This window comes from Actinoplanes palleronii (assembly GCF_016862315.1).
Taxonomy (GTDB): domain Bacteria; phylum Actinomycetota; class Actinomycetes; order Mycobacteriales; family Micromonosporaceae; genus Actinoplanes; species Actinoplanes palleronii.
The window spans coordinates 1-53899 of record NZ_BOMS01000046.1 but is presented as its reverse complement, the minus strand read 5'-3'; the positions used below and the strand labels follow the sequence as shown (position 1 = coordinate 53899).

63 protein-coding genes, 1 pseudogene and 1 riboswitch (1 of these 65 cut by a window edge) are annotated in these 53899 nt (G+C 71.9%); of the genes and pseudogenes, 37 read left to right on the top strand and 27 right to left on the bottom strand.

Annotation, left to right across the window (positions count from 1 at the left end):
- Positions 1–326, bottom strand: partial view of a LamG-like jellyroll fold domain-containing protein gene (locus tag Apa02nite_RS17155; RefSeq protein ID WP_203825853.1) — the 5' end (the start) only. Its footprint begins 3208 nt before the window's first position; only the first 326 of its 3534 coding nucleotides appear in the window; it begins with the start codon at positions 324–326; its stop codon lies off the left edge, out of view.
- A gap of 134 nt (positions 327–460) precedes the next feature.
- On the opposite strand from Apa02nite_RS17155, the gene Apa02nite_RS17150 reads away from it, so the two are divergent.
- The 6 genes from Apa02nite_RS17150 to Apa02nite_RS17125 all read left to right on the top strand — a co-directional run bounded on the left by Apa02nite_RS17150 (position 461) and on the right by Apa02nite_RS17125 (position 3380).
- Positions 461–1483, top strand: a complete 1023-nt coding sequence (locus Apa02nite_RS17150; protein WP_203825852.1) for a LacI family DNA-binding transcriptional regulator — start codon at positions 461–463, stop codon at positions 1481–1483.
- Between the two features lie 268 nt (positions 1484–1751).
- Positions 1752–2123: a nitroreductase/quinone reductase family protein gene (locus tag Apa02nite_RS17145; protein ID WP_275412478.1), complete on the top strand. Its 372-nt coding sequence runs from the start codon at positions 1752–1754 to the stop codon at positions 2121–2123.
- A gap of 78 nt (positions 2124–2201) precedes the next feature.
- Positions 2202–2387: a hypothetical protein gene (locus Apa02nite_RS17140; protein ID WP_203825850.1), complete on the top strand. Its 186-nt coding sequence runs from the start codon at positions 2202–2204 to the stop codon at positions 2385–2387.
- Positions 2388–2498: 111 nt separating this feature from the next.
- Entirely contained in the window at positions 2499–2681 is a 183-nt protein-coding gene (locus Apa02nite_RS17135) for a hypothetical protein (RefSeq protein WP_203825849.1), read from the top strand.
- 88 nt (positions 2682–2769) lie between these two features.
- Positions 2770–2952 carry a hypothetical protein gene (locus tag Apa02nite_RS17130; protein WP_203825848.1) on the top strand — a complete coding sequence of 61 codons (183 nt, stop codon included), beginning with the start codon at positions 2770–2772 and terminating at the stop codon, positions 2950–2952.
- Positions 2949–3380 carry a hypothetical protein gene (locus Apa02nite_RS17125; protein WP_203825847.1) on the top strand — a complete coding sequence of 144 codons (432 nt, stop codon included), beginning with the start codon at positions 2949–2951 and terminating at the stop codon, positions 3378–3380. The genes Apa02nite_RS17130 and Apa02nite_RS17125 overlap by 4 nt, the downstream gene beginning before the upstream one ends.
- Positions 3381–3456: 76 nt before the next feature.
- Here the strand turns inward: Apa02nite_RS17125 and Apa02nite_RS17120 are convergent, their stop codons facing one another.
- Positions 3457–4248 carry a hypothetical protein gene (locus Apa02nite_RS17120; RefSeq protein ID WP_203825846.1) on the bottom strand — a complete coding sequence of 264 codons (792 nt, stop codon included), beginning with the start codon at positions 4246–4248 and terminating at the stop codon, positions 3457–3459.
- A 50-nt stretch (positions 4249–4298) separates the two neighbouring features.
- On the opposite strand from Apa02nite_RS17120, the gene Apa02nite_RS17115 reads away from it, so the two are divergent.
- Positions 4299–4550: a YciI family protein gene (locus Apa02nite_RS17115; RefSeq protein ID WP_067698369.1), complete on the top strand. Its 252-nt coding sequence runs from the start codon at positions 4299–4301 to the stop codon at positions 4548–4550.
- A gap of 66 nt (positions 4551–4616) precedes the next feature.
- On the opposite strand, the gene Apa02nite_RS17110 is transcribed toward Apa02nite_RS17115, so the two are convergent.
- The 3 genes from Apa02nite_RS17110 to Apa02nite_RS17100 form a co-directional block, all read right to left on the bottom strand.
- Positions 4617–5597: a hypothetical protein gene (locus Apa02nite_RS17110; protein WP_203825845.1), complete on the bottom strand. Its 981-nt coding sequence runs from the start codon at positions 5595–5597 to the stop codon at positions 4617–4619.
- Positions 5594–6097 carry a SigE family RNA polymerase sigma factor gene (locus tag Apa02nite_RS17105; protein WP_203825844.1) on the bottom strand — a complete coding sequence of 168 codons (504 nt, stop codon included), beginning with the start codon at positions 6095–6097 and terminating at the stop codon, positions 5594–5596. Before Apa02nite_RS17105 ends, Apa02nite_RS17110 begins: the two co-directional genes overlap by 4 nt.
- Positions 6098–6216: 119 nt before the next feature.
- Positions 6217–7221 carry a DUF4037 domain-containing protein gene (locus tag Apa02nite_RS17100; RefSeq protein ID WP_203825843.1) on the bottom strand — a complete coding sequence of 335 codons (1005 nt, stop codon included), beginning with the start codon at positions 7219–7221 and terminating at the stop codon, positions 6217–6219.
- A 24-nt stretch (positions 7222–7245) separates the two neighbouring features.
- On the opposite strand from Apa02nite_RS17100, the gene Apa02nite_RS17095 reads away from it, so the two are divergent.
- The 4 genes from Apa02nite_RS17095 to Apa02nite_RS17080 all read left to right on the top strand — a co-directional run bounded on the left by Apa02nite_RS17095 (position 7246) and on the right by Apa02nite_RS17080 (position 10951).
- Positions 7246–8268, top strand: a complete 1023-nt coding sequence (locus Apa02nite_RS17095; protein ID WP_239164361.1) for a phosphotransferase — start codon at positions 7246–7248, stop codon at positions 8266–8268.
- On the top strand, positions 8265–8726 hold the full coding sequence (locus tag Apa02nite_RS17090) for an HIT family protein (protein ID WP_203825842.1): 462 nt from the start codon (positions 8265–8267) through the stop codon (positions 8724–8726). The genes Apa02nite_RS17095 and Apa02nite_RS17090 overlap by 4 nt, the downstream gene beginning before the upstream one ends.
- 330 nt (positions 8727–9056) lie before the next feature.
- Complete coding sequence (locus Apa02nite_RS17085) at positions 9057–9965, top strand: MerR family transcriptional regulator (RefSeq protein WP_203825841.1); 909 nt, start codon at positions 9057–9059, stop codon at positions 9963–9965.
- Complete coding sequence (locus tag Apa02nite_RS17080; RefSeq protein ID WP_203825840.1) at positions 9962–10951, top strand: BtrH N-terminal domain-containing protein; 990 nt, start codon at positions 9962–9964, stop codon at positions 10949–10951. The genes Apa02nite_RS17085 and Apa02nite_RS17080 overlap by 4 nt, the downstream gene beginning before the upstream one ends.
- Before the next feature lie 25 nt (positions 10952–10976).
- On the opposite strand, the gene Apa02nite_RS17075 is transcribed toward Apa02nite_RS17080, so the two are convergent.
- Together Apa02nite_RS17075 and Apa02nite_RS17070 are read right to left on the bottom strand one after the other, a co-directional pair.
- A complete protein-coding gene (locus Apa02nite_RS17075; RefSeq protein ID WP_203825839.1) occupies positions 10977–11786 on the bottom strand; it encodes a pentapeptide repeat-containing protein in 810 nt (269 codons plus the stop codon).
- Between the two features lie 73 nt (positions 11787–11859).
- A complete protein-coding gene (locus Apa02nite_RS17070) occupies positions 11860–13143 on the bottom strand; it encodes an MFS transporter (RefSeq protein ID WP_203825838.1) in 1284 nt (427 codons plus the stop codon).
- A gap of 62 nt (positions 13144–13205) precedes the next feature.
- On the opposite strand from Apa02nite_RS17070, the gene Apa02nite_RS17065 reads away from it, so the two are divergent.
- The 3 genes from Apa02nite_RS17065 to Apa02nite_RS17055 are packed head-to-tail and all read left to right on the top strand — an operon-like array spanning position 13206 to position 15873.
- Complete coding sequence (locus tag Apa02nite_RS17065; protein WP_203825868.1) at positions 13206–14291, top strand: ArsR/SmtB family transcription factor; 1086 nt, start codon at positions 13206–13208, stop codon at positions 14289–14291.
- Between the two features lie 11 nt (positions 14292–14302).
- Complete coding sequence (locus Apa02nite_RS17060; RefSeq protein WP_203825837.1) at positions 14303–14674, top strand: YciI family protein; 372 nt, start codon at positions 14303–14305, stop codon at positions 14672–14674.
- The gene (locus Apa02nite_RS17055) at positions 14671–15873 is read left to right on the top strand and encodes an RNA polymerase sigma factor (RefSeq protein WP_275412476.1); all 1203 of its coding nucleotides are present in this window, start codon (positions 14671–14673) and stop codon (positions 15871–15873) included. The genes Apa02nite_RS17060 and Apa02nite_RS17055 overlap by 4 nt, the downstream gene beginning before the upstream one ends.
- Positions 15874–16045: 172 nt before the next feature.
- Here the strand turns inward: Apa02nite_RS17055 and Apa02nite_RS17050 are convergent, their stop codons facing one another.
- The 5 genes from Apa02nite_RS17050 to Apa02nite_RS17030 all read right to left on the bottom strand — a co-directional run bounded on the left by Apa02nite_RS17050 (position 16046) and on the right by Apa02nite_RS17030 (position 20206).
- Complete coding sequence (locus Apa02nite_RS17050; protein ID WP_203825836.1) at positions 16046–16516, bottom strand: MaoC family dehydratase; 471 nt, start codon at positions 16514–16516, stop codon at positions 16046–16048.
- 65 nt (positions 16517–16581) lie between these two features.
- Positions 16582–17355: a CbtA family protein gene (locus tag Apa02nite_RS17045; RefSeq protein ID WP_203825835.1), complete on the bottom strand. Its 774-nt coding sequence runs from the start codon at positions 17353–17355 to the stop codon at positions 16582–16584.
- Entirely contained in the window at positions 17346–17549 is a 204-nt protein-coding gene (locus Apa02nite_RS17040) for a CbtB domain-containing protein (protein WP_203825834.1), read from the bottom strand. The genes Apa02nite_RS17045 and Apa02nite_RS17040 overlap by 10 nt, the downstream gene beginning before the upstream one ends.
- Positions 17550–17607: 58 nt before the next feature.
- A riboswitch (cobalamin riboswitch) is annotated at positions 17608–17679 on the bottom strand.
- 386 nt (positions 17680–18065) lie between these two features.
- On the bottom strand, positions 18066–18725 hold the full coding sequence (locus Apa02nite_RS17035; RefSeq protein ID WP_203825833.1) for a VirB8 family type IV secretion system protein: 660 nt from the start codon (positions 18723–18725) through the stop codon (positions 18066–18068).
- A 92-nt stretch (positions 18726–18817) separates the two neighbouring features.
- A complete protein-coding gene (locus tag Apa02nite_RS17030; RefSeq protein ID WP_203825832.1) occupies positions 18818–20206 on the bottom strand; it encodes an amino acid permease in 1389 nt (462 codons plus the stop codon).
- A 221-nt stretch (positions 20207–20427) separates the two neighbouring features.
- Between Apa02nite_RS17030 and trpD the strand changes: the two genes are divergently transcribed.
- Positions 20428–21447: an anthranilate phosphoribosyltransferase gene (trpD, locus tag Apa02nite_RS17025; protein WP_203825831.1), complete on the top strand. Its 1020-nt coding sequence runs from the start codon at positions 20428–20430 to the stop codon at positions 21445–21447.
- Positions 21448–21467: 20 nt separating this feature from the next.
- Positions 21468–22271 (top strand): YwqG family protein, encoded by an 804-nt coding sequence (locus tag Apa02nite_RS17020; protein WP_203825830.1) that lies wholly within the window; start codon positions 21468–21470, stop codon positions 22269–22271.
- A 4-nt stretch (positions 22272–22275) separates the two neighbouring features.
- Here Apa02nite_RS17020 and Apa02nite_RS17015 read toward each other — a convergent pair whose 3' ends face one another.
- The 8 genes from Apa02nite_RS17015 to Apa02nite_RS16980 all read right to left on the bottom strand — a co-directional run bounded on the left by Apa02nite_RS17015 (position 22276) and on the right by Apa02nite_RS16980 (position 28763).
- Positions 22276–22842, bottom strand: a complete 567-nt coding sequence (locus Apa02nite_RS17015) for a P-loop NTPase family protein (protein WP_203825829.1) — start codon at positions 22840–22842, stop codon at positions 22276–22278.
- On the bottom strand, positions 22839–23450 hold the full coding sequence (locus tag Apa02nite_RS17010; protein ID WP_203825866.1) for an alpha/beta fold hydrolase: 612 nt from the start codon (positions 23448–23450) through the stop codon (positions 22839–22841). The genes Apa02nite_RS17015 and Apa02nite_RS17010 overlap by 4 nt, the downstream gene beginning before the upstream one ends.
- 154 nt (positions 23451–23604) lie before the next feature.
- Positions 23605–23958 carry a DoxX family protein gene (locus Apa02nite_RS17005; protein WP_067698331.1) on the bottom strand — a complete coding sequence of 118 codons (354 nt, stop codon included), beginning with the start codon at positions 23956–23958 and terminating at the stop codon, positions 23605–23607.
- 112 nt (positions 23959–24070) lie between these two features.
- Positions 24071–26122, bottom strand: a complete 2052-nt coding sequence (locus tag Apa02nite_RS17000) for a hybrid sensor histidine kinase/response regulator (RefSeq protein ID WP_203825828.1) — start codon at positions 26120–26122, stop codon at positions 24071–24073.
- A 53-nt stretch (positions 26123–26175) separates the two neighbouring features.
- On the bottom strand, positions 26176–26568 hold the full coding sequence (locus Apa02nite_RS16995; RefSeq protein WP_203825827.1) for a response regulator: 393 nt from the start codon (positions 26566–26568) through the stop codon (positions 26176–26178).
- Positions 26569–26581: 13 nt separating this feature from the next.
- Positions 26582–27517: a PAS domain-containing sensor histidine kinase gene (locus Apa02nite_RS16990; RefSeq protein ID WP_203825826.1), complete on the bottom strand. Its 936-nt coding sequence runs from the start codon at positions 27515–27517 to the stop codon at positions 26582–26584.
- Complete coding sequence (locus tag Apa02nite_RS16985; RefSeq protein WP_203825825.1) at positions 27517–28038, bottom strand: PAS domain-containing protein; 522 nt, start codon at positions 28036–28038, stop codon at positions 27517–27519. The genes Apa02nite_RS16990 and Apa02nite_RS16985 overlap by 1 nt, the downstream gene beginning before the upstream one ends.
- A gap of 167 nt (positions 28039–28205) precedes the next feature.
- Positions 28206–28763 carry a TetR/AcrR family transcriptional regulator gene (locus Apa02nite_RS16980; RefSeq protein WP_203825824.1) on the bottom strand — a complete coding sequence of 186 codons (558 nt, stop codon included), beginning with the start codon at positions 28761–28763 and terminating at the stop codon, positions 28206–28208.
- 113 nt (positions 28764–28876) lie between these two features.
- Here Apa02nite_RS16980 and Apa02nite_RS16975 point away from each other — a divergent pair, with 113 nt between their 5' ends.
- Positions 28877–29890, top strand: a complete 1014-nt coding sequence (locus Apa02nite_RS16975; protein ID WP_203825823.1) for an aldo/keto reductase — start codon at positions 28877–28879, stop codon at positions 29888–29890.
- 161 nt (positions 29891–30051) lie between these two features.
- Here Apa02nite_RS16975 and Apa02nite_RS16970 read toward each other — a convergent pair whose 3' ends face one another.
- A complete protein-coding gene (locus Apa02nite_RS16970; RefSeq protein WP_203825822.1) occupies positions 30052–30513 on the bottom strand; it encodes a winged helix DNA-binding protein in 462 nt (153 codons plus the stop codon).
- Positions 30514–30576: 63 nt separating this feature from the next.
- On the opposite strand from Apa02nite_RS16970, the gene Apa02nite_RS16965 reads away from it, so the two are divergent.
- A complete protein-coding gene (locus Apa02nite_RS16965) occupies positions 30577–31008 on the top strand; it encodes a MarR family winged helix-turn-helix transcriptional regulator (protein ID WP_203825821.1) in 432 nt (143 codons plus the stop codon).
- Positions 31009–32133: 1125 nt separating this feature from the next.
- Positions 32134–32295, top strand: coding sequence for a LuxR C-terminal-related transcriptional regulator (locus Apa02nite_RS16960; protein WP_307871966.1), 162 nt, complete (start codon positions 32134–32136; stop codon positions 32293–32295).
- Between the two features lie 62 nt (positions 32296–32357).
- On the opposite strand, the gene Apa02nite_RS16955 is transcribed toward Apa02nite_RS16960, so the two are convergent.
- Entirely contained in the window at positions 32358–33023 is a 666-nt protein-coding gene (locus Apa02nite_RS16955; RefSeq protein WP_203825820.1) for an esterase/lipase family protein, read from the bottom strand.
- Between the two features lie 130 nt (positions 33024–33153).
- Here Apa02nite_RS16955 and Apa02nite_RS16950 point away from each other — a divergent pair, with 130 nt between their 5' ends.
- The 12 genes from Apa02nite_RS16950 to Apa02nite_RS16895 all read left to right on the top strand — a co-directional run bounded on the left by Apa02nite_RS16950 (position 33154) and on the right by Apa02nite_RS16895 (position 42935).
- Positions 33154–33909, top strand: a complete 756-nt coding sequence (locus Apa02nite_RS16950; protein WP_203825819.1) for a copper homeostasis protein CutC — start codon at positions 33154–33156, stop codon at positions 33907–33909.
- Between the two features lie 181 nt (positions 33910–34090).
- Positions 34091–34885, top strand: coding sequence for a hypothetical protein (locus Apa02nite_RS16945; RefSeq protein WP_067694734.1), 795 nt, complete (start codon positions 34091–34093; stop codon positions 34883–34885).
- Positions 34886–34970: 85 nt separating this feature from the next.
- Positions 34971–37211, top strand: coding sequence for a S8 family peptidase (locus Apa02nite_RS16940; RefSeq protein ID WP_203825818.1), 2241 nt, complete (start codon positions 34971–34973; stop codon positions 37209–37211).
- A 100-nt stretch (positions 37212–37311) separates the two neighbouring features.
- On the top strand, positions 37312–38271 hold the full coding sequence (locus Apa02nite_RS16935) for a DUF808 domain-containing protein (protein WP_203825817.1): 960 nt from the start codon (positions 37312–37314) through the stop codon (positions 38269–38271).
- 94 nt (positions 38272–38365) lie between these two features.
- Positions 38366–38791 (top strand): YbaB/EbfC family nucleoid-associated protein, encoded by a 426-nt coding sequence (locus Apa02nite_RS16930; RefSeq protein WP_203825816.1) that lies wholly within the window; start codon positions 38366–38368, stop codon positions 38789–38791.
- Positions 38788–39111: a hypothetical protein gene (locus Apa02nite_RS16925; RefSeq protein WP_203825815.1), complete on the top strand. Its 324-nt coding sequence runs from the start codon at positions 38788–38790 to the stop codon at positions 39109–39111. Before Apa02nite_RS16930 ends, Apa02nite_RS16925 begins: the two co-directional genes overlap by 4 nt.
- Positions 39112–39116: 5 nt before the next feature.
- On the top strand, positions 39117–39611 hold the full coding sequence (locus Apa02nite_RS16920; RefSeq protein WP_203825814.1) for a WXG100-like domain-containing protein: 495 nt from the start codon (positions 39117–39119) through the stop codon (positions 39609–39611).
- Positions 39604–40179: an endonuclease gene (locus Apa02nite_RS16915; RefSeq protein WP_203825813.1), complete on the top strand. Its 576-nt coding sequence runs from the start codon at positions 39604–39606 to the stop codon at positions 40177–40179. Before Apa02nite_RS16920 ends, Apa02nite_RS16915 begins: the two co-directional genes overlap by 8 nt.
- On the top strand, positions 40176–40727 hold the full coding sequence (locus tag Apa02nite_RS16910) for a hypothetical protein (RefSeq protein ID WP_203825812.1): 552 nt from the start codon (positions 40176–40178) through the stop codon (positions 40725–40727). Before Apa02nite_RS16915 ends, Apa02nite_RS16910 begins: the two co-directional genes overlap by 4 nt.
- Positions 40724–41263, top strand: coding sequence for an SUKH-4 family immunity protein (locus Apa02nite_RS16905; protein WP_203825811.1), 540 nt, complete (start codon positions 40724–40726; stop codon positions 41261–41263). Before Apa02nite_RS16910 ends, Apa02nite_RS16905 begins: the two co-directional genes overlap by 4 nt.
- A 147-nt stretch (positions 41264–41410) precedes the next feature.
- Positions 41411–42109: a dienelactone hydrolase family protein gene (locus Apa02nite_RS16900; protein ID WP_203825810.1), complete on the top strand. Its 699-nt coding sequence runs from the start codon at positions 41411–41413 to the stop codon at positions 42107–42109.
- Between the two features lie 103 nt (positions 42110–42212).
- Positions 42213–42935: an SDR family NAD(P)-dependent oxidoreductase gene (locus tag Apa02nite_RS16895; protein WP_203825809.1), complete on the top strand. Its 723-nt coding sequence runs from the start codon at positions 42213–42215 to the stop codon at positions 42933–42935.
- A gap of 76 nt (positions 42936–43011) precedes the next feature.
- Here the strand turns inward: Apa02nite_RS16895 and Apa02nite_RS16890 are convergent, their stop codons facing one another.
- A complete protein-coding gene (locus tag Apa02nite_RS16890; protein WP_203825808.1) occupies positions 43012–43989 on the bottom strand; it encodes a helix-turn-helix transcriptional regulator in 978 nt (325 codons plus the stop codon).
- Between the two features lie 104 nt (positions 43990–44093).
- On the opposite strand from Apa02nite_RS16890, the gene Apa02nite_RS16885 reads away from it, so the two are divergent.
- Both Apa02nite_RS16885 and Apa02nite_RS16880 read left to right on the top strand, forming a co-directional pair.
- Complete coding sequence (locus Apa02nite_RS16885; protein WP_203825807.1) at positions 44094–45083, top strand: ATP-binding protein; 990 nt, start codon at positions 44094–44096, stop codon at positions 45081–45083.
- 69 nt (positions 45084–45152) lie between these two features.
- A complete protein-coding gene (locus tag Apa02nite_RS16880) occupies positions 45153–45473 on the top strand; it encodes an STAS domain-containing protein (RefSeq protein ID WP_203825806.1) in 321 nt (106 codons plus the stop codon).
- Here Apa02nite_RS16880 and Apa02nite_RS16875 read toward each other — a convergent pair.
- Complete coding sequence (locus Apa02nite_RS16875) at positions 45452–46474, bottom strand: TerC family protein (protein WP_203825805.1); 1023 nt, start codon at positions 46472–46474, stop codon at positions 45452–45454. The genes Apa02nite_RS16880 and Apa02nite_RS16875 overlap by 22 nt on opposite strands.
- 129 nt (positions 46475–46603) lie before the next feature.
- On the bottom strand, positions 46604–47182 hold the full coding sequence (locus tag Apa02nite_RS16870; protein ID WP_203825804.1) for a TetR/AcrR family transcriptional regulator: 579 nt from the start codon (positions 47180–47182) through the stop codon (positions 46604–46606).
- A gap of 85 nt (positions 47183–47267) precedes the next feature.
- Here Apa02nite_RS16870 and Apa02nite_RS16865 point away from each other — a divergent pair, with 85 nt between their 5' ends.
- The 3 genes from Apa02nite_RS16865 (at position 47268) to Apa02nite_RS16855 (ending at position 50373) form a co-directional block, all read left to right on the top strand.
- On the top strand, positions 47268–48491 hold the full coding sequence (locus tag Apa02nite_RS16865) for a thiolase family protein (protein WP_203825803.1): 1224 nt from the start codon (positions 47268–47270) through the stop codon (positions 48489–48491).
- Between the two features lie 9 nt (positions 48492–48500).
- The gene (locus tag Apa02nite_RS16860; protein WP_203825802.1) at positions 48501–49331 is read left to right on the top strand and encodes a thioesterase family protein; all 831 of its coding nucleotides are present in this window, start codon (positions 48501–48503) and stop codon (positions 49329–49331) included.
- A gap of 271 nt (positions 49332–49602) precedes the next feature.
- Positions 49603–50373 carry a leucine-rich repeat domain-containing protein gene (locus tag Apa02nite_RS16855; RefSeq protein ID WP_203825801.1) on the top strand — a complete coding sequence of 257 codons (771 nt, stop codon included), beginning with the start codon at positions 49603–49605 and terminating at the stop codon, positions 50371–50373.
- A gap of 60 nt (positions 50374–50433) precedes the next feature.
- Here Apa02nite_RS16855 and Apa02nite_RS16850 read toward each other — a convergent pair.
- Positions 50434–51916: pseudogene (locus tag Apa02nite_RS16850) on the bottom strand (M1 family metallopeptidase).
- Between the two features lie 197 nt (positions 51917–52113).
- Entirely contained in the window at positions 52114–53079 is a 966-nt protein-coding gene (locus Apa02nite_RS16845; RefSeq protein WP_239164360.1) for a DUF2332 domain-containing protein, read from the bottom strand.
- 67 nt (positions 53080–53146) lie between these two features.
- Here Apa02nite_RS16845 and Apa02nite_RS16840 point away from each other — a divergent pair.
- The coding region (locus tag Apa02nite_RS16840; RefSeq protein WP_203825800.1) for a class I SAM-dependent methyltransferase at positions 53147–53899 on the top strand (753 nt) is incomplete at its 3' end.

Here is a 53899-nt window from a genome sequence, read left to right as displayed (position 1 = left end):
CACTTGGCGCGTACCGAAACGGTCAGATCGGTGCGGCCGGCCAGGACGCCGCGGGGGAGCGAGACGTAGGCGCCGGTCGAGTTCGCCGCGCCACCGGGCAGGTGCAGGGCGCCGTCGGTCAGGGCGGCGGTGGAGCCGTTGACCAGGGTGCCGTTCAGGCCGTGACCGGACGTGTCGGTGATGACGCCGGTCAGGTCGTCGTGGTCGAAGTCGTACGCGACGACCAGGTCGTCGGCTGCCGGGTCGGCGGCCGAGGCCGGGAGCGCGGGCAGCGCCGTGAGCAGCCCGGCGGCGGCTGTCACGGCGAGGAGCCGGGAGGGTCTCATCGGGGGTCATCTCCAGAGAGAAAGGAAAAAGTTTGCCGAGCGGGGGACGGCGGTTTCCGCCAGGTTACGAGGACTATGCACAGTGGTCAATGGAAGGCATTGAGGAAAAGGGTTTCCGCCGGTAGCGTGTGGCCGTGCCAGGGAAAACCTCACGCCGCGCCGGGATCGCCGACGTCGCCCGCCTCGCCGGCGTCTCGATCGGGACGGCGTCCAAGGCGCTGAACGATCGCGGACAGCTGCGCGACGAGACCCGCGCCCGGGTCCAGGCCGCCGCGGAGCAGCTCGGCTTCATCCCGAGCTCGGTGGCGACGAGCCTGCTCACCGGCCGCACGTTCACCGTCGGCCTGATCATGACCGACCACCACGGCCGGTTCAGCCTGCCGATCCTGCACGGCGCCGAGGACGCGCTGGGCTGGGCGGAGACCCTGGCGTTCGTCTGCGACACCCGCGACGACCCGATCCGCGAACAGCACTACGTCCGCAGCCTGCTCAGCCGCCGGGTCGACGGCATCATCGTGGCCGGCCGGCGCGCCGAGGCGAGACCGCCGCTGGTCCTGCAACGCGCGCCGGTCCCGGTCGTCTACGCCTTCGCCCGCTCCGCGGACGACGCGGACTGTTCGGTGGTCACCGACGAGGCCGGCGGCGCGGTGATGGCGATCGACCATCTGGTACGGACCGGACGCCGCCGGATCGCGCACGTGACCGGGCCGCACGGTCACGCCTCGGCCATCGCCCGGGTCACCGGCGTGCACGAGTCCCTGGCCGCGGCGGGCCTGTCGCTGGTCGGCGAACCCTGGTACGGCGGGTGGAGCGAGGTGTGGGGCCGGTTCGCCGCGGCCGCGCTGACCCGCGAACACCCGGACGTCGACGCGGTCTTCTGCGGCAGCGACACGATCGCCCGCGGGGTGGCCGACGGCCTGCGCGAGGCCGGCCGCCGGGTGCCCGAGGACGTGGCGATCGTCGGCGTGGACAACTGGGCCCCGGTGGCCGAGGAGTGCCGCCCCCCGCTGACCAGCGTCGACCTGAACCTGCGCGAGGTCGGCCACCGCGCCGGCCGGCTGCTGCTGCAGGCAATCGAAAGCGGTCACACCCCCGGCGTGCATGCGGTCCCGTGCCAGCTGGTGGTCCGCTCCTCCTCCGCGCCCACCCTCGGGTGACTCCCCGGCCGCATCCGTCCCGCCTTACTCGTCGCGCGAGGCCGCTTTCGCCGAGGCCGCCGCGCGGCTCCCCGACCCCGGCTGGCTCCCAGGGGTGCCTCCGGGGCGTTGAGACACCCCTGTGAACCAGCCAGGATCGGGGAGGCGCGTGGCGGTCCGGGGTGGGGGCGGTGTCGCGGTGGCCTCACGGGCGGGACTCGGCTCGTAGCCTGCGGACGGGCGCTCGGTATCCGTACCGGATAGGGGTTGAATTGAAGTCTGGTTGAGGGTGCACGATGGCCGGATGACCATGACGGACGAGGTGCGCGAGGCCCTGGACCAGCAGCAGACCGTGGACATCACCACCATCGGCCGGCGCAGTGGCCAGCCGCGGCGGATCGAGACGTGGCGGTATCTGGCGGGCGGCCGCTACTGGCTGACCGGCAGCCCCGGCAGCCGCGACTGGTATGCGAACCTGCTCGCCCATCCCGCGTTCACCCTGCACCTCACCGGCCGCGACGTGGCCGCCCGCGCTCGCCCGGTGACCGATCCGGAGGAGCGCGCCCGGGTGTTCGGCGAGATCGTGCCGGGCCTGAGCTGGGCCGGCAGCCTGGAGTCGTGGCTGGAGGGCAGCCCACTGGTCGAGATCGAGCTGGACTGAGCCCGTTTTCACCCTGTCGTGTGCCAACTAGTCGTGCGCTCTTCCTTTCGTGTCCGGGCGGGCGCTACGGTCGGCGCCATGGCAGACGAATTCATCGAGACTGACCAGCAGATGAGGGCCTCTGAGCGGCTGTGCGCCTTCCTGGGGCTGCCCCCTCCGAAGCCGCTCACCGAGGCGGAGAGGAAGGCCTTCGAGGAGTGGATGGACGACGGCGACAGGCAGGTCCGCGAATTGCGGGCGCGTCGCGATCAGGCCGCCGCATGACGGTGCGGGAGCCGCGCATCCTCGACGCGTCCGGCGTGATCGTCACATCGATACCCGAGGCTTATGGCGGCCACGACGTCGCGCTTACCGTCATGGATTGAGGTGACCCGAATGGCAGACGAAAACACCAGTTCCGATCGGCCGATGACCGTTGCTGAGGAGCTGTGCGCGGCCCTCGGGCTGCCTCCTCCGAAACCGTTCACCGAGGAGCAGGAAGCCGCCTACCGGAAGTGGCTTGGCGACATCGACGAACAGGTCGCGATGATGAAGGCCCGCCGCGAGCGGAGCGGCTAGTTCGGGCTGCTCAGCGGCTGCGTGGGTGCAATCCGACACCTTGTCGCACGCTCTTCCATAGAGCCGAAAATGGCCTTACTCTCGTCGCATGACAGACGACATCCAACCGGAAAAGTCGCAGAGCATCTCCGAAAGGCTTTGCGAACTCCTCGGCCTCCCCGCGCCGAAGCCGTTCACCGAGGAGCAGGAAGCCGCCTACCAGAAGTGGCTCGGCGACACCGACCGACTGGTCGCGGAAATGAAGGCCCGCCGAGAGAGTAAAACGGCATGATGCCGGAATCGCCATTCATCCTCGACGCGTCCGCATTGGTGGAACTCTTTCAAGGGCATCCGGTCCTGATGCGCATCCTGGAAGACGCGGACTTCGGTGACTTCACGATGGCGGTCCCGACCAATGCTGTTCTCGAGGCTCAAGTGGTTCTCCGGGCGACTCCATCGATGTGGAATCACGTCCTGTCCCCTCGCCGGACCATTGTCGAGTTGCCGCTCGACATCCAGGCCACGATCGAGGCCGGTAATCTTGCTCGGCCGCGGTTGGAACACCATCCGATGCACCGAGTGTTGATCGGCCCGCCGATGGTCGCTCAGGTGCTCCGGGAAGCTCTCACGATGATTGGCGCGATCGTGACGGCGATCCCGGAGGCCTACGGCGGCCACGACGTCGCGATCAGGCTCGTCGACTGGGATCCAGGGGTCTGACGATCCGGTCGTGAGAGGACGGCCGGGTCATGGCCGCTTGGGGTCAGCGGCCATGACCCGGCCCACGCCTGAGCCCTCAGGGGATCTCCAGGACCGGGCGGATCGGAGTCTCGCCGGTCAGGCCGCCCTCCGCGACCACCTCCGCCAGGTCCGGGTCGCGGAACGCGGTGGCCACCGACAGCCACGACAGGAACGGCCCGGACCCGCCGCACAGCGCCGAGCCGCCGTCCCCTCCGCACAGCACCGCCGGGTCGGTGGTGAACTCGGACCGATAGGGGTCATCACCGATCAGCAGTCCGAGCAGATTCGGGTCCTGGATCAAAGGCACTTTTCCGTACGGTTCGCCGGCCGGATAGTCGCTGCCCCAGCGGAACAGTGTCGTCGCCCCGGCCCCGCAGGCGTGCTCCCACTCGTCCGGGCTCGGTGGTCGCAGGCCCCGGCGACCGAGGGCGGCGATCAGCTCGGCGTGGTCGTCGACGCCGTCGGGCAGCAGCGTGTCGGTCACCTCGGAACTGACCGCGACCAGCCGGGCCGGCAACGTCACCGTGCGCGCCGGCGAGGTCATCTCGGCGAGGAACGCGGGGAGCGCCGACTCCACCTCGGCCTCGGCGAAGTCGGCCACCTGCCGGGCGCTGGGCGTGAACCGGTCCGGGTCGAAGCCGAGCGTGACCGTGCCGCCCGGCACGAGGGCGTACCGGAGATCGTCCCTCTCGAAGAAAGCCACCCGCCCGGACCGGCCGGCGTACGCATGCGCGCCGATCCCGGTCAGGCGCGCCTGAGTGCTGCCGGCGATGGCGGTGGCGGTGCGGAGTGCGGCCTCGTCGGAGAGGCCCGACCAGCCGGTGAGGGTGAGATCGGCGTGCGACATCCGGGCATTATCCCGATGCCCGCCCGCGGCGAACGACCTATGGTGCCCGCATGTGGATCGTCGAGTTGTCGTTCACCCCGGAGCCCGCCCGGATCACCGCCCGGCCCGCGCACCGGGCGCTGCTCACCGCCCTGCACGCCGACGGCGTGGTCCGGATGGCCGGGCCACTCGCCGACGACAGTGGCGCTGTCATCGTGCTGGACACGCCGGACCCGCAGGCGGTGCTGGCCGCCGACCCGTATTTCAGCACGCCCGGGGTGACGGTCAGCAGCGTCCGGGAGTGGCTGCCGATCCTCAGCTGACCGGGTCCGTGACGCCGGGCGGCGCGCCGAGCACCTGCAGCGCCGTCATCGCCGCACGCCTGTCGCTCAGCGGTGGATCGGGCGGAGGCCGTCGGCGAGCGCGACCACCTGGTCGTGGCTCAACGTGATCACGGCGGGATCCCAGTCCACGCTGATCTGGGTGTCACCACCCCACTCGATCAGCAGCGAGTGCCCGTCCTGGTCGTACGCGATCCGTCGTCCCTCGATCGACCAGGTCTCGGTCGCACTGCCGGGGTTGAACCCCTCACCCTCCTGCAGCGAGGCACAGAGTCCGGCCGGCTGCCGCTGCTGGGCCACGAGGGCCGGCGGCGCGAGGCACATCGTGCTGTCCGACTGGTGCTGCAGCACGAGCCCGGGCGGGCTGGACGGGAAGCTGAACGGCGCCGGATAGCCGGAGACGATGTGCTCACCGGCCGCCAGGTTCCGGGCCACCCGCAGCACGTCGGCCTCGGTCAGCTTGCCCCAGCTCAGCACGGAGATCCAGCGGGTGGCGGGCATCTTCCAGCGCACGCCGACGAAGCGCTCGCCGGCGCCGGACCCGTCGTACCCCGGAGCGACATGGACCTCAGCGGGCCGGCTGAGAACGTCGGCCTGATGGATATCGGTCGCCTCGGTCTCCCAATCGGCCTGCAGCGGGCCGATCTCGATGCCGAGCACGGTGGTGCCCTCGGTGTATTCCATCCGGACGTTCGGGCCCATCTGGGTGATCGTCCAGGTGCTGGCGAACGCGGTCGGCACGCCGGCCGGCAGCCAGGTCGGGCGCAGCGGGAAGACCGGCGCCGGGAACGTCGCCGGGCTCGCCGTGGGCGGCGCGGCCGGCAGGCGGTCGGTGCCGCGGTCGTGCAGCAGCGTCGGGACCGTGATTCCCGCGGCCACCACGGCGACCGCCGCGACGGCTGCCAGAGTGCGGCGTTTGCGCTGATCACGGCGGACTCCGGCGGTGACTGCGGCCCACAGGTCGGGCAGCGGAGCGGCCTGGTCGGCCCGGTCGCGCAGGGTCGTGCGCAGGTCCTCTTCGACACTCATGAGGTGGCTCCGGAGATCGTGGAATGAACAGGGTTCAGTTCGTGGCGCAGTCGCGCCAGGCCGCGGGCCGCGTGCACCCGGACGGTGCTCGGTGCGCAGCGCAGGATCTCTCCGATCTGCCGGTCGTCGAGGTCCTCGTAGTAGCGCAGCACCAGCACCGCCCGCTGGGCCCGGGTCAGCCCGGTGAGCCGGCTCCAGAGTTCGTCGCGGTCGGCCTGCCGGTCGGTGAAGTCGCCGGCCGCCGGCCGGTCGTGGCTGACCGTTGCCGGTCGTTCGGCGTTGGACAGCCGGCGCAGCCACGAGACGTGCGAGCGCACCAGCGCGGTGCGCAGGTAGGCGTCGGGTTGGTCGGCCTCGATGCGTGACCATCTCCGGTACGCCTTGACCAGGACCTCCTGGACCAGATCCTCGCCGAGATGGCGGTCGCCGCAGAGCAGGTAGGCGAACCGTCGCAGCGTGTCCCCTCGCGCTCGCACGTACTCTTCGAATCCGGTGTGCACTCGTTCCCCCGGTCGTCTGGATGCCGTCACCCGTCGGTTGTTCGGAACCCGGCCGGGGCCGCGAAGCGCCCGCCCCCGTCTGCGGGCGCTTCACACGCGGCCGGGTTCCGAAACCTGACCTAAGGACGCGGTGAGTGCGCGGATCTGCTTACCGCCGCGCAGATTTCCGGATCGTCCAGCACGTCGTTGCTGTCGCAGTACTGGTCGATGGTGCCGATCGCGGCCCGCCCGTCGAGCAGCGCCGCGGCGAACCGGTCGGCGCCGATCACCGGGTAGCCGCGGTCGAAGTACGGCCGGCGCACCGCGTCGAGCGGCGGGCACAGGCCGAGGGCGTTCTGCCGGCGGGCGGCCTCCTCGTAGACCGTGCACAGCGCCGCCTGCCTGCGCTCGCCGTCGCCGGTGGACAGCGCCTCGGCGAGGTGGGCCGCCGCCGGGTCGCCGCTGATCGCGGCGGAGAGCCATTTCTGGTACGGCGGCCAGCGCCGCTGCTGCAGCAACAGCAGGCGGGTGAGGTTCCGGGCCAGGCGGGCGGTCACCATCCGGGAGCCCAGGTCGTCGCCGAGCTCCGCGGTGCGGCCGACGAGCGCCTCCTCCTGCCCGATCCGCGCCCACTGGCAGCCGAGCACGTAGCGCCACACCTCGTCCGGATACCAGGACAGTCGTTTCCGACTCGCGGCCAGTTCGCCGTCCGGATCGTGGAAGACCGCCCCGCCGGTGATCTCGGCGAGCCGCTGCCACGACAGGGCCAGCCAGTCCTCGCCCGCCCCGATCCGGCTCCGCAGCCACGCGGAGAGGCCGGTGACCGTGACGTAGTGGTCGACCGGCCCGTCGGTGTCGGCCATCGACCGGACCCGCGCGCCGGGCGGCGCGAAGTGCGTGGACCAGCCCCGGAACCGCTTCGGCAGGGTGTGCCGCAGTTCTTCGGCCAGGTCACCGGGGTCCTCGAGGAACAGGTCGACGCGCGGGCCCCAGTCGTGGTCGGTGGAGCGCGGCGTGTCGAAGCCGAGCACGTCACTGCCCGGTCCGATCCGGGCGGCGATATGCGGGCGGTCGCCGAGCAACGGGCGGACCGCTTCACGGTAGAAGAGGCGGGACAGTTCCACGCCGGGACGGAATGCGGGCACGATGCCGGTTTAGCATGCGGCTATGTGGATCAACGAGGCATTTACGTCGTGAGCGCCGCCGCGGAACAACTCGTGTACAGCACGGCCAACGAGGTCACCGGCGGGGTGTGGCGGGTGCCGCGCGACGGCGGGACCGCGGTGCTGAAAGTGGTCATGCGCCGGCGGGAGGGGGCGGCGGCACATCTGGCGGCCAGTGAGGATCCGGGGCACTTCAACTACTGGAGGCGTGAGCCGCTCGCGTACGCCGAAGGGTTGGCCCGGACCGCGTTCGCGGCCGGCGGACTGTCCGTTCCGGAACTGTACGAGATCGAGGAGCGCCCGGACGGTTCGGTGGCGATGTGGCTGGCCGACGTGCCCGGCGCCCCGATGAGCGCGTGGCGGCCCGAGGACGCCGGTGACATCGCCTACCGGCTCGGCGCCGGGCAGAACGGCTGGGTCGGCCGGCCACCGGCGACGGAGTGGCTGGCCCGGGACTTCCTGCGCGACTACACCCTGGCCCAGCCGGTGCCGGACGAGGTCGATTGGGATCACCCGGTCGTGGTCGCCGCGTGGGAGCCGGAGCTGCGCGCCCGGCTCCGCGACGTGTGGGAGCACCGGCACGACCTGCTGGCGGCCGCTGACGCGCTGCCGCGCACGCTCTGTCACCACGACGTGTGGCCGATGAACGTGGTGCTCGCCGACTCCGGCCCGGTGCTGCTGGACTGGGCGTTCACCGGGCCGGGCGCGATCGGCGAGGACGCCGCGAACCTGGCCCTGGACACGTTCTTCGACGGCCTGATCGACCTGTCGCTGATGGACGGCGTCCTCGAGGCGGTCATCGACGGCTACGTCCGGGGCATGTCCGATGTCGATCCGGCCGTGGTCCAGCGCGCCATCATGGTCACCGGCGCGGCGAAGTACTTCTGGCTGGCACCGCGCATGATTGCGTCGCTGACGCAGGACGCGCACGCCGCCGCCTACGACGCGCGCGGCTGGCCGGAACGGTTCGCCGGGCGGGCCCCGGTCCTCGAGGTGGTCGGCCGCTGGGCGGGGGAGGCGCTGCGATGAGCGCGGACGACTGGCGTACCGATCGGATCGGCTCCTGCGCCCGCGGCGAGAACCCGACGCTGCTGGCCACGCTGCCGGGCGGTTTCGCGGTGATCGGCGATGCGCAGTTCCTGCCCGGATACTGCCTGCTGCTCACCGACGACCCGGCCGTGGAACGGCTGACGGATCTGCCGCGGCCGGCCCGCCTGACGTTCCTGGAGAGCATGGAACGTCTGGGGGAGGCGGTGGAGCGCGCCTGCGCGTCGCTGGACCCGGCGTTCCGCCGGATCAACCTGGAGATCCTCGGCAATTTCGACCCGTTCCTGCACGCGCACATCTGGCCGCGCTACGAGTGGGAGCCGCCGGAGCTGGTGGTGGGCCCGGTGGCCCGCTATCCGCAGCAGAAGTGGGCGCAGACGCCGCTCGGCCCCCAGCACGACCCCCTGCGCGCGGCGATCCGCCACTTCCTGTCTTCCTAGGCCAGACCGCTTCTCCTCAAGACCGTCCTCATTCGGTACGAATACCGCGTCCCGTCCGTAGGCTACGAGCCGCGTCCCGCCCGTGAGGCCGCGCGACGCCGCTCCCACTCACGGCCCGGCCGCGCTTCCCGCCTCGCGCCGGGCCCGCTCTCACCCGGACGCTGTCTGGATGGATTCATCCTATTGTCCTAGGAAGCCTTAGGGGTAGTGCGGCAAGCCGCACCCGAACACAAAGGACGGCTTCGCCGACCATGCCAGGCCTTTGGTGTTCGGGGGAGGATCGGGCTTGACCTTGCCCCAAGGGGAGGGTTGAGGCTGTGGGAGGTACTGATGACGGAGCTGATGTCGATCGGGTTGTTCGCGCGGGCGAGCCGGTTGTCCGTCCGGGTGCTGCGCAACTACGACCGGCTGGGTCTGCTCGTCCCGGTGCGGGTCGACGCCGACACCGGGTACCGGTGGTACAGCGTCGACCAGTTCCCGCGGGCGGGGCTGATCCAGCGACTACGAGATCTGGAGGTTCCCTTGCCGGAGATCGCCGAGATCCTGGCGACCGACGACCCGCGCCGGGCGAGTGCCGCCATCGAGCGGCACCGGGAGCGGGTGTCGGCGCGGGCCGCACGCCTGGATCAGATCGCCAGGCAGTTGAGCGCGGTGCTCGCCGAGCCGGAGCGGGTGCCTGCTTGGCTGCGGGTCTATGAACGACGGCGTGATCCCCAGCCGGTGGCCCGGCTGGTGGTGCGCACCTCACTGAGCGGCCTTGCGGGGGCGCTGGGGCACGGCTATCCGCAGCTGTTCGCCGCCCTCGCCGAGCAGGGGATCCGCCCGACCGGTCCGCCCGGCACCCGATATCTCAGCAGCGACGCGATCGCCGAGCCGGGCGTGTCGGAGCTCGACGTCGAGTTGTTCGTTCCGGTGGATCGGGTGCCTCGGCCGACGGCGGGGATCGAGCGGGGGACGTTGCCGGGGTGTCTGCTGGCCGCGACCGTGCACGAGGGTGGGTATGACGAGGTCGGTGTGGCCTATCGGTCGCTGGGCCGCTGGCTGGCTCAGCACGGCAGGGTTCTGGCCGGGCCGGCCGAGGAGCACTACCGGGTGCCACCGGGCCTGGATGTGCCTGCATCCGCGCTGCGCACCGAGGTTGCCTGGCCGGTTCGGCAGGAGTCGTCTGGTTCCGGACCGGCCGAGGATGCTGTGCGTGTTCCGGTGCCGACGGGGTTGGCCGGCGATGGTGCCGCATGAAGCTTGACGGGGTGGCCTTTCCCGGGGGCCTGCACTGTGAGACGACCACGCTCGGCGCGCTGCTGGGCCATGAAGGGCTGGTGCTGTCCGAGCCGATGTTGTTCGGGTTGGGTGAGGGGCTGGGGTTCGTCTACTGGGATGCCAAGAACATGGACTTCCCGTTCCTCGGCGGCCGCAGCAAACCCGCCATGATCACTCGTACGTTGGCCGAGCGGCTCGGGCTCGGGCTGCGGGTCGAGGAGACCAGTTCACCCGGCAAGGCCTGGCGCACCGTCGTCGCCGCTCTCGAGGCCGGGCAGCCGGTCGGTCTGCAGCTGGACTGCTTCCACCTGGACTACTTCACCACGAAGACCCATTTCGGCGGGCACGTCGTCGCGCTGTACGGCTACGACGACACCCACGCCTACCTGATCGACACCGCGCAGCAGGGCGGCGCGGTCGCCACCACGCTGACCAGCCTGGAGCGGGCCCGTGCCGAGCGTGGCCCGATGACCGCCCGGCACCTGTCGTTCCGGCTCACCGCTCCGGCGGCCCGTCCCGACTTGGGCGCCGCGGTGCGCGGGGCGGTGCGGGCCAACGCGCTGACGTTCCTGAACCCGCCGATCGCGAACCTCGGTCACCGTGGCATCGCCAAGGCCGCCGCCCTGGTGCCGTCGTGGCTCAGCCGGTCCGTGGACCCGGCCCGGGACCTTCCGCTGGTCGCGATGCTGATGGAGCGTGGTGGCACCGGCGGCGCGCTGTTCCGGGCGATATACCGGGATTTCCTCGCCGAGGCGCTGACCTTCGTCGACGACGACGCCCTGCGTGCCGGTCACCGGCAGTACGCCGAGATCGTCCCCCGGTGGACCGAGGTCGCGGCTCACATCGAGGCCGCCGGCCGCACCGGCAGCCCCGGTTCGCTGGCCGACGCATCGGCGCTGCTCGCCGACGTGGCCATTCGGGAGCGCTCCGCCATGCAGTCCCTCGCCACGATCGGAGGTGCGTAGCGCGCACGGTGCCGGTGACGGCGGGTCACTGGTGCTGGTAGTCGACGAGCATGCGGTAGATCTGTTCGCGGGCCTCGGCCGGTAGGCGCTGGCCGATCTCGTGCGGTGAGGCGAGCAGGTAGCTCTCGGTGTATTCGACAGCGTCCTCGGCCCGGTTGCGCAGGTACTGCTCGGCGTCGGCCTTGACCGCGTCGTCGGGCCAGCCGGCCAGGGCGGCGAGGGCGGCCGCGACCCGCTGGTCGGCGTGGTCGAGCAGGGCGTAGCCGGGTGGCTCCGGGAATCGTTGGGCGCGCAGGTCGATGTTGCGGAACTCCACGTCGACGAGTGCGGCGGCGGTGAAGTCGTTGCCGGTGAACGCGTTGCGGTCGCGGCCGATGACGTCGCTGCCGCGGGTCGGTGTGCCCCAGAAGCAGACGTCGTTGACCGTGCCGCGGAACGTGCAGTCGATGAACTGGGCGTGTTCGGTCGCGGTCTGGTCGCGCAGGCTGCCGCAGTCGAAGACGCAGCGGTCGAAGCGGGCGTTGCCGAAATAGGTGTCCGGTGGCATCCGGGTGCGGGTGAAGTCGCGCTCCCGGAACACCGTCTCCGGCCAGCTGCGCCCGTCCCAGCGCCGGCCACCGTAGCCGGTGGCGCCGAGCAGCACGTGATCGAGGTGGGTGCGGGTGAAATCGCACCGTTCGAACACCGAGTCGTGCCCGACGAAGCTGATGAACCACACCCCGGTGAAGTCCACGTCAATCATCCGGGCGTGGGCGAAACTCACGTCGATGTGGGTGTCCGGGACCTCGAAGCGGCCGCCGTGGCGTTCGCCGGTGACCAGCCAGTATCGCCGCACCCCCGCGTGGGCTGGCTCAATGCGGAATTCCGACGTCACATCGCACCCTAACTCCGCGGCCGGGCCGCCCGGATCAACATGGCCAGGACGGCGCGGATCGCCGGGGTGTCAGGGTTCGCCAGGAGAGCAGGGCCGCGGTGGCCGAGGCCGCGCCGGCCGCCGCGATGACCAGGCCCGGTGCGGCGACCTCGCCCAGTGCGCCGCCCGCCGCGGCGGCCAGGCCTTGCAGCGTCATCGTGCCGGTCAGCAGCAACCCGAACGCCTGGCCGCGCTGGTCTGCGGGTACCGCGTCGAGGAACCGGCCGGCCAGCCCGAGCTGGTAGGCGACGCCGGCGCCGGAGACCGCCAGCAGGACGGCGGCGTATCCCGGGGCCGGCTGCAGCGCGAACGCCAGCAGCGGCACCCCGAGGGCGAGCGCGAGCGGCCCGGTCAGCCGTTCCCGGGCGTCGGGGCGGGCCAGCCGGCCGACGATCAGGTGGCCGCCGAACATGCCGGCCGCGACGGCGGCGAAGAGCAGTCCGGCGGCGTCCGGAGCGCCGGCCCGCGCGGCGTAGGGAATCAGCACGCCCTCGGCGCCGACCGCCAGCGCCGGTGCCAGCCAGTGCGCCAGCAGCAGCGAACGGAGCGCCGGCCGGCCGAGCAGCGACCGGTTCACCCGCCAGGTCTCGCCGACGCCGACGCCGACGCCGATGTCGGACCTGACGCCAGTCCCGGCGCCAGAACCAGAGACCGACCCGGTGCTGACGGCGGCGCTGTTGACGGTGCCGCTCGTGCGGCGGCGTGGGTGGTCGGCCAGTCGCAGTCTCAGCAGCGCCGCTGAGGCCAGGCACGTCGCGGCGGTGATGGCGAGTGCGCCCCGCGCCCCGACCGCGGTGATCAGCAGACCGCCGGTGGCGAAGCCGAGCACCTGGGTGCCGCCGGCGGTCATCGCGAACACGGCCCGGCCGAGCACGTAGCCGTCGCCGGCGAGCAGGTCGGGCAGCAGGGCGGTACGCGCCGCGGCGGTCACGACGCTGGGCAGCCCGGTGACGACGACGAGGGCCAGCATGGCCGGGACCGGCAGGATTTCGGCGGCGAGCACGGCGCTGACCGCGGCGCGCAGCAGGTCGTAGCCGACCAGCACCGGGCGCGGTGGCCAGCGGTCGGCGAAGGACAGCAGGAATGCGCCGCCGAGGGCGTACGGAAGAAAACCGGCGGCGTACGCCAGGGCCGACAGCAGCGGTGACCCGGTGGCGGCATAAACGGTCACGCTCAGCGCGAGCATCCGGACGGTCTCGCCGATCAGGAACAGGGTGTAGCCGGCGAACAGCACGCGGAACTGGCCCACGGCGAACACGTCGCGGTACGTGGTGGTCATGGCGGCCAGCCTCCCGGCCATCCCACGTGGGTGGCTAAGCTTTCGCGTGGAGGCTAAACATGCTGGCCATCGAGGTGGGCCCGGTCGACGTGGCGCGGACCCGGTTCGCGATCTCGCCGCTGGGTGAGGCGGTGCAGGCGTTGCGGGTCGCCGCCGGTGTGCAGCCGGCCGGCCCGTTGCGGCCGTGGACGGAGCGGGTCGCCCCGCGGTACGAGCAGCTGCGCGCCCAGGTCCCCGCCGTCGGGGCGTTGACGGCGTTGTTCCGCCGGGGCGCCTACAACGCCGACTTCATCCATCCGCCGCCGTCGGGCCCCGGTGCCGACATCACCGCCGAGCTGGCCGTGGTGCGGGCCACGGCGTTGCCCCGGGCCCGGCTGGAGCTGGCCCGCAACCTGGCGGGGATGCGGCCGCCGGCCCACCACGTGCAGCGGATCCTGGACGCCCCGGACGTGGTGGCCCAGCTCGCCGACGCACTGGAGGCGAGCTGGCGGGTTCTGGTGGAGCCGGACTGGCCACGGTTGCGGGCGGTGCTGGAGCGCGATGTGGCGCACCGCTCAGGGCAGTTGGCGCGGGACGGCTGGGCGGCCGCGTTGTCCGATCTCGACCGGCGGGTGCGGTGGCGTGCCGACGGTGAGGCCGGGACGATCGAGGTGCGCACCGGGTCACGGACCGAGTGGGAGCGGCTGCGCCCGGCGGGCCAGGGTCTGCTGCTGATGCCGACGGTCTTCGGCACGTTGATCAACTACGTGGAGCCGCCATGGCCGTACGCTCTGGTTTATCCGGCCCGGGGTGTCGCGGACCTGTTCGGTCCGGCGGCGCGGGCCCCGGGTGACGCGGCCCTGAGCCGGCTGGTCGGTGAGCGTCGCGCGGACGTGTTGCGGGCCCTGGCGGTGCCGGCGACGACGTCGCAGCTGGTCGCGCAGCTGAGCCTGAGCCTGGGCACGGTCGGCAGCCATCTGGCGGTGCTGCGCGACGCCGGCCTGGTCACCCGCACCCGGCTGGGCCGCGCCGTCCGCTACGAACTGACGCCGCTGGGCGTGGCCCTGACCGAAAACGCCGGTCGAGAAATTCCGGGCGAGGATGTCAAGGTGGGCGCGGCCGCTCCGACCACCAGGCGAGCGGCCCTGTCCGGGCCGACAAAGATCTGAGGGGTACGACGATGAAGTTCCTGATCAGCATGCACATCAACCCGGCCGTGCTGGAGTCGCTGACCGAGGAGGAGATGGCGGCGATCGGTGACGGGCACGGCCGGTTCATCGAGGGGCTGAAGGAGTCCGGCGAGCTGATCACCACGCAGGCGCTGGTGGATCCGTCGCAGGCGGTGGTGGTGTCGGTGCGCAACGGGCAGCCGGTGGTGTCCGACGGGCCGTTCCTGGAGGCGAAGGAGTACCTGGGCGGGTTCTACCTCATCGACTGCGCGGACCGGGCGCGGGCGATCGAGCTGGCGGCGCAGATCCCGGACGCGGCGATCGAGGGGCTCGGGGTGGAGGTGCGGCAGGTGATGTTCGCCGACGGGGTTCTCGAGGCGTGAGCGGCCCGGCTGTCGAGGACCTGCTGCGTCGGCTGATGCCGCAGGTCCTCGGCGCGCTGGTGCGCCGGCACGGGCAGTTCGAGGGGTGTGAGGACGCGGTGCAGGAGGCCGGGCTCGCGGCCTCGGTGCAGTGGCCGGCCGACGGTGTGCCGGACAATCCGCGCGGCTGGCTGATGACCGTCGCGTCGCGGCGGCTGATCGATCACGTGCGCAGTGAGCACGCCCGGCGTGAGCGCGAGACGGTGGCCGAGCCGGCGCCGGACGTGCCGGACACCGACGACACCCTGGTGCTGCTGTTCCTGTGCTGTCATCCGGCGCTGACCGCGGCGTCGCAGACGGCGCTGACGTTGCGGGCGGTCGGCGGGCTGACCACCGCGGAGATCGCCCGGGCGTTCCTGGTGCCGGAGGCGACGATGGCGGCGCGGATCTCCCGGGCGAAGCAGCGGATCCGGGCGGCCGGCAGCGTGTTCCGGTTGCCGGACGGCGCGGCGTTCGAGGAGCGGCTGCGGGTGGTCCTGCACGTGCTCTACCTGATCTTCAACGAGGGGTACACGGCGTCGTCGGGTTCGTCGTTGCACCGGGTCGAGCTGGCGTGGGAGGCGATCCGGCTGGCCCGGCTGGTCCGGGCGCAGCTGCCGCAGGACGGTGAGGTGGCCGGGCTGCTGGCGTTGATGCTGCTCACCCATGCGCGGCGGGCGGCGCGGACCACGCCGGGCGGTGACCTGGTGCCGCTGGACGAGCAGGACCGGTCGGTGTGGGACCGGGAGCTGATCGAGGAGGGGCTGGCGCTGGCCCGGGTGTCGCTGGGCGCGCCGGTGCTGGGGCCGTACCAGTTGCAGGCGGCGATCGCGGCCACCCACGCGGACGCGGCGACGGCGGGGGAGACCGACTGGCGGCAGGTGTACGCGCTGTACCTGATCCTGGAGCGGATCGCGCCGAACCCGATGGTGACGTTGAACCGGGCGATCGCGCTGGCCGAGGTGGCCGGGCCGGGGGAGGGGCTGGCGTTGCTGGCCGGGTTGGACGCCGACGAGCGGGTGCGCGGGCATCACCGGCTGGCGTCGGTGCGGGCGCATCTGCTGGAGAAGGCGGGGGAGCCGGCTGCGGCGTACGAAAATTTCCGTCGTGCCGCGAAAGCCACCGCGAGCCTGGCCGAGCGCCGCTACCTGGAGTCCCGCGCGGCCCGCCTGCGACCGTGAGGTCATTTCCTATCTTCCTAGGATGACCTACGCGCAGTGCGGCAAGCCGCACCAACCACCAAAAGGACGGCTTCGCCGACCAGCCCACTTTTCGGGTTGCGGTCCCGGGCTGGCTCTCAGGGGTGTGTCAGCGCTGTCGAGGCACCCCTGAGAGCCAGCCCGGGACCCTGGGTTACGCCTCGGTCGGGGCGGTGGGCTCGTAGAGGGCCAGGATCTGATCGGCCACGCACGCCGGGCGTTTCTCGCCCTCGATCTCGGCGGTGGTGCGCAGGATCAGCCGGGCGCCGCCGGTCAGCCGCCGGGACTCGAGCAGCCGGACCTTGCCGCGCAGCCGTGACCCGCAGCGCACCGGGGTGTGGAAGCGGACCCGGTCGAAGCCGCCGTTGACCACGAACGTCACGGTGTCGACGTGCACGACCTCGGTCAGGAACGTCATGCACAGCGACAGGGTCAGCGCGCCGTGCGCGATCGTGGTGCCGAACGGGCCGTCGGTGCGGGCGCGTTCCGGGTCGACGTGGATCCACTGGTGGTCGCCGGTCACCTCGGCGAACGCGGTGATCCGCTGCTGGTCGACGAGGTGCCAGTCGCTGGTGCCGAGCTCGACGTGGCCGAGCAGGTCGTCGAGTCCGCTGAACTGCGCCATCGGGTCAGCCTAGGACAAGAAAAAACGCCGCGCGAGGTGCTCGCGCGGCGTTCTGGTGGTGCGGGTCAGGCGTCGGCGGTCGCCACGGCGGCCGGGGCCGCCGCCGGGTTGGCGCTGCGGGTCGCGAGCCGGTTGAGCAGCCCGGCGAACGCGAGACCGAGGACGCTCCAGAGCACGACCTGGGTGCCGAGCGAGGCGAGCCGGAACTTCCACAGCAGCACGGCAGGGAAGGTGGCGGGCACCTCGTCGATGGTGGGCAGCAGCAGGTAGGCGACGGTGACCACGACCAGGAAGCCGGCCAGGCCGGCGGTGGCGCGGCGCCACTCGTGGGTCTGGGTGCGGGCGGCGACGACGCCGGCCCAGACCGCGACCAGGCCGAGCGCGAGCACGGCGAGGTAGCTGAGGGTCCGCTGGTCGATGGTGGCGGGGTCGCCGACCGCGGGTGGGTTCGGCGGGTATTTCAGGAACGGCACGATGACGATGCCGAGCAGGCCGGCGCCGGCGAGGCCGAGGGCGGCGCGGGTGTCGCTGCCGGTGCGCAGGCGGTGGCGCAGCAGGGTGTAGGCGACGGCGAGGAAGCCGCCGACGGCCATCCCGTACAGGCCGGTGGCCAGGGGCAGGCCGACGTGCTTCTGGGTGTCGCGGCTGACGAGTTCTTCGCCGCCGGACTCGCCGTGGGCGAGCGCGTTCTGTTCCTCGATCGCGATGGCCGCGTCGACGCGGGGTTCACCGGCGAAGAACGCGAACGTGCCGGCGAGCAGCCCGGCGATGAGCCCGGCCAGGATGCCGGCGATCAGGATCCGGCCGAACGTCGGTTTCCGGTCGGCGGTCAGTGACACGGGACGCCCAGCAGGTGTCGGCCGTCGTGCATGAGCTCGTGCATGTACATGCCGCTGCGCGAGAGGGCGCCCTGGTCGAAGGCGACCAGGTAGGCGAGGGCGAGCAGCAGGATGACGACACCGGCGGCGGTGAGCAGCAGGCGCGTGGAGATCGCGGGGATGACGAGCGGCTTGACGGAATCAGCCTTGGGCATGGCGGAATCAACCTCCTACGGGATGACGCGTCCCGATCAACAGGCTGCGGTCGCGTGAGCGTCCTGACTCACTGTCCCCTGCGGGGGCAGTTCACAGTGGCGCGACCGCACCGGACTTTCACCGGTTTCCCTCACGACGCCGCAGATGGCCCCCACAACCTAACCGCCGCTGTGCTGGGGGCACAACCGGGATGGCGCGGCGCCGATGACATTCGCGGGTGTCGCTGGTGGCCGGGGGTGTGGACGATGTGGCGGGTGTGGGTGCTGGGGTGCGCGGTGGTGGTGCCGGTGATCCCGTACCCGGTGGAGCGGTGGACGGCCCCGGCGACCGGCGTGTCGGTGCGGGTGTCCGGCGGTGATCCGGATGACGCGGCAGGGGTGGGCTGGACGGCCGGTCCCGGCTACGCCCAGGTGATCAACATCTCGCTGGTGGTCGGTGCCGACGACACCCTCGACCGGGGCGTGGTGATGGCCGGTGCGGTTCGTCTGGCCCGCACCGGCCGCCGGTCGCTTCGCTCAACAGGAGCTGGGGGTGCCCCACTGCTTGGTGGTGTTCATCGCGGCGCTGGACAGGTACGCCGTGCGACAGGTGCCGGTGCTCAGATTGCTCACCGTGACCTGCAGGTAGGCCGGAGCTCCTGACTGGGTACCCGGGCAGTTGGTGTTCGTGCCTCCGAGGCAGTCCTCCCAGGTGCCGGTGCCGACATTGGGGTGGTAGTAACTCACGGATCGAATGCCGTTCTTCACCAACGCGAAGTCGACCCGGTGATTCTGCGACCCGAAGGACGTCGCGTACGTCTTGGTCCACGCGAATTCGTCGTAGTCGTAGACGTAGACGCCAGCCTTGATGTTCACACCCTGGCCACTACCGGTCGTTATCTTGATGGTCGGAAAGTACGATGTGCCGGCCGCGGCCGGCGACGGAATGGTCAGGGTGGCCACGACGGCGACGAGCGTGGCGACGAGCGCCAGCCACCGGGGAGTCCTGCGGGAGTGGGATTCGGGGACAGGCCACGCGTGAACTGACGACACGAAGTCTCCTTCGGTACTGCCGGCCAGGATCAGCCATTGTGGACGCTTTGGTTTCACATGCTGGCACATCACGACCCGGAGCCGCAGGCCTGTCGATCCCGGACAGGTTCCCGGCCCGATCGAGCGCCCGGCGCGTTCGCGCATCAGCGCATCGACTTCCGGGCCGGGGACGTGGAGACGGGGCGCTTCCCGGCGTACAAGAAAGGGGTGACGGTGAGTGGAAGCGGTCTGGGGGGTCAGCGGTTGTTGAGCGCGGAGTGTTTGCGGCTGTAGGTGAAGTAGATGATCAGGCCGAGCAGGAACCAGATGGCGAAGCGCAGCCAGGTGATCGGGTCCAGGAAGGTGATCAGCCAGAGGGAGAAGACGACGCCGACGGCGGGGATGACCGGCATCAGTGGCAGGCGGAAGGTGCGGGGCAGGTCGGGGCGGCGGTAGCGCAGCACGATCACGGCGATGCAGACGACGACGAAGGCGAGCAGGATGCCGATGTTGGTGAGTTCGGCGGCTTCGCGGATCGGCAGGAAGCCGGCGATCAGGGCGGAGGCGACGCCGACGATCCAGGTGACGCGGCTGGGGACGCGGCGGGTGGGGTGCAGGTGGGCGAACCAGGCGGGGAGCAGGCCGTCGCGGCTCATGGCGTACCAGACGCGGGTGACGCCGAGCATGAAGGTGAACATGACGGTGAGGATGCCGATGATGGCGCCGACCGCGATGACGTCGGCGAGGCCGTTGAGCCCGACCGAGGCGAACGCGGTGGAGAAGCCGCTCTCCGGGTCGATGTCGCGGTAGTTCTGCATGCCGGTCAGGACCAGGGTGGCCAGCACGTAGAGGACCATGGAGATGGCCAGGCTGTAGAGGATGGCTTTGGGCATGTGGCGGCGGGAGTCGGCGGATTCCTCGGCGGCGGTGGACATCGCGTCGTAGCCGAAGACGGCGAAGAAGACGGTGGCGGCGCCGGTGATCGCGCCGCTGACGCCGAACGGGAAGTACGGCGTGTAGTTGGCGGTGTTGAGGTGGAACATGCCGACGACCACGACCAGCAGCACCACGAGGATCTTGATGCCGACGACGGCGGTCTCGAACCGGGCGGCGGAGCGGATGCCGCGGTTGAGCAGGTACGCGATCAGCAGGCAGAGCACCACGGCGAACAGGTCGACGACGTGGCCGTCGCCGGTGCCGGGCGCGCCGAGCATCCAGGCGGGCAGGTCGGCGCCGAGTTCACCGACCAGGAAGCTGAAGTAGCCGGAGATGCCGATGGCCACGACGGCGACGATCGCGGTGTATTCCAGGAGCAGGTCCCAGCCGATGAACCAGCCGGCGAGTTCGCCGAGCACGGCGTAGCCGTACGTGTAGGCGGACCCGGCTTTGGGGATCATGCCGGCGAACTCGGCGTAGGAGAGCGCGGCGGCGGCGGAGGCGATCCCGGCGATCAGGAACGAGATGAGTACGGCGGGTCCGGCGGTCTCGTGGGCGACCGCGCCGGCGAGGGCGAAGATGCCGGCGCCGATGATGCCGCCGACCCCGATCGCGGTCAGTTGCCACAGCCCGAGGGTGCGGGTGAGGCCGGTGTCGTGGTCGTCGGTGATGTCCTCGACGGGTTTGCGGCGGAAGATCTCGGAGCGCATGGGCACCTCCCTGTCGCTCTGGAGTATCACGCCGCGCCGCCCAGCGCATCCACAGAGGTCGATTTGTTAGGGTCCGTGTCGTGATCTCGTGTTCGATGCTGTGGTGGCGCGCCTGCTAGGCGGCCACCTGTCGAACCATCCCCACCGGCCGCCTCGTCGAGGCGGCCGTTTTTTGTGTGCACCCTCGGCGGGCGACCCCGCACCCTGCGAGGACCTCCACGATGCCGCTGTCGAAGACCATCCTGCCGAGCCTGCTGCGCCGGACCGACCTGACCCGGGAACAGGCCGCCTGGGCGATGAGCAAGATCGTCGGCGGTGAGCTGGATCCGGTGCAGGTGGCCGGGTTCGCGGCCGCGCTGCGCACCAAGGGCGAGACCGCCGCGGAGCTGACCGGCCTGGTCGAGGCGTCCCTGGCGAGTGCGCTGCCGGTGGTGATCCCCGGGCCGGTCGTGGACATCGCCGGGACCGGTGGGGACGGCACCGGCGCGGTGAACATCTCCACGATGGCGGCGGTGGTCGCCGCCGCGACCGGGGTGACCGTGGTCAAGCACGGTGGCCGGGCCGCGTCGTCGGCGACCGCCGGGGCCGCCGACCTGGTCGAGCAGCTCGGGGTGCGCCTGGACCTGTCGCCGGCGCAGGCCGCCCGGGTCGCGGCCGAGGCCGGGATCACGTTCCTGTTCGCGCCGCGGTACCACCCGGGGTTGCGGCACGTGGCGGCGGTGCGGCGCTCGCTCGGGGTGCCGACCGTCTTCAACGTCCTCGGACCGCTGATCAACCCGGCCGCTCCGGGGCACCAGGTGGTCGGTGTGGCCGATGCGCGGCTGGCACCGCTGGTCGCCGACATGTTCGCCGGGCGCGGCGTTCAGGCTTTGGTGGTACGCGGTGACGACGGCCTGGACAAGCTCACCACCACGACCACGTCGCGGGTGTGGACGGTGCGCGACGGCACGGTGCGCGCCACGGTCCTCGACCCGGCGCGGCTGGGCCTGGCCCGGGCGGTCCCGGCGCAGCTGCGCGGCGGTGACGCCGTGCACAACGCCCGGATCGCGCGCGCCGTGTTCGGCGGTGAGCCCGGCCCGATCCGCGACGTGGTGCTGCTGAACGCGGCCGCGATGCTGGTCGCCGTCGACGGGCGCTCGTTCCCGGCGGCCCTGGCCCGGTGCGCCGAGGTGGTCGGCAGCGGCGCGGCGACGGCCACCGTGGAGCGCTGGGTCGCCGCGAGCCGCAGTTGTGTCGGATAGCTCTGCCACTATGTCCGGTCATGGACTATCACGATCGATTCCTGCGGGCCGCGACCGAGCAGGGTGTGCCGCGCGGCGAGGCCGTCCGGTACGCCGACCTGGTGCTGCGGTTCCGGATCCGGGCCGGTGCCGGGCCGGACGGGGTGCGCGCCGGACGGTTCGGCGGGCTGCCGCACCTGCCCGCCGACATCGCCTGGCCGTGCATCCGGCCCGGGGTGCCGTTGCCGTACCTGGCGGCGGTCGACTGTGCGGCGCTGCCCCGGATCGCCGGGTTCGCCCTGCCGGCCGGTGGGTCGCTGCTGTTCTTCCTGTCGCCCGAGGCGGCCATGTCGTCGTGTTCGATACCGGAGGAGCAGCAGTTCGCCCGGGTGGTGCACGTGCCGGCCGGCGCGGTGACCGCACCGACCGGGCCACCGGACGACGACTGCGACGACGAGCCGCTGACCGGCCCGGAACACGACCTGTACGCGCGGGTCGAGCCGGACCTGCCGGAGCAGCCGTCCGGCCTGCAGGACCAGGTGCTCGGCGACCTGCCGCACGCCGCGGAACTGGCGGCCCTCGTCGACCGGCTCTGGCCCGGCCGGGTGCCGTGGATCGAGGACGACCTGCTGCTCGGCGGGTACTCCGTCTCGGCGCAGAACAGCCCCGAGTGGATCCTGGCCGAGGACAGCTCCGAGGAGGCGGTGCAGCGCGAGTGGGTGGCGCTGGCCCAGTTCGCGGTGCCGCACCAGGAGTACGTGAACGGGCGGTTCCTGATCCGGCACGAGGACCTGGCCGCCGGGCGGTTCGATCAGGCGCTGTCGTTCTGCGAGTTCACCGAGTGAGGCGTCAGGTCGTACCGGGAAGGGTGTCAAGCCAGGCGCGGACCGCGCGCGCGGAGCGGAGCAGGACCACCGGTGGCATCGCGGGGTCGGCCTGCCAGGCGCGCAGGCGGGCGCGTTTGCGGGGCAGGGACCGGAACTGGACCAGCACGATCGAGTCGCGGGACAGGGCTTCGCGCAGCGACTCGGTGTTGCCGTTGCAGATCGGGGTGCGGACGATCCCGCGGATCAGGGTGCGGGTGACCAGCCGGTACAGCAGCAGCGGGCGCGACAGGTCGAGGCCGACGATCAGGTCGGCGCGGGCCAGCGGGATGTCGGCCCAGGACAGGTAGGCGCTGTCGAGCACCCAGGCGTCGCCGGCGCAGATCGCGGCGATCCGGTCGCGTTGCACGGCGAGCGGGACCTCGACCCAGCCGGGTTCCCAGGTGAGGTCGTCGACGCTGTGCCAGGGCAGGCCGGTGCGTTCGCCGATCCGGCGGGCCAGGGTGGTCTTGCCGGACCCGGTGACGCCGTAGACGACGATCCGTCGCGCGGTGGTGAGCCGCGCCGGGCCGGGCTGATCGGGATCGGTCACGGGCGGTTCAGGAAGCGGTGGATCTCGGTGAGGAACGCGGTCGGCTGTTCGACGTGCACGTTGTGCCCGGCGGTCACGGTGACCAGCATCGCGTCCGGGATCCGGTCGGCGCTGTCGGCGAGCAGCTCGTGCGGGATCGGGCTCTCCGCCCCACTGATGATCAGGGTGGGGACGGCGATCTCGGACAGCGACGCGAACCAGGCCGGGTCGGGGTCGTTGAGCTGGGCGCGGATCGCGGTGACCGCGGCGAAGTCGAACGGTGTCGGCTCGGCCGGCGGGTCCAGCGGCGGCCGGGGCAGCGACCCGGGCCGCGGCAGGCTGCTGTCCTCCAGGACCAGGTGGGTGACCCGGTCCGGTGCGGCCAGGGTGAGCAGCGCGGCGACCATGCCACCCATCGAGTGCCCGACCAGCACGCACCGGGCGATGCCGGCCGCGTCGAGGTAGGCGAGCACGTCGTCGCGCATCAGCTCGAACGAGTACGCGCCCGGGTGTGCGCTGCTGCCGTGCCCGCGCAGGTCGAGCGCGTGCACGTGGTGGGTCTGTGCGAGATCGGTCAGCACGGTGTGCCAGTCGGCGGAGCTGTCGCCGAGCCCGTGCAGCAGCACCATCGGCGGGCGGCCCGGCTCCCCGGCGGTGCGGTAGGCGAGGGTGATCCCTGCGGCGTCGATCGTGGTCACGTCATCGTCCCCCTGTTCACGTCGGCGCCTCCACCATGCCAGCCCGCCCCGGCCCGCGGCTGTCCCCCGCAGGCCGATTTTGCGGTCAGCAGAACCGGTGAGCCAGGGTCACCCCCAGATTGGTGAGCATCACGGTGAAGAAGACCGCCGGGCCGGCCAGGGCGCGGGAGCCGACCCGCAGGTGGGCGGTGAACGCGCCGACGAAGTAGAGGACCAGGCCGGCGGCGGCCAGGACACCCAGGATCGGTACGGCGAGGCCGATCAGCAGGCCCGCGGCGCCGGCGGCCAGGATGACACCGAGCATCGGCATCCACCACAGCGGCAGGCGTTTCATCCGCAGCTGCGCCTTCGGGTAGTCGTGCCCGATCAGGTAGGTGACCGCGGCACTGGCGGCGAGGAACGCGGCGAGGCCGGTGGTGGTGAGATAGGCGGCGGACACGGGGGGCTCCTTCACGGTCGGCTACCGCACCGACGACACAGCCCGGCCGGATGTGAGGCCGGGCGCGGTGCCGGGTTGCCGGTGACCGGGCCGTCGTGACCCCGCCCGGCGGTCAGACCGCGGCGATACCGATCGAGGTACGGACGGCGGTGAGCAACTCGTCGCTGGTGAACGGTTTCGCCAGCACGGTGACACCGGGTTTGAGGACGCCGTAGTGGCTCATCAGGTCGCCGGCGTAGCCCGACACGAGCAGGACCTTGATGGCGGGCCGTCGTTGCTGCAGCGCCGCGGCGAGCTCGTCGCCGAGCATGCCGGGCATGACGATGTCCGAGACGAGCAGGTCGATGCCGGTGGTGTGCTGGTCGGCCAGGGCGAGCGCGTCCGGGCCGGAGGCCGCGGTGAGGGTCGTGTAACCGGCGCCGGACAGGGTCCGGGTGAGCGCCTCACGGATACCGTCGTCGTCCTCGGCGATCAGGATGGTCTCGGTGCCGCCGACGGCCGCCGCCACCGTGTCGGGCGGTGGTTCGACGGTCTGTTCCGTCGTCGGCAGGTAGATGGTGAACATGGCGCCGTGGCCGGGTTCCGATTCGATGCGGAGCACACCGCCGAGCTGGTTGACGATCCCGTAGACGATGGCCAGCCCGAACCCGCTGCCCAGGCCCCGGCCCTTGGTGGTGAAGAACGGCTCGATCGCGTGTTGCAGCGTCTCCGGGGTCATTCCCTCACCGGTGTCGCGGACGGTGAGCCGGACGTAGTGCCCGGCGGTCTGCGGGGCGGGACCCGATTCACCGGGTTCCTCGGTGATCACGACGTTGGACGTGATGATGGTCAGCGTGCCGCCGCCGGGCATCGCATGGCCGGCGTTGACGGTGAGGTTGAGCAGGATCTGCGCGATGTTGGTGGGCTCGGCGAGCACCAGACGCAGGTCGTCCGCGAGGTGGGTGACGATGTGCACGCGGGTGCCCAGGGTCGGGGCGAGCAGCGCGTTGGATTCGCGCACGGCCCGGTTCAGGTCGAGCGCCGACAGGTTGATCACCTTGCGGGAGCCGAAGGTCAGCAGCTGCTGGGTCAGGCCGGTGGCCCGTTCACCGCCTTTGCGGATCTGTCCCAGGTCGTTGAGGATGGCCGTGCTGCTCTCGGGGTCCAGGCGGCCGGCGACGGTCAGTTCGGCGACGGACTCGGACACGAAGCTCTCGAAGGCCAGGATCGAGCCCAGGATGTTGTTGAAGTCGTGGGCGACGCCGCCGGCCAGGGTGCTGAGGCTGCCGAGCCGTTCCCGGGCCCGGTCCCGGTCGTCGAGGTCGTGCTGGCGTTGCGTGGCGTGGCGCCGCTGGTCGCTCTCGACGTGGGCGGTCACGTCGTCGATCGTGCTGATGAAGCCGACGTGGCTGCCCTCGTCGTCCTGGACCGCCTCGACGTGCACGTTGAGCCATCGCGCGGTGCGGCCGCTCAACCCGATGTGGCTGCGATACCGGTGCCGGACGTCGCGGGGCCCGTCGCCGCGGGCGACGGTGAGAACCTCGTCGCGGTGCTCCTGGCCGGCGCAGGTGAGCCAGCCCAGGCCGAGCAGGTCGTCGGCGGGCAGCCCGGTGATCTCGCAGAGCCGGGCGTTGACGTAGCTGGCGGACCCGTGCGGGTCGCCGAACGCGATACCCACCGGCGAGGCGTCGGCCATCAGCCGGAAACGTTTCTCGGTGGTGCTCAACGCCGTGGCCTTCTCGAAGAGCTTCCCGGTGACCGCGCGCAGGTACTCGCGGTCGACCTGCGCGGTGTCGATCGGCCCGACCAGGCCCGGTCCCGCGGCCAGGACCTCGTCGACGGTCCGCATGAGTTCCTGTGGCTCCGACGACCGGAGCAGCACCCGGGCCACCCCGATCGCCTGGGCGAAGGGCTGGATCTCCGATTCCTGATAGTTGCTCGTGTAGAACACGATGGGTGTCGCGGCGGTGTCCGGCGCGGAGCGCAGCTCCCGGGCCAGTTCGTAACCGTCCATCCCGGGCATCAGCATGTCGGTGACGACCAGGTCGGGATGCTGGGAGTGAGCCAGGTCGAGTGCCTCGGCGCCCTCGTGGGCCTCGATGACCCGATGCCCTTGGTATCCGAGCAGGGTGCGCACGAGTTCCCGGTTGGTGGCGCGGTCGTCGACGACAAGGACGGTAGCCATGACAGCCTCAGGACTTTCTCTTGCTACGGAGCCGCGCCGGGCAGGCGCACCGTTCAGTTCGGTACGGAGCTGCGCAACAGCTGCGGCAGGTAGGCGTCGATCTCGTCGGTGAACGTCGCCGGGTCGATGGGTTTTGCCACGTAGTGGTCGAAGCCGGCGTTGAGGATCCGGTCGCGGTCGCCCACGAGCGCGAAGGACGTCACGGCGACGACCGGCACCTCGCGCAGTCCCGGCTCGGCGCGCATGGCCGCCAACGTCTGGTAGCCGTCGATGCCGGGCAGCTGCAGATCCATCACGACCAGGTCGGGGCGTGACGCCCGGGCCAGCGCGAGGGCTTCCTCTCCGCTGGCCGCCGGGGTGACGGTGTGCGAGTGCGCTTGCAGCAGGTACGTCATCAGATACATGTTGTTCGGAGTGTCTTCGATGACCAGGATGCGCGCGTTCATGACCTGCTCCGTTTCAGCAGGTGGCCAGGGAGATGGCGAAGGTGCTGCCCTCACCGACGACGCTGGCCACGGTGACGGTGGAGTTCATCAGCTCGGCGAGCTTCTGCGAGATGTGCAGGCCGAGACCGGTGCCTTCGTCGGTGGCCTTCGCGGTGGCGGCGCTCCGCTCGAACGCGCAGAAGATCCGGTCCAGGTCCGTTTCCGGGATGCCCGGGCCGGTGTCGTGCACCGAGATCTGGATCCGGTCGCCAGACTCCTGCAGCGTCAGCCGGATGCGCACCTGGCTGCCCTCGGCGAACTTGATCGCGTTGTTGACCAGGTTCACCACGATCTGGCTCAGCGCGCGTTTGTCGGCGGTCGCGGACACCGGCACCTCGGGTCCCTCCACGTGCAGGGTGACGTGGTGGGTCTCGGCCAGCGGCTCCAGGGACTGCACGACCGCGTCGACCACGGCGCGGCAGTCGACCGGTACCAGCACGATCTGGACCTTGCCGGACTCGATCTGGGCGAGGTCGAGCAGGTCGTTGATGATCGAGAGAAGGTGCACGCCGCTCGCCTTCACCAGGTGCAGCTGGTGTTCCTGTTCGGCGTTGAGCGGGCCGGGCAGCTTCATCAGCAGGGTGCCGGTGAAACCCAGGATGGCGTTGAGCGGGGTGCGCAGCTCGTGACTCATGCTGGCCAGCAGGTTGTTCTTGACCCGGCTGGCCCGTTCCAGCTCGGAGACGTTGTGCTGCAGCAGGTGCTCGATGTGTTTGCGGTCGGAGATGTCCCGGACCGCGGCCATGGTGAGCCGGCCGCTGGTGGTGGTCTCCAAGGCGCTGAGGCTGACTTCGACCGGGATGGCGGTGCCGTCCTCGTGCACGGCCGACATCACCACACAGGCACCGACCTGACCCGCGTCGACCGGACGCAGCCCGCCGGGGAGCACGGCCTCGACCGGCAGGCCCATCAGATCGTCGTGGCTGCGGCCGAACAGGTTTTCGCACTGCGGTTCACCAACTCGATGGAGCCCGAGGCGTCGACGCCGAGGATGGCGTCCGGGGCGACCTCGATCATCCAGCGGAACTTCGCCTCGGCGTCCTTGCGGACGCTGACGTCGTGGATGGCCGCCGCCACGACCGGTCCGTCATCGGTGTCGACGACCGACAGGGAGATCTCGGCCGGGAACTCGTCGCCGCCCTTGCGCCGCCCGGTCAGGGTCACCGCGGTGTCCGCCCGGCGCGGGCGGTCCGGGTTGTCGAGTTGGGAGGTGGGACGGGCCGGGTACACCCCGCCGCTGGCCGCTTCCGGGACGATGACCTCGACCGGCTGGTTGATCAACTCGTCGTGGTCGTAGTCGAACAGTCGTTCGGCCTGGGTGTTCACCAGCAGGATCCGGCCGCTCGAATCGATGCCCACGATCGCATCCGGTGCAGCCTGGAACACCGCTTCAGCTCGTGAGGCGTACTCGAGCACGACAATCACCACCATCAAGATATTATTTATTCGTATAAAACGATCGATTTCAGGCTAGCCCTCGGGTTTCCCACCTACCCCCTGTTTCGGGATCCGTGACGCGGGGGCGGGTCAGTGAGGTCCGTGGGGTCGCTGCGGGCGGGTGCGCCCGGCGCCGGGCGGGCGGCGAGATGACGCGGTCGTCACGCCGGTCGGGGGCGCAGGCCGTCGAACAGCACAGCCAGGGCGCGGTCCAGGACCGGGACGGGGTAGTCGCCGGACTCCGCGGCCAGGCTGGCGCCGCGCAGCAGGGCGAGGACGGTCGGCATGTCGACGTCGGGGCGCACCGCGCCGGCCCGTTGCGCGTCCTGCAGCAGTGCGGTCAGGGCCTCGTGCATCCGGGTCCGCTGGTCGCTCCGGCCGGCTTTGACGTCGATGCCGGCGTCGCGCAGCGCCTCGGTCAGGGCTTTCTTGGTGGTGGCGTCCACGACGATCCGGGTGACGAACGTGAAGAACGCGGTGGCCGGTTCCCCGGTCGTGCGCAACCGGTCGGCCTGTTGCAGCAGCAGGTCGACCCGGGCCGTGACGATCGCCGCGTAGAGCGCCTCCTTGGTGGCGAAGTGCCGGTAGACGGTGCCGACCCCGACCCCGGCGCGGCGGGCGATCTCGTCCATCCGGGCGGTCAGGCCCTGCTCGCCGAGGACCAGCTCGGCGGCGGCAAGGACCTTCGCCCGGTTGCGGGTCGCGTCGGAGCGGATCACGCCGGGACCACCGTCGTTGGAATCCCCGTCGTCGGGAGCGCCGCCGTTGACAACCGGAATCCAGGTTCCATATCTTCACACGGAATCACGATTCCGATTTTACGGGGGATGGCATGCCGCACACCACACTGGGCCGCTCCGGCCTGCACGTCACCCGGGCCTGCCTGGGCACGATGAACTTCGGCACCGACCCGCACGCGCCGACCGCCGAACCCGAGGCCCGCCGGATCGTCGACGCGTTCCTCGACGCCGGGCACACCCTGATCGACACGGCCGACACCTACCGCGGCGGCACCAGCGAGGAGATCCTCGGGCGGGCCGTCGCGCACCGCCGCGGCGACGTCGTGCTGGCCACCAAGGGCGGCGCGCCGCAGGGCACCGGGCCGAACCACCGGGGTCTGTCGCGCGGGCACCTGACCCGTGCGCTGGAGGCGAGCCTGCGCCGGCTCGGCACCGACTACGTCGACCTCTACCAGTGCCACGTGCCCGACGCCACCACGCCGATCGAGGAGACCATGGGGGTGCTCGACGATTTCGTACGGGCCGGCAAGGTCCGCTACGCCGGCTGCTCCAACGTCACCGCGGCGGGGGTGGTCAGCGCGCAGTGGGCCGCCCAGCGCCGGGGCGGGACGCCGTTGGTGAGCCTGCAGGCCAACTACTCGCTGATCACCCGGGCGATCGAGGCGGAGATCATCCCGGTCTGCCGGGAGCTGGGCCTGGGCGTGCTCGCGTACAGCCCGCTCGGCGGCGGCGTGCTCGCCGGACGGTACCGCCGCGGCATGGCGCCGGAGCCCGGGTCGCGGCTGGGGCAGTGGGCGGCGATGCCCAGCCCGATGGCCCGCGGGTTCGTGGCCGGCCTGCTCGCCGACCGGCACTTCGACGTCGCGGACGAGGTCGCCGCGGTGGCCGACGAGCTGGGCACGACGGCGCCGACGGTGGCGCTGGGCTGGCTCGGCGGCCGGGCCGAGATCACGTCGGTGGTGCTCGGCCCCCGCTCCGCCGAGCACCTGGCCGCGAACCTGGACGGGCTGGCGTTCCCGCTCCCCGCCGAGGCCGTGCAGCGCCTCGACGAGGCCAGCCGGTTCACCGTCGTCCCGGCGGTCACCGGTCAGCACACCGCACCCTGACCGGCGGCCCCGGAATCCGGACATCGCCGACCTCGACCCGGTGATGACAGCGGTGGCCACGTGGGGGAAGACGCCCCCGGACCGGCGACGTGCACCCGCTGACCCGCCCGGTCGACCGGGCGGACCTGGACACTGTCCTGGTCGCCGCGCCGGCTACGTCGTCAGCCGTTCGCTGCCGGCACCACCGCCGGCGGCACCGGCCGTCCGGGGCCGGGCTCCAGGTTGGCGATCATCGTCTCCAGGGTGTCGAGGGTCCGGGTGTAGTCGTCGGCGGTGATGCCCGCGGTGCCGACGTCACGGATGGCCCGCACCGCGGCGCCCAGGTCGGCCAGCAGGTCACGCCCGGCCGCGGTCACGGTGTAGACGCCGGCGCGGTCCTCGACGTACCCGCCGCCGAGCAGCGGCGACAGGTGCGTCTCGACGGGCTCGCCGGTGGCCAGGAAAGGCGCGAGGCTCGCGGTCAGCGTCGCCGGCGATCCAGGACCGACCTCAAGGGTGCGCAGCACCTGCCACTGCCGGCGGGTCACGCCCCGGGCGCCGAGGGTGGCGTCGAACCGCTCGTCGATCAGCTGATCGAGGCGGCGCAGCAGCAGCCCGATCGGCCGGAACTCAGTTGTATTCATACAACTATTCTGGCGCGCCGACGCTGCCGGTTGTCAAGTAACAACTGTTGTAGGGTGGGCGGCATGACGGCGGAACCGGACGAGCTCATCGCGCGCGCCCTGGTCCGCATCCGCCGCGATCAGCAGGCCGGGCACCTGCAGAGGCGTGCCGCGGCACCGGACGCCGCCAGCTTCCGCTACCTGGACGCACTGGACGAGGCCGGTGGCCCCTTGCCGATCTCGGCGATCGCCGACCGGATCGGCGTCGACCGCCCCCGCGCCAGCCGGCTCACCACCGCCCTGCTCGCCGACGGCCTCATCACCCGTGAACCACAGCCGGGCAACGCCCGCTACATCCTGATCCAGCTGACCGCCGCCGGCCGCGCCGTCGTGGCCGCAGCCCAGGAGAACCGCCGCCGCGGCGTGGCCGAAGCCCTGACCGGCTTCTCCGCCGAGGAGTCCCGCACCTTGGCCGCCCTGCTGGCCCGCTTCGTCGACGCCTGGCCCCGCGGGTAGCGCGACTCTGCACCGCCGCCGCCGTCGTCGCCGACCGCGACGCCGGGTTCGGCGACGGTGCGCAAATCCCAGGAGGATCGTTCTGACAGAACCGTCCTGACCTTCCACCGCACGCCCAGGCTTCGACCTCCCGGCCTCCGATTACCCGCATTACCGGATTGCTATTACCAGTAATCCGTTAATCCGCCGAGACGCTGGAAACGGACAAATGACGGCTACACCATAGTGACAGTTCTGTTGTAGTCGAAAAAGTTCCCCGGTCATGCCGCGACCGCTTCAGATCACGACCTTCCTTCGGTACGACCTCGGGCCGGCACAGGGGCAACAGCGGAGTCCCGGGCCTCCCCGCGAGGCAGTCCCGGCCCGGACCGCCCGGCGACGCACGGGTGTGTCCCGGGGCACGCGATGTCCGGCCACTCCGGAGCCGCCCGGCGCCACCCGGGGGCGGGCGGTCGCCGCGCGACGGGCCGCCTGACTCCGGGCAGAGGCGCGACTTTCTGTTGTGGGCTGGTTCTCGGGGGTGTCACCCGGGGTGCGAAGCACCCCGGGAAGCCAGCCGGGGTCCCGGCGCGCGCCTGACGGTCCGGTGGTGGGACGACGTCGCGGACCCCGGGACACACCCGTGCGGCGCTCAGCGATCTTGAGCGGGACTGCCTCGCGGGGAGGCCCGGGACGGGGCAGCTGCTTCTGTGATGGCGCCCAGGTCGTACCGAATAGGGGTTGGGGCACAGTGTGCGGATTTTGGGTGGGGGGTCATCCGGGCGGCGGGCGGCGGCGAATCGCTGGCACCGAGTCGTGCGCGTGGGGCGGCGGCCGGGGGAGCGGAGGTCGAGATGGCCGATACACCGCGGCGGGCGCTGGCTGGGATGGGTGGCGTCGTTGTGCTGCTGCATCTGTTCGGGATCGGGGTTCTCTACGCCGCGCCGCCGGGTGGGCGGGTGGTGCTGGTCGTGGCCTACCTGCTGGGGCTGCGGTGGGCGGTGGCGCCCGGCAACGTCGTGGTGACCGACGTGGCCGGGCAGCGGCTCGAGCAGCTCGGGCGGCGGGGGATCTCGTGCGGGTTCTGGTTCGCGGTGGGGTTCGCCGGCACCGTCGCGGCTGCCACGCTCGTGGCGGCGAGACGTCGTGCGGTTGCTGGCCGGTGGGCGCAGCAACCGGGAGATCGCCGCGGCGCTGTTCCTGGCCGAGGGGACCGTGAAGAACCACGTGACCGGTGCCCTGGCCAAACTCGGTGCCCGGGACCGGACCCAGGCGGCGTTGCGTGCTCGTGAACTGGGGCTGCTCTGACCTGCGGTGACCGGGTGCGGCCGCGGGCCCCCACCGGGCCCGCGGCCGCGCTGCCGGCCGGGTCAGCTGGCCAGGAACGTCCGGATCTGGGTCAGGGTGCCGGTGTCGGTCAGGTAGCCGATGTGGGTCTGGCAGGCCACGTAGTTGTTGGTGGCGCCGCTGAGCACGGTGCTGGTGTACGGGATGATGATCCCGTCGCAGGGCGAGTACCAGGTCGCGTACCTGGTGGCGCCCGGTGTCTCGTCACCGGCGCTGATCGTGGTGATGAACGACGAGCCGGGGTACATCTGCTGGCAGGTGACGTAGATCAGGCAGGCGCTCGCGTAGGTGGTGCCGTGGTTGGCGCCGGCGATCGACGCGAGGTGCCGCACGTACGGGGCGCCGCCGAGCTGCTTGAGGTACCACTGGCTGACCAGGCCGCCCATCGAGTGGTTGACGATGTCGACCTGGGCGGCGCCGGTGCGCGACCGGACCTGGCTGACGTAGCTGGCCAGCCCCTGCGCGTTGGTGATGTTGTTGCCGTACGAGTTGTACTCGTAGGCGAACAGCTCGCTGCTGGCGTAGCCGCCGGCCCGGAACACCGCCATGGCGGTGGTCCAGTTCGAGGCGCTGCCGGTGTAGCCGTGCACGAAGATCACCGGGGTGCCGGGGGCGGCGGCCGCGGGCAGGGCCGGGCTCAGCGCGAGCGCGGCCAGCACGGCGGTGAACAGGACGATGAGACGACGCATGAGACCTCCAGGGGTGAAACGGGGATCTCTGCATCCTCAGTGCATAAAGATGGTCACGCATCGGCGAAATCGCCGGTGGTCTTCGTCTCGTCCGGAGGTGCGGCACGGCCCGGCAGGGAAGGCTGACCGGATGGTTGCCTTCGAACTCGCGATCCAGGACACCGGCGGCATCGCGGTGGCGGCACGCCTCGGCGTCGACCGGGTCGAGCTGTGCTCCGCGCTCGCCCTCGGCGGTGTCACTCCCTCGCAGGCGCTGATCGAGGCGGCGGTCGGGTTTCCCGGGATGCCGCCGGTGCACGTGCTGATCCGGCCGCGGGCCGGTGGCTTCGACTACCCGGCCGACGAGGCCGCGCTGATGGTCCGCGAGGTGCGCCACGCCGTCGCGGCGGGCGCGGCCGGGGTGGTGGTCGGCGGGCTGCGCGACGGGCGGGTCGACACCGGGCTGATCGCCCGGACGGTCGAGGCGGCCGGCGGCGCGGCGGTGACCTTCCACCGGGCCTTCGACGGCCTGGCCGATCCGGCGGCGGGCCTCGACGTGCTGGCCGGGCTGGGGGTGTGCCGGATCCTGACCGCGGGCGGGCCGGGCACCGTGGCCGGTGGGCTGGCCGGGCTGGCCGCCCTGGTGCGGGCCGCGGCCGGCCGCATCGAGATCATGGCCGGTGGCGGGGTACGCCCGGAGCTGGTCGCCGGCCTGGTGGGCACCGGGGTGGCCGCGGTGCACGCGTCGGCGAAACGGATCGTGCCGGACCCGGTGGCGGTGGAGCTGGGCGCGGCGGCCCGGGCCGGCGCGACCGGCCGGGAGGGCACCGACGAGCAGCTGGCCGGGCTGATCCTGGACGCGGTGCGGGGACTTGGGTCTTTTGCGCCCGCCGACCGGGTCGTCTGATTGCGCGCTCGGCGCGGCACACCCGGCACGGGGTCGGACTGCTAGCAGATCAGCTCGTCGGCGTCAATGCGACACGCGACAGGCACAGTCCGTAGTGATCTGTGTACGCAAAGCGCAATTCTGGGGCCGAGGACACTGCAGTGACTCTCCGACTCACAGTGCTGGTTCATGGAGGTCAAAGATGACCGAGACGACGATGAAGCATGCGGAGGAGCTCAAGATACCCGAGGAATTGCTGGACCTCGGTGATGAGATCCGTCAGACGGTGGAGGACCTCGGGGAAAAGCTGGTGCAGAGCACCACGGTCTACCGCAGTCAGCTCAAGCAGATCGAAACGCAGAACCGCAAGTCCTCGGCCACGCAGAACGGCCGGAGCAAGAGCGGCACGGCCGAGATCGCCGAACCGACGGCCGTGTTCGGCGGGGTGCCCTACCAGTTCTTCGACATGATCGCGGTGGGGCCGTTCCAGCCGATCGGTGGCGGGCCGTTCCGGCCGAACCGGATCATCCGGGCCGGTGAGCGGGCCTTCCTGATCGCCGCGATCTGGCGCAACCCGACGCCGCTGGGCTTCTCGCCCGGCAACCCGTCGGCGGCCGACGTGATGGCCGGGCAGTCCTACGTGGTCCGGGGGCAGACGGTCAACGTCAACGACGTGGCGAACGGGCCGGACCTCGGCCCGGTGACCGGCACGTTCGGCGGGGGCTTCCTCGACTTCCACGTGCTGCGGATCCCGTCGGTACCGGCGCCGCAGGACGGCGCGCCGCGGCTGCTGGACATCAGCCTGACCATCGACGTGCGCAGCGTGGCGTCGGGTCTGCCGCCGTTCGCCGGGTACGCCTCGCAGTGGTTGCAGCTCGACGCGTACGCGCCGTTCTGCTTCCCGTACATCCCGTACGTGGATGGTCCGGTGGTGGTTCCGGGTCTGGTCCCGAGCTTCGTGCAGGACACCCCGGTCCGCGTCCTGATCTATTCCTGATCGGCCATCGGGCGCCGGCGTCGACGACGCCGGCGCCCGATGCGGTGCACCGGACAACCCTGCGAGGCGGGAAGGAGATCCGACAATGGCAAAGGTGGACCCGCGGCTGCGCCTGGTGATGGACGAGCTCACCGACCGGCCCGGAGCGGCGTTCGCACCGGCCGCCGACGTGCCGCTCGGCGCGCGCATCGGCTGGGACGGCCGCGCCGACGGCGCGACCATCGAGGTCCTGGTCGAGGCGGTCCCGGACGGCGACCTCGACGACATCGCTACGACGGTGACCGGCGCTCAGGTCGGCCCGGCCGGCACGGTCCGGCCGGTCCGCCTGCCGGTGACGGCGCTGCCCGCGCTGGCCGGGCACGCCGCCGTCGCCCGGATCGAGGCGTCCCGGCCGCTGTTCCCCGAGCTCAACTGGTCGCGGGTGGAGTGCCGGGCCCAGGACCTGCACGCCGGATCACCGTCGATCGCCGGCGCCGGCGTGGTCGTCGCGGTGATCGACTCCGGGATCGACTACACCCACCCGGCGTTCCGGCACGCCGACGGCAGCAGCCGCATCCTGGCGCTATGGGACCAGGCCGCGGACGCGGTGGCCGGCGGCACCGTAGCGTTCGGCCGCGAGTACACCCGCGCCGAGCTCGACGAGGCGCTGCGCTCGGCGGATCCGCGCGCGGTCGTGCCGCACGACGACGCGGATCCGCACGGGCACGGCACCCACGTCGCCGGGATCCTGGCCGGCGACGAACGCGGCCGGGACCTGTTCACCGGGATCGCCCCGGACGCCGAGCTGATCGTGGTGGCGCTGCGGCCGGACGGGGCGTCGCTGGGCACCTCGACCCACGTGGTGGCCGCGCTCGACTTCGTCCGCCAGCGCGCCGGCGGGCGCCCGGCCGTGGTGAACCTGAGCCAGGGCACCAACATCGGCGGGCACGGCGGGGAGTCGCTGCTCGAGCGGCGCATCGACGAGCTCAGCCGCCGGCCCGGCTTCGTGGTGGTCAAGTCGGCCGGCAACGAACGGCAGTGGGGGGTGCACGCCGGCGGGATGCTCTCGCCCGCCGAGGACCACTACGTCGCGTTCGACGTGGTCAGCGGCGACCTCGACGACGACGTCATCGAGGTGTGGTTCGGTTCCGGCGACGACGTCGCGGTGAGCCTGACGACGCCGGGCGGCTCCACCTCCGGGCAGGTGCGGGCGGGGGAGTCGCTGTCCTACGAGACCGGGGCCGGCAACCGGGTCCGCATCGACGTCGACGAGGACGCCGACGGCACCGGCGACCGGCGGGCGTCGCTGATCCTGCGCCGCGGCACCGCCGATCAGATCCAGGCCGGGCGGTGGAGCATCGTGCTGCGCGCCGGGGTGGTCGCCGACGGCCGGTTCGACGCGTGGATCGAACGGGCGCCGCGCGGCGGGCTGGGCGCGCCGGAACAGAGCCGGTTCGCGTCGCGGGCCCGCGACGCCACCCGCACGGTCACCATCCCCGGTACGGCCCGGCGGGTCATCACGGTCGGGTCGTACGTGACGAAGTCGCCGCGACCGGAGACGATCGGCACGCTGTCCGGGTTCAGCTCGCTGGGCCCGACCCGCGACGGCCGGGAGAAACCCGAGCTGGCCGCGCCCGGCGACTACATCGTGTCGGCACAGGCCGGTGGCGGGCACGTGGCGCTGCCGGGCACGTCGATGGCGGCGCCGCACGTGGCCGGGGCGGCCGCGCTGGTGCTGCAGGCCGTGCCGCTGCTCACCGCGGAACAGGTGCGCCAGGTGCTGCGCCGGTCGGTGCGCACCGACGCGGCAGTCGGTGCCGGCCCGGACGCCGGCTGGGGTGCCGGCAAGCTCGACGTGGCCGCCGCGGTGGCGCTGGCCCGCGCGGCGGTGTTCCCGCGGATCGTCGCGGTGCAGGCCGACGGGGCCCGGGTCGTGGTGAAGACCGACGTACCCACCACGGCGCGGCTGCTGGTGCGCGGCGCGGCAGCGCTCGACGGGGCGGGCCCGGCGAGCGTGCACAGCTTCGACCTGTCCGGGTTGCCGGCCGGGCGGCACCGGTGCGCGGTCGAGGTCGCCGCGGACGGCTGGGTCAGCGCCGACGACGACAACGGCGCCGGGTACGTCGTGCCGGTCGGTGAACCGGCCCGCCCGCCGGTGACCGAGCCGGACACCGACCAGGCCGGGTACGGCTTCGCGGTCACGGCGGTGACCAACCCGGGCGGTGAGCCGGCGATCGAGTACACCGTGACCGACCGGCGCACCCGTGAGCAGGCCAGCAAGCTCGACGGCGCGGCACTGCTGGTCTTCCTGCAGGACCAGGTCGAAGGCCGATCCCGTACCCCATAGGGGTTGATCTGACCGGGAGGGAGGTGGTCGTGCGCGGGCGGCGGACCTGGACGACAATGGTCCGCACACATGTTTGCCCGCCGATGTGAGAGGAAGTTTCTTGAGCGCTGGACTCGCAGCACTGCTGGACGACGTGGCGGTCCTGGCCCGTGCGGCCGCCGCGTCCGTCGATGACGTCGGGGTCGCCGCCGCGAAAGCCGGTGCCAAGGCGGCCGGTGTGGTCATCGACGACACCGCCGTCACCCCGCAGTACGTCCGTGGTCTGGCCGCCGAGCGTGAGCTGCCGATCGTCAAGCGCATCGCCGTGGGGTCGTTGCGCAACAAGTTCCTGATCATCCTGCCGGTGATCCTGGTGCTCAGCCAGTTCGTGCCGTGGCTGCTCACCCCGCTGCTGATGATCGGTGGCGCGTACCTGTGTTACGAGGGCACCGAGAAGGTGTGGGCCAAGCTCGCCCATCACGACGCGCACGGCGCCGGCGAGCAGGCGCAGCCGGACGAGAAGACGCTGGTCGCCGGCGCGATCCGCACCGACCTGATCCTGTCCGCCGAGATCATGGTGATCTCGCTGAACGAGGTCGCCGACGAGCCGTTCCTGTCCCGGCTGGTGATCCTGGCGGTCGTCGCGCTGTTCATGACGGTGCTGGTCTACGGCGTGGTCGGCCTGATCGTGAAGATGGACGACCTGGGCCTGAGCCTGGCCGAGCGCACCGGCACCGGCATCGCGACGTTCGGCCGTGGCCTGGTCAAGGCGATGCCGAAGGTGCTGACCGGGCTGACCGTGATCGGCACCGCGGCGATGCTGTGGGTCGGCGGGCACATCCTGCTGGTCGGCGCGGACGAGCTGGGCCTGCACGCGCTCTACGCGGCGGTGCACCACCTGGAGGAGGCGGCGCACGACGCCACCGGCGCACTCGGCGGGGTGATCGGCTGGCTGGTCAACACGGTGGCCAGCGCGATCGCCGGGCTGATCGTCGGCGCGGTGGTCGTGTTCGTGCTGAGCGTGACGCTGCACCGCCGGAAGAAGCCGGCGGTGCAGCGGACGCCGAGAAGTAGCGGGTGACCCGGCGGCCGCGGCCGCCGGGCTCACGTCCCGGCGCGTGCTTCCATGCCGTTTGGTCGATTTGACTATGCTCTCCGGTGATCGGGGAGGGCCCATGACGGTGAATGGATCGGTGAGCGGGGAGTTCGCTCGCATGCTGGATGCGGCGCGCTGCGCGCTGCGCGCGGCGAGCCCGGCGCCGCAGGACGAGGAGACCGCGCGCCAGCAGCGCCTCGGCGAGTCCGCCGACGGGCAGGTCCGCGCCGAGTTCGGCGCGGACGGGCGGCTGGCGGCGGTGACGCTGGACCCGCGGCTGCTGCGCCTGGGCACGCAGGAGATCGGCGAGCACGTGGTCGCGGCGGTGAACGCGGCGATCGACGCGATGCGCGCCGGCGCCGCGCCGGTCCCGGCCGCCGGGGACCTGTCGCAGCTGACCGAGCAGCTGCAGGAGGTGCGCGACACCGCGGTGCCGCGGCTCGGCGCGTTCCTGCAGACGCTGACCGAGGCCCAGCAGCGGATGGCCCGCGGCGGTGGCCGATGAGTGGATTCGCGGTCGACCCGGCGGCGCTGCGGGCCGGCGGCGACGGTGTGATCACCGTGGCGCAGGGCTTCATCGGGCAGGTGGAGACGTTCGAGGCCCAGATGCAGGGGTACGGCGAGCCGTGGGGCGGCGACGACATCGGGTCGCTGATCGGGATCGCGTACACCGCCGTGTCGGCGTGGGTGCTGGACTGCATCGCGGTGGCCGCCGAGGAGATCGGGTCGGCCGGCAGCGATCTGACGCTGATGGCCGACAACTACGAGTCGGCAGAGGAGGACCTCGTCACCGGGCTGCGGGGCCTCCAGCACGAGCTGGGCTGACCGCGATGGGACTACAGCTGCCGGGTGAGCTGGTCACCGCGCTGGGCTGGATCGGGCTGAGCTGGCCGGAGGCCGACGAGGAGAAGCTCGTCGAGATGGGCCAGGCGTGGATCGACTTCGCCGGGACGGTCGGGCAGGCCGCCGGGCAGGCCGGGACGGCCGCGTCCGCGGTCGTGGCCGGGCACAGCGGCGAGGCGTTGCAGGCGTTCCAGCAGTGGTGGGCCGACCCGGACAGCGGGCCGGGCTCGCTGCCGGACTACGCGCAGGCCGCCATGCTGGTCGGCACCGGGATGATCATCTGCGGGGCGATCGTGCTCGCCCTGAAGATCCAGGTGATCGTGCAACTGGCGATCCTGGCGTTCGAGGTGGCCCAGGCCGTCGCCACCGCGGTCGCCACGTTCGGCGCGTCGCTGGCCGAGATCCCGATCTTCCAGACGATCACCCGGGAGCTGGTGAGCCTGCTGATCGACCAGGTGATCACGGAGCTGCTCGATGCCTAGCCACGGCCCGAAGGGTACGAAGGCCCGCGGCGGCGCCGGGAAACCGAAGGTCGGCAAACTCGTCGGCGCCGCGGTCGAGGCGGCCGCGAAGAAGCCGAAGAAACGCCTACCGGCGCCGGCGGTGACCCGCAACAACGACCTGCCCGAGTTCACCCTGCGGATCAAGCAGAAGGCCTCGTACAAGAAGGGGCCGTTCCAGCGGAAGTTCAACGCGCTCAAGAAGCTCAGCGACGACGGCAAGCTGTTCAAGCAGGCGAACCCGCTGGACAAGGACCCGGAGATCACCAAGGCGTACCGCAAACGGGTGCGCGACGCGATCCTGGCCAAGTACTGGCCGGACGGGGGCCGGGCCACCCCGGAGGGCAAGGCGATGGCGAACAAGCTCCTGGAACGGCTGCGCAACACCGACGCCGATCACGTGTGGGATCCGCAGCTGGGCGGCGCGGACCACGCCAGTAACCTGAGGCTGCTGGATTCCCACACGAACCAGGACATGGGCAACGAGATCTGGCAGCAGATCAAGGACCTGCCCGATGGAACCCCGATCCGAATAGAGCTGGTGCCGTGAACCCTGACCTCCGCGAGCTCATCGAGGAGCTGCGCACCGACCTGGAGGCGGACCAGCCGGCCTCCCTGTCGTGGGCGCAGATCGACGCCGGCGCGCCGGACGCCCGGATCCCGGCCGACGTGCCGGAACCGGTCCGGGACCTGCTGGCGGTCGCCGACGGCGTCCTGGCCGGTGCGTTCGACCTGGCCGGGACGGCGCACATCGCCTACCGGCAGGCCATGCTCGCCGACATGCCGGCGTTCACCGGGGTGGGCGCCACGCCGGCCGCGTGGTACTTCCTCGGCACCCTGATGGAGGAACCGGTGCTGCTGCGGCGCGACACCGGCGCGGTGTGGTGGTTCCCGCAGACCAGCGGCGACCCGTACTACGCGCGCGAGGAGTTCGAGGAGCTGATGCCGAACCTCGAGTACTTCCTGGCCTACTACGTCTTCGGCCCCGGGTACGCCGACGTCGGTTTCGAGGACGACGAGTGGTGGGGCTTCCTCGACGAGCACGACCTGACCACCGTGCCCGGCGAGGGCGACGAGGACGAGGAGGGCGGCGCATGAGCGTCACACACGAGGAACTCACCGCGCTCTGGGGCGCCGACGGGATGATCTACTTCCCGGTCGAGCAGTTCGACGACGTGCTCGGCCCGCTGCGCCCCGAGGTGTTCTCACCCTCCGGCGCGCTCCCGCTGGACGTGCCGATCCTGTTCACCGTGGACGTCACCGTCGAGGGCCTGGAGCTGTTCAGCAAACTGAAGATCGAGATCGGGGACGCCGGTCCGCGGATCTACATCGTGCTCGGCAGCTCGCCCGAGGACGCGTACATGCTGTTCTGCATGGACGCGCTGACCGGCGCGGTGGTGCTGCTGGACCTGGAGACACCGAACTTCGAGCCGGTCAACGCCACCTACGCAGCGTTCGTGGAGTTCCTCTACCGGCTCGGGCAGCTGATCGAGAACGACGCGGGCGGCCGGGACCGTGCCGTCCGGGCCGCGGCGATCCGCGCCGACCTGCACGGTGTCGACCCGTCCGCGTTCACCGACCCGGAATCCTGGTGGACCATGGCCTTCGACCAACTGGAGTCCACCGGCCGGTAGCGCAGGCCCGCCGATGCCGACCTGATAGGGTCGCCGCAACCGCGGACCGAGGAGGTGAGACCGATCAACGCACTGACAGGTCGGGGCTCCCTCCCACGCACGGTCTAGGGAGCGCCCGCGAGGCATGCTCCGAAAGGCCGTTCCACCATGCGTACCACTCTTTTCTCCGTCGGCGACGTCCCCGCCGTGCTGTGGACCTCCGACGATGACGCCGCCGGACCCCGGCCGCTGATCCTGTTCGGACACGGCGGTGGCCGGCACAAGCAGGACCCCGAGCTCGTCGCCCTCGCCGCGCGCCTGGTCGGCGAGGGCGGGTACGCGGTCGCCTGCGCCGACGCGCCGAACCACGGCGACCGGCCGGCCGACGCGGAGCTGGACCGGGTGGTGGCCGGCTTCCCGGCGCGGATCGCGGCCGGCGCGGACCGGGCCGCGCTGATCGCGGAGGCGCAGGCGCTGATGGCCGGCCGGACCGTACCGGAATGGCGCGCGGTCCTGGACCACCTGCGACAGCAAGCGGACGTCGGACCCGGACCGGTCGGTTATTGGGGGATCTCGCTCGGTTGCGGGCTGGGCGTGCCGTTCGTCGCCGCCGAACCGCGGGTGCGGGCCGCGGTGCTCGGCCACGGCGGCGCGCCGAACCTGGCGGCGGCCGCCGCGGCGATCACCGTGCCGGTGGCGTTCCTGGTGCAGTGGGACGACGAGCGGGTGCCGCGCGAGCAGAGCCTGGCGCTGTTCGACGCGTTCGGCGCCGCGCAGAAGACGCTGCACGCCAACCCGGGCCGGCACGGCGAGGTGCCCGGCCACGAACACGACGCCGCACTGCGGTTCTTCCAGCGGCACCTGTGAGCGCGGCGGGCCCGGTCACGACTGGTCAGCCGGCGCACGCCACCAGCAGGGTCACGGCCACCGCGGCTTGCGGCCCGGCGTCGCCGCCGGGTTCGCTCGGATCATGAAACTTCCCGGGTACGACAGCACCGGCGCGCCCGATCCGGCCCCGGCCCGCCGGGCGGTGGTCACCGGTGCCGGGCGCGGGTTCGGGGCGGCGCTGACCGCGCGGCTGGCCACCGGCGGCTGGCAGGTGGTGGCGTGCGTGCGCGACGGCGCCGGTCCCGGGCACGAGAACGTGACGGTGGTGCGGCAGGACGTGCGCGACCCGGTCGGCGCGCCGCTGCTCGCCGCGGTCGGTGACCGGCCGCTGGACCTGCTGGTCAACAACGCCGGGATCGGCGCCCCGGGCCGGCCGCTGGCCGAGACCGATCCGGGCAGTGTGCTGGCCGCGGTCGACGTGAACGTGGCCGGGCCGCTGCGGCTGGCCCAGGCACTGCTGCCCCGGCTGCTGGCCGCACCGGACCCGCTGATCGTCAACGTGTCGTCGCGGCTGGGGTCGGTGTCCGCGCAGGCCGCCGGGGAGTTCGCGGACCGACGGACCAGTTACGCGTACCGGATCGCCAAGGCCGGGCAGAACATGCTGACGGTCGCGCTGGCCCAGGAGTTCGCCGGCCGGGTGCGGTGCTGGGCGGTGCACCCGGGCAGTCTGGCCACGGCGATGGGGGTGCCCGGCGCGGCGACCCGGCCGGAGGAGGCCGCGGCGCGGCTGGCCCGGCTGCTCGACGAGGCCGATCCGCGCTCGCCGCGGTACCTGTCCCTGGACGGGCCCGAGCTGGGGTGGTGAGGCAGGCTGGCCCGACGACTACCTGACCGCGTTCTTCGACACCGGCGACGAGCGGCAGGGCCACGTCGGGTAGGGCTCAGGTGCGCAGGGTCCGGCTGGGGGGCTGGCCGAACAGCCGGTGGTAGTCGGCGGCGAACCGGCCCGGGGTGGCGAACCCCCACCGGCGGGCGATCGCGGCGACCGTGTCACCGCGGGCCCGGTCGCCGTGCTGCAGGTCGTGGTGGGCGCGTTCCATCCGGACCCGGCGCAGGTAGCCGGTGGGGCTGCTGTCGCGGTGCCGGGCGAACGCCGCCTGCAGGCCCCGCACGCCGATCCCGGCGGCCGTGGCGACGTCGGCCAGGGTGATCGGCTCGCCGGCGTGGGCGTCGATGTAGGCGACCGCCCGGCGTACCACGGCCGGGGCGACCACGCCCGGGCCGGGGGTGTAGCCGGCCGTCATCGTGGTGTTGGGGAACACCGCGACGGCCGCGGCCGCGGCGGACTCGATCGCGGCGGTCAGCACCAGCGGATACGCCAGCGGCGGTTCGGGGCCGGCCAGGCCGCGGGTCAGGTACGCGGCGGTGGCCAGCCAGTGCTGGTTCATCGCCGCGGACACCGGGGCGGTGCCGTGGAACTGGAACGCGGCCGGTTCGACGCCGAGCCGGCCGACGGTCGTGATGATCGTGGCGGCCGGGAACTTCACCACGTGGTGCTTGACCCGGTCGAGCCGGATGGTGACCGGCTCACCGGACGGGAACAGGATCGCCTCGCCGCAGCCGACCCGGCGCAGGTCACCGCGGCGCCCGGCGGCGTACCGGCCGTCGAACAGGCACATCACGGTCGGGTCGGCGATCGGGTCGGTGTCGAACTCGAGGGCGGCGCGCAGGGTCACCGAGTCGACGACCAGCGGCCCGACCGTCGCCGTCGCCGACTGGAACAGCAGGTCACGGGCGGTGTCGAGGGGGCGTGGCCGGACGTCGACATAGCGGCTGCCGATCAGGTCCTGGACCTCGGTCAGGTCCCGCAGCTCGAGCTTGGTCCGCTCGACTGGTACGCGTTCAGGTGCGGCCGTCATGCCAAGCCTCTTCTCCTATGCATTTCCCGCACGGTATATCCAGATAACGAACATCGAAAGAGATCAACTGGTGCGCTCCCCCGAAGTGATGGCCTCATGGAGGCATGGCTGAGACACAGCGCCGGGACGGCGATGCCCTGGACCAGGTGTTCGATCTGGTCAGCGCGTACGGTCCGGACCTGGCCACGCTGTGCCAGGCGGGTCCCGCGCTGATCGCCGAGACCGCCGGGATCGGTGTGTCGGCCGGGTCCGGCGGGCAGGCGCCCCGGACCCGGTTCACCAGCGACCCGGTCAGCGCCCGGCTGGAGGCCGCCCAGCTCGACTTCGACGAGGGGCCGTGCCGCGACGCCGCCACCGGGGGCACGGTGCGCGCCACCGACCTGGACGACCCGCAGTGGCTGCTGCGCTGGCCCCGGTTCGCCCCGGCCGCGCTGGACGCCGGGGTGCGCGCGGTCTGCGCCGTGCCGTTGCACGCCGGCGGGGTGCACCACGACGGCGCCGTCGACCTGTACCGCCGCACGCCCGGCGAGTGGACATACAGCCAACCGGCCGCGACCGCGTTCGCCGCGGCGGCCGCCGAGTTGCTCACCCTGGAACACCTCGACCTCGACCTGGCCGACAGCTTCGCCGAGCAGCGCCTCGGCGACGTGGTGCTCGACCTGGCCGGCAGCGCGCTGGTCGACGCCCGGCCGGGCCCGACCGAGGACCTGCCCACGCTGCCGGTGGCCCGCTGGTTCACCCGCCACACCGTGGCCTCGCTGCGCTGGCAGGTCAACGCGATCTGCGTCGAGCGGGGACTGCCCGGCCCGGACACGTTCCGGTTCGTCCTGGCCGTCCACGAGGCGATGACCAATGTGGTGCAGCACGGCGGCGGGCACGGCCAGCTGCTGCTGTGGCGGCGCGCCGACCGGCTGTGGTGCGAGATCAGCGACCACGGGCCGGGCATCGGCACGGTCTGGCCGGCCGGCGGGTCGGGCGAGCCCAGCGGGTTGTGGCTGATCCGCCAGGTCTGCGCCAGTGTGGACGTCATTACCGACGAGACCGGCACCCGGCTGCGGCTGAGCTATCCGCTGCCATCGACGATCGGGGCATGACTGCGGGTGCCGTGAGCACCACCGTCTGGTAAACGTGACAGCACAAACCTGACGGTGGGGAGCGGCGGCGTGGACCATGCCAAGCAGCGCATCACGATCATCATCAGCCGGCTGGATCCGGACACCGTCGTACTCACCGTGGCCGGCGACCTGGACCACGCCACGGTGCCGGCGTTCGATCAGCAGGTCAGCGCCGCGCTGCACGAGCAGTCCGCGAGCGTCGTGCGGCTGGACCTGGCCGCGGTGCAGTTCTGCGACCTGGTCGGCCTGCGGGCCCTGCACGCGCTCGGCGCCCCGGTCCGGATCACCGCGGCCCACCCGCAGCTCGACACCCTGCTGCGGCTCTGCCGGATCTCCGTCCTGCTCGGCTACCGCCCACCGCCGGAGTAGGACCGGTCCGTGATCCGCGTCCTGATCAGGGAAGCGGCCGCGGTGACCGCTAGGGTTCCGGCGATCACCGCGAGGGACACCGCGATACCGATGTGCGGAGCCCAGCCGACCGGGCGCCCGCCGTTGAGGAACGGCAGGTTGTTCTCCGCGAGGGCCTGCAGGACCAGTTTCACCCCGATGAAGCCGAGCACCACGCTCAGCCCCGCCGACAGGTAGACCAGCCGGTCCAGCAGCCCGCCGAGCAGGAAGTACAGCTGGCGCAGACCCATCAGGGCGAAAACGGTCGCCGTGACGATCAGGTAGGGCTGGTCGGTGAGCCCGAAGATGGCCGGCAACGAGTCCAGCGCGAAGATCAGGTCGGTCGTGCCGATCGCGATGAACACCACGATCAGCGGGGTCAGCCGGCGCCGCCCGGACGCGTCCCGGGTCAGCATCCGGGCGCCGTGGAACTCGCCGGTCATCGGCAGCACCCGGCGCGCCCAGCGGACCAGCGCGTTCTCGGCGTACTCCGGCTGCTCGTCGTAGCCGAAGACCTTGACCGCCGTGTAGATCAGGAAGCCGCCGAAGAGGTAGAACACCCAGGTGAACCGGCTGATCGCGGCCGCGCCCAGCGCGATGAACGCGCCGCGCAGCAGCAGCGACAGCACGATACCGGCGAGCAGCACCGTCTGCTGGTAGCGCCGCTCGACCCGGAACCGCGCCATGATGATCACGAAGACGAACAGGTTGTCGACCGACAGGCTGTACTCGGTCAGCCACCCGGCCAGGTACTGCCCGGCGGCCGCACCGCCGAAGCGCAGCCCGACGAACGCGGCGAACAGCAGCGCCATCGCGATGTAGCCGATCACCCACCCTGTGCATTCCCGGACGGACGGCTCATGCGGGCGGCGCCCCACCAGGTACAGGTCGATGAGCATCAACCCGACCAGACCGACGAGGGTCACCACCCACACCCAGACCGCTACCTCCACCACCGCAGCGTGCCATCGATGCCCGCCCATGAAAACCCATCTGGGGTACGACTACGGAGCGCCCGTCCGCAGGCTACGAGCCGAGTCCCGCCCGTGAGGCCGCCGCGAGGCCGCGGCCACTCCCGGCCCGCAGCGCGCCGCCCGGTTGCCGGCTGGCTCTCAGGGGTGCCTCCGCGGTGCGGAGACACCCCTGAGAACCCCACGCTCCGCGACCATCTCGGTGATCCAGGCGACCGCGACCGGGCCCTGGTCGGCGGGACCGCCGTGCAGCCCGCCGATGATCAGCCAGACCCGGTCGGGGTCGATCGGCGGCAGCGCGGCGGCCAGCCGGTCGATCTGGGCGCGGGTGTCGCGCAGGTAGGCGCGGGCGATCCGGGCCGGCTCGTCGTCCTCGCCGGGGAACTCGGTCAGGTAGTTGCGGAACGCGCACCCGCGGTACGCCGGCGCACCGACCAGCTCGGCGACGTCGGTGACCAGCGCGATCAGCTGTCCCGCCGGGTCGCCGGCGCTCGCCAGGGCAGCCTCGATCGCGCGCATCCGCTCGCCGCGCACCAGGGTCAGATACGCGGCGGCCAGGTCACTCTTGGCCGGGAAGTGCCGGTAGAGCAGGTTCTTGCCGCACCCGGCCATGTCGATCACCTGGGCCATCCCGACCGCGCGCACCCCGTGCCGGTAGAACAGCCCGCTGGCGGCGCGCAGGATGGTGTCGCGGGTGCCGGGTGCGGGAGGGCGGGCCATGGTGACCAGCTTAACGGACCGATCGGTCCGACTCTCGGTTAGAGTGGGACCGATCGGTCCGTTATCACTCGAGCGGAGGAACACCATGCGAGACGCCGTCATCGTCGACGCGGTACGCACACCGGTCGCCAAGGGCAAACCCACCGGCGCGTACGCCGGCGTGCACCCGGTCACCCTGCACGCCCACGTGCTGCGCGCCCTGACCGCCCGGGTGCCCGGCCTCGACCCGGCCACGATCGACGACGTCATCGGTGGCGCCGTCGGCCAGGTCGGGGAGCAGTCCGGCAACACCACCCGGCTCGCCGCCCTCGCCGCCGGTTTCCCCGACTCAGTCCCCGCCGTGACCGTCGACCGGCAGTGCGGCAGCAGCCAGCAGGCGCTCAGCTTCGCCGCCCAGGGCGTGCTCTCCGGAGCGTACGACCTGGTCATCGCGTCCGGCGCGGAATCCATGTCGCACGTGCCGATCGGCAGCCAGACCCTGGGCCGCGACATCGGCGGACCGCTGATCGAGGCGCGCTACCCGGGCGGCCTGATCCCGCAGGGTGTCGCCGCCGAGCTGATCGCCCGCAAGTGGGGGCTGCCGCGCACCCAGCTCGACGAGTTCGCCCTGCTCAGCCACCAGAACGCCGCGCGGGCCTGGCGGGACGGGCACTTCGCGGCCCAGATCGCCCCGCTGCCCGTCTCCGGTGCGTCACTGTCGCAGCGGCCCGGCGTCGATCCGCAGGCCGACTTCCTTCTCCTGGCCGACGAGACCGTGCGCCCGGACACCGGCCCGGCCGCGCTGGCGGGGCTGCGCCCGGCGTTCGCCGACGACCGGTGGGAGCAGCGGTTCGGCGCGATCGACTGGAAGGTCACCGCCGGCAACTCCAGCCCGGTCAACGACGGCGCCGCCGCCCTGCTGATCACCACGAGTGAGAACGCCGTCCGGCACGGCTGGCGCCCGCGCGCCCGCATCCACACCGCGGTCGCGGTCGGCGACGACCCGATCCACATGCTGACCGGCATCATCCCGGCCACCGCCAAGGTGCTGCAGCGCGCCGGCCTGACCATGGCCGACATCGACGCGTTCGAGGTCAACGAGGCGTTCTCCTCGGTCGTGCTGGCCTGGCAGGCCGAGACCGGCGCCGACCCCACCAAGGTCAACATCGACGGCGGTGCGATCGCGATCGGTCATCCGCTCGGCGCGAGCGGCGCCCGGCTGGCCACCACCCTGCTCGGCGTGCTGGAACGCACCGGCGGCCGCTACGGTCTGCAGACCATGTGCGAGGCCGGCGGCACCGCCAACGCCACCGTCATCGAGCGGCTCTAGGCTGACCCGATGCAGAGCTTCGCCCAGGCCACCGCCGTGCAGCAGACCCCCGGCGGCTTCCGCGCCGACCTGGACCCGCAGTGGGGCGTCGGCGACAAGCTGCACGGCGGCTACCTGATGGCCGTGATCGCCCGAGCGGTCGCCACCCGGGCCACCGCGCCCACCGCGGACCGCCCGGGCGCGGCCGGCGGGTTCCACCCGCACCCGATCGCGATGACCACGACGTTCCTGCGAGCGCCGCGGCCGGGCGAGGTGGCCGTCGAGGTCGAGCTGCTGCGGGCCGGCCGCGGCTCCTCGCAGTTCCGCGCCCGGCTCACCCAGGCCGGCGAGACCTGCGCGGAGTCCCTGGTCACCCAGGGCCTGCTCGACGACGCCGCCCCGTGGTGGTCGGCCCTGCCCGCCCCGGAGATCCCCGCCGAGGACGACTGTTTCCTGCTCCCGGCGAACCCGCCCGGCGCCGGCTTCGCCGTCCACCTGCTCGACGTCGTCGAACACCGCCTCGACCCGGCATGCCTGGGCTTCGCCGCGGGCCACCCGTCCAAGAACGGTCAGACCAGCGGCTGGCTGCGCCTGGCCGACGGCACCGACTGGGACCCGCTGGCCCTGCTGGTCGCCCTCGACCCGAGCCCGCCGATCTCGCTGACCCTGGGCATCCAGGGCTGGGCCCCGACCATCAGCCTGACCGCCTACCTGCGCCACCTTCCGGCCCCCGGCCCGCTGCGCATGACCATGCAGTCCGCCGAGGTCACCAGCGGCCGGATGGACGAGACCGCCCAGCTCTGGGATGCGAAAGGCGCCCTGGTCGCTCAGGCCACCCAGCTGGCCGCCGTCCGCCCCTGACCGGCAGCACCCGCCCGGCGCAGCACCCGGCCCGGCGCAGTGCCCGCTGGCCCGTCACGGTTTCCGGCTGGTCGTCAGGGGTGTCTCGCGGCGTTCGAGACACCCCTGACGACCAGCCGGATTTGCGGGAGGGCGGCGCGGCCCGGTGTTGAACGCACGTCGCGGGCGCGCGGCGCGGAGTGGGACTGCCGACAGTGGTCGATCGGCTGGCGCGATGACGCAAGCGCGGCGCGGAGGTGGGGCCGCTGACCGTGATCGATAGAGTGGCGCGGTGACGACGGATGGCGGGGAGCCCCGGCTGTGGCCCAACCGGTTTGCTGACGCGGTGGGGCCCGGTGCGCCGGGTGTGCCCGATCGGGACCACTGCGACTGCCTGCGGCACAAGAGCGTCGCCTTTCATCGGGAGCGGCAGGACACGTCGGCGCCGGGCTGGCTGCGCCTGCTCGCGCTGATCGACGAGGCCGTGGCCGACGGGCGGCCGGTGTTCCAGCCGTTCACCGAGCTCAGCCCGACGGAACGCCGCGAGGTGGTCACGCTGCCGGCGTCGATCGGGCGGCTCACCGAGGTGCGGCATCTGGTGCTTTACGGTACGAACCTGGTGCGCCTGCCGGCCGAGATCGGGGCGATGGCGAACCTGCGCCGGTTCGAGCCGTACACGTCGCGCCGGCTGCACTGGTACCCGTATGAGCTGACCCGCTGCCGGGAGTTGCGGGCCAGCGCGGTCAGCACCCGGGCGCTGTACGGCAACTACAAGCACCACCCGCCGTTCCCGGCCCTGCGCCCGCCGTTCGTGGTGACCGAGCCGGACCCCGCCGTCCACGGCGCCGACGCGATCAGCAGCTGCAGCGTCTGCGACCAGCCCCTGACCGGGGAGCTGCACCAGGTGTGGCTCTCCCGCCCGGTCGGCACCGACGTGCTCCCGCTGCTGGTCAACGCGTGCTCGCCGGCCTGCGTGGCCGCCCTGCCCGCCGCGGCCGAGGGTTACCTCCCGACTCCGCACCACGGTGGCCCGGGGTCGGGAGGGCGGGCGGGCGCTCCGTAGTCGTACCAAAAGGAAAAGACGCGCTCCCGGAAGCCGGGAGCGCGCCGTGACCACTATCGGTCAGTGTTCGTGGAGCAGGGTGTGGGTCTGGCTGATCTGGGCCCAGGACTTCGGTGCCACCGGGGCGGCCAGTGACGCCGCGAGGACCGGCTTCGACGGGGTGTAGAGCCAGGCCTGGAACAGCGCGTCCAGGTCCTGGCCCGAGATCTTCTCGGCCAGCGCGGTGAACTCCTCGGTGGTGGCGTTGCCGTATTTGTGCTCGGCGGTCCAGGTGCGCAGGATCGTGAAGAAGTCGTCGTCACCGACCGCGAGGCGCAGCTGGTGCAGGGTCATCGCGCCGCGGTCGTAGACGGCGTCGCCGAACAGTTCGGCGGTGCCCGGGTCGGCCGGGGCGGTCGTCCAGATCGCCGCGTCGTCCGGGTACGTGGCGTACAGGTAGTCGAAGATCTCCTGCGCGGTGCCCTCGTCGTTCTTCTCCGACCACAGCCACTCGGCGTAGCTGGCGAAGCCCTCGTTGAGCCAGATGTTCTGCCAGTTCCGGACAGAGACCGAGTCGCCGAACCACTGGTGGGCGTTCTCGTGCACGACCACCGAGGTGTTCGAGCCGCGCCGGAAGAACGCCGACGAGTAGTTCGGGCGGGTCTGGTTCTCCAGGGCGAAACCGAGCGTGCCGGGCGGGGTGACGACGCCGCCGCGGGCCTCGAACGGGAACGGCCCGAAGACCGTGGACTCCCAGTCGGTGATCTCCGCGGTGCGTTCGACGCTGGCCTTCGCGGCGTCCCGGAAGTCCGGGGTGAGCAACTGCGAGTACGCGTTGTAGACCGTCGAGCCGTCCGCGGTCGTGTCGGTGGTGACGTCGTACTGCCCGACGGTCAGGAACGTCAGGTAGGTGGCCTGCGGCTTGAGCGAGCGCCAGCTCCACCGGGTGTAGCCGAGCGTCTCGCGCACCGGCGGGCGCGGCTGCACACCGTTGCTGATCGCCTCGACACCGTCCGGCACCGACACCGACACGTCGAAGGTGGCCTTGTCCGACGGGTGGTCGTTGCTCGGGTACCACCACCAGGCGATCTGCGGTTCCCCGATGGCCAGGGCGCCGTCCGGGGTGCGGGTCCACGCGGTGAACCCGGCGGCGACCTTGCTGGACGGCACGCCGGAGTACTGCACCACGATGGTGAATCGCGGCACCGGCGGCGATGGTCCGGGCCGGGGTGACGACCAGCTCGTGGTCACCCTGGCGGGCGAACGTGGCCGGCCGGTTGTTGACCTGGATCGACGACACGTCCAGGACGAAGTCCAGGTTGAACCGGCTCAGGTCCTGGGTGGCGCCGGCCAGGATGGTGGTGGTCCCGGTCAGTTTGTCGGTGGCCGGGGTGTAGCGCAGGCGGATGTCGTAGTGGGACACGTCGTACCCGCCGTTGCCGTAGTCCGGGTAGTACGAGTCGCCGATGCCCGGCGCGCCCGGTGCCGGCGCGGCCAGGGCGGGCACGCCGGTCCCGGCGAGCGTCAACGCGGTGGCGAGGGTGGCCACGAGCAGTCGTCGCACAGTCGAACTCCTTCCGATCGGTAAGAGCAATCAGCTGCAACCTATCGAAAGATTTCGATCATTTGGGTTTACGTCAGTGAATGGATCAACCCGAGTTCGGGGTGCAGCACCCCGCCCTGGCCGAGACTGACGAAGTCCGCGCGCACGTCGGTCAGGTCCGGCGCGCCAAGCTGGATCGGGTGACGTATCCGATGAGATCAGCGGGGTGCAGAGCCATCGGCGGATGGTATCCGGCCGAACCAGGTGACCGTCTGGCCGTGTCCGCGTACCCAGGCGAGGGGTTCGCCGTCCAGGGTGAGCACGTTGTGCAGCGCCTGCGACGGCGGTGCGGGCAACGGGTGTGCCGGGTCGACGACCTCCGGGCCCTCGACCGCGATCCAGCGGGCGCCGACGCCGCGCGCGGTGGCGACGAACGCCTGCGGATCGGGCAGCTGATACAGCATCGAGGTGTGGTAGACGACCAGGGTCGCGCCGGGCGGTGCCTGCGCGGCCAGGGCCGGCAGGCCGGTGACCGCGTCGCCGCGGACCAGGTGCGGCGGGTCGGCGCGGGCCACCTCGACGGCCTGGCGCAGCCGTTCCCGGCGGTGGGCGTGCTCCGGCCAGATCAGCGCGTCGAGCCAGGCGACGTCGTCAGGATCGGTCACGTCCAGGGGGTTGAGGTCGAGGCCGGCCCGCCAGACGATCCGCGGCAGCCGGCTCGGCGGGGTGAACCCGGTGGCGGTGCAGTCGAGCAGCGGCAGTCCGGCGCCGACGGTCCGGGCGCCGTAGCGGTAGGCGTACCGGTCGGCGAACAGGCACAGCCCGGCGGACGCGCCGACGTCGATCAGCGCCAGCGGCTGCGGCAGGGCGGCGAGCACTGGGAGCAGGGCCGCGCACCGGCCGACCTCGTTGGTCTGGGTGGCCCGGACCCGCAGCTGCGCGGCGATCTCGTCCCAGTGCTCGACCGCGAAGGCGCGGAAGTCGGCGGCGTCGGTGACCGGACCGCCGAGCAGCCGTACCACGGCGAACAGCAGGTTCGGCTGGCGTTTCGGCGCGGGCAGCTCGGCTAATCGGTCGAGCAGGTCGGCATCGGACGCGACGTGGTAGGCGAGGCGTTCGTAGGCGTCCGACACACCGCGCGCTTCGCGCTCGGCGAATTCCAGGTAGACATCGGCGACGGTCACCGGCTCATTTTGGTACGGGCGGAAATGCGCTGGCCGCGCGGGTGCTTCAGCCGCGACGATCATCGGCATGGCGACATTCGACGATCTCGTGGCCGAGGGTGAGTCCACTCCGGTCGACGGCTGGGACTTCTCCTGGTTCGCCGGCCGGGCCACCGAGCAGCGCCCGGGCTGGGGTTACGCCCGGCTGCTGAGCGCACGGCTGGCCACCGCCCGGCACGCCCTGGACCTGCAGACCGGCGGCGGTGAGGTGCTCGCCGCCGCCGTCGACGGGCACCGGCCGGCCACGCTGACCGCCACCGAGGGCTGGCCGCCGAACGTCGCGCTGGCCCGGCAGCGGCTCGCCCCGCTCGGCGGCACCGTGGTCGAGGTCGCCGAGGACGCGCCGCTGCCGTTCCCGGCCGGGTCGTTCGACCTGGTCAGCAGCCGGCACCCGGTCAGCACGGACTGGGCGCAGATCGCCCGGGTGCTCGTGCCGGGCGGCACCTACCTGTCGCAGCAGGTCGGCGCGGGTTCGGTGCACGAGCTGATCGACTTCATGATGGGTCCGCAGGTGATCGGCGCGGGTCGTGCCCCGGACCGGCACCGGGCGGCCGCCGTCGCGGCCGGGCTGCGGGTGACCGAGCTGCGCGACGCGTGGCTGCGGATGGAGTTCGCCGACGTCGCCGCCGTGATCGTCTTCCTGCGCAAGGTGATCTGGACGGTGCCGGGGTTCACCGTGGACGGGTACCGGGAGCGGCTGCGGGCGCTGCACGAGCAGATCCGCACGGCCGGGCCGTTCGTCGCGCACTCGCGCCGCTTCCTGATCACCGCCACCAAGCCG

What these genes read in the sequence shown, in the direction of transcription:
- Apa02nite_RS17140 (WP_203825850.1), top strand. Translation starts at nt 2,202, where the DNA reads ATGGCAGACGAATTCATCGAGACTGACCAGCAGATGAGGGCCTCTGAG.
- Apa02nite_RS17135 (WP_203825849.1), top strand. Translation starts at nt 2,499, where the DNA reads ATGGCAGACGAAAACACCAGTTCCGATCGGCCGATGACCGTTGCTGAG.
- Apa02nite_RS17130 (WP_203825848.1), top strand. Translation starts at nt 2,770, where the DNA reads ATGACAGACGACATCCAACCGGAAAAGTCGCAGAGCATCTCCGAAAGG.
- Apa02nite_RS17125 (WP_203825847.1), top strand. Translation starts at nt 2,949, where the DNA reads ATGATGCCGGAATCGCCATTCATCCTCGACGCGTCCGCATTGGTGGAA.
- Apa02nite_RS17120 (WP_203825846.1), bottom strand. Translation starts at nt 4,248, where the DNA reads ATGTCGCACGCCGATCTCACCCTCACCGGCTGGTCGGGCCTCTCCGAC.
- Apa02nite_RS17115 (WP_067698369.1), top strand. Translation starts at nt 4,299, where the DNA reads ATGTGGATCGTCGAGTTGTCGTTCACCCCGGAGCCCGCCCGGATCACC.
- Apa02nite_RS17110 (WP_203825845.1), bottom strand. Translation starts at nt 5,597, where the DNA reads ATGAGTGTCGAAGAGGACCTGCGCACGACCCTGCGCGACCGGGCCGAC.
- Apa02nite_RS17090 (WP_203825842.1), top strand. Translation starts at nt 8,265, where the DNA reads ATGAGCGCGGACGACTGGCGTACCGATCGGATCGGCTCCTGCGCCCGC.
- Apa02nite_RS17085 (WP_203825841.1), top strand. Translation starts at nt 9,057, where the DNA reads ATGACGGAGCTGATGTCGATCGGGTTGTTCGCGCGGGCGAGCCGGTTG.
- Apa02nite_RS17080 (WP_203825840.1), top strand. Translation starts at nt 9,962, where the DNA reads ATGAAGCTTGACGGGGTGGCCTTTCCCGGGGGCCTGCACTGTGAGACG.
- Apa02nite_RS17070 (WP_203825838.1), bottom strand. Translation starts at nt 13,143, where the DNA reads ATGACCACCACGTACCGCGACGTGTTCGCCGTGGGCCAGTTCCGCGTG.
- Apa02nite_RS17060 (WP_203825837.1), top strand. Translation starts at nt 14,303, where the DNA reads ATGAAGTTCCTGATCAGCATGCACATCAACCCGGCCGTGCTGGAGTCG.
- Apa02nite_RS17050 (WP_203825836.1), bottom strand. Translation starts at nt 16,516, where the DNA reads ATGGCGCAGTTCAGCGGACTCGACGACCTGCTCGGCCACGTCGAGCTC.
- Apa02nite_RS17040 (WP_203825834.1), bottom strand. Translation starts at nt 17,549, where the DNA reads ATGCCCAAGGCTGATTCCGTCAAGCCGCTCGTCATCCCCGCGATCTCC.
- Apa02nite_RS17035 (WP_203825833.1), bottom strand. Translation starts at nt 18,725, where the DNA reads ATGCGCGAACGCGCCGGGCGCTCGATCGGGCCGGGAACCTGTCCGGGA.
- Apa02nite_RS17030 (WP_203825832.1), bottom strand. Translation starts at nt 20,206, where the DNA reads ATGCGCTCCGAGATCTTCCGCCGCAAACCCGTCGAGGACATCACCGAC.
- trpD (WP_203825831.1), top strand. Translation starts at nt 20,428, where the DNA reads ATGCCGCTGTCGAAGACCATCCTGCCGAGCCTGCTGCGCCGGACCGAC.
- Apa02nite_RS17020 (WP_203825830.1), top strand. Translation starts at nt 21,468, where the DNA reads ATGGACTATCACGATCGATTCCTGCGGGCCGCGACCGAGCAGGGTGTG.
- Apa02nite_RS17010 (WP_203825866.1), bottom strand. Translation starts at nt 23,450, where the DNA reads ATGGTGCTGCTGCACGGGCTCGGCGACAGCTCCGCCGACTGGCACACC.
- Apa02nite_RS17000 (WP_203825828.1), bottom strand. Translation starts at nt 26,122, where the DNA reads ATGGCTACCGTCCTTGTCGTCGACGACCGCGCCACCAACCGGGAACTC.
- Apa02nite_RS16995 (WP_203825827.1), bottom strand. Translation starts at nt 26,568, where the DNA reads ATGAACGCGCGCATCCTGGTCATCGAAGACACTCCGAACAACATGTAT.
- Apa02nite_RS16990 (WP_203825826.1), bottom strand. Translation starts at nt 27,517, where the DNA reads ATGGGCCTGCCGGTCGAGGCCGTGCTCCCCGGCGGGCTGCGTCCGGTC.
- Apa02nite_RS16985 (WP_203825825.1), bottom strand. Translation starts at nt 28,038, where the DNA reads ATGGTGGTGATTGTCGTGCTCGAGTACGCCTCACGAGCTGAAGCGGTG.
- Apa02nite_RS16975 (WP_203825823.1), top strand. Translation starts at nt 28,877, where the DNA reads ATGCCGCACACCACACTGGGCCGCTCCGGCCTGCACGTCACCCGGGCC.
- Apa02nite_RS16970 (WP_203825822.1), bottom strand. Translation starts at nt 30,513, where the DNA reads ATGAATACAACTGAGTTCCGGCCGATCGGGCTGCTGCTGCGCCGCCTC.
- Apa02nite_RS16965 (WP_203825821.1), top strand. Translation starts at nt 30,577, where the DNA reads ATGACGGCGGAACCGGACGAGCTCATCGCGCGCGCCCTGGTCCGCATC.
- Apa02nite_RS16955 (WP_203825820.1), bottom strand. Translation starts at nt 33,023, where the DNA reads ATGCGTCGTCTCATCGTCCTGTTCACCGCCGTGCTGGCCGCGCTCGCG.
- Apa02nite_RS16950 (WP_203825819.1), top strand. Translation starts at nt 33,154, where the DNA reads ATGGTTGCCTTCGAACTCGCGATCCAGGACACCGGCGGCATCGCGGTG.
- Apa02nite_RS16945 (WP_067694734.1), top strand. Translation starts at nt 34,091, where the DNA reads ATGACCGAGACGACGATGAAGCATGCGGAGGAGCTCAAGATACCCGAG.
- Apa02nite_RS16940 (WP_203825818.1), top strand. Translation starts at nt 34,971, where the DNA reads ATGGCAAAGGTGGACCCGCGGCTGCGCCTGGTGATGGACGAGCTCACC.
- Apa02nite_RS16930 (WP_203825816.1), top strand. Translation starts at nt 38,366, where the DNA reads ATGACGGTGAATGGATCGGTGAGCGGGGAGTTCGCTCGCATGCTGGAT.
- Apa02nite_RS16925 (WP_203825815.1), top strand. Translation starts at nt 38,788, where the DNA reads ATGAGTGGATTCGCGGTCGACCCGGCGGCGCTGCGGGCCGGCGGCGAC.
- Apa02nite_RS16920 (WP_203825814.1), top strand. Translation starts at nt 39,117, where the DNA reads ATGGGACTACAGCTGCCGGGTGAGCTGGTCACCGCGCTGGGCTGGATC.
- Apa02nite_RS16915 (WP_203825813.1), top strand. Translation starts at nt 39,604, where the DNA reads ATGCCTAGCCACGGCCCGAAGGGTACGAAGGCCCGCGGCGGCGCCGGG.
- Apa02nite_RS16905 (WP_203825811.1), top strand. Translation starts at nt 40,724, where the DNA reads ATGAGCGTCACACACGAGGAACTCACCGCGCTCTGGGGCGCCGACGGG.
- Apa02nite_RS16900 (WP_203825810.1), top strand. Translation starts at nt 41,411, where the DNA reads ATGCGTACCACTCTTTTCTCCGTCGGCGACGTCCCCGCCGTGCTGTGG.
- Apa02nite_RS16895 (WP_203825809.1), top strand. Translation starts at nt 42,213, where the DNA reads ATGAAACTTCCCGGGTACGACAGCACCGGCGCGCCCGATCCGGCCCCG.
- Apa02nite_RS16890 (WP_203825808.1), bottom strand. Translation starts at nt 43,989, where the DNA reads ATGACGGCCGCACCTGAACGCGTACCAGTCGAGCGGACCAAGCTCGAG.
- Apa02nite_RS16885 (WP_203825807.1), top strand. Translation starts at nt 44,094, where the DNA reads ATGGCTGAGACACAGCGCCGGGACGGCGATGCCCTGGACCAGGTGTTC.
- Apa02nite_RS16875 (WP_203825805.1), bottom strand. Translation starts at nt 46,474, where the DNA reads ATGGGCGGGCATCGATGGCACGCTGCGGTGGTGGAGGTAGCGGTCTGG.
- Apa02nite_RS16870 (WP_203825804.1), bottom strand. Translation starts at nt 47,182, where the DNA reads ATGGCCCGCCCTCCCGCACCCGGCACCCGCGACACCATCCTGCGCGCC.
- Apa02nite_RS16865 (WP_203825803.1), top strand. Translation starts at nt 47,268, where the DNA reads ATGCGAGACGCCGTCATCGTCGACGCGGTACGCACACCGGTCGCCAAG.
- Apa02nite_RS16860 (WP_203825802.1), top strand. Translation starts at nt 48,501, where the DNA reads ATGCAGAGCTTCGCCCAGGCCACCGCCGTGCAGCAGACCCCCGGCGGC.